Consider the following 52,792-nt stretch of genomic DNA (forward strand, 5'->3'; position numbering starts at 1 on the left):
GACGTGCTCGATGCGCGCGGCGTGCTCGACCGACTCGTCGGCCTTGGCGAGCGTCGTGATCGTGGCCATGGTCGTCACCTCCTGGGATCTCGTCGGACCTGTGTCAGCCGACGCCGAGACCGGCGTCGTCGACCGTGCTCTCGCCCTCGGCCTTGAGGACCTTGTTCAGGAGCGTGAGGTCGTAGATGCCCTTCAGGTCGGGCTTGGTGAGCAGTCCGGCCTTGACGGCGTGGGCGGCCTCGGTGTTGAGCGTGGAGGCCAGCGGGTCGTCGGTGAAGCTGATCGAGGACCAGGCCGGGTCGAGGACGTTCGCGGGCAGGGCCTTGCCGGAGTCGGCGGTCAGCTGCTTGTTGGCCGCGGTCTTCGCCGCGTCCGGGTTGGCGTTGATCCACTTGTTGCTCTCGACCGAGGCCTTGAGCACGGCCTCGACGGCCTTGGGGTGGGCCTTGAGGAACTTCTGCGACACGATGATGTTCGTGATCACGAACTTCTTGTCGGGCCACAGGGTGGACTCGTCCAGCAGGACCTTGCCGCCCTCGGCGACCAGCTTGGAGGCGGTCGGCTCGGGCACCCAGGCGCCGTCGATGGAGCCCGACTTGTAGGCGTCCGGGGTGATCTTGTTGTCGGTGCGTACGACGGTCACGTCGCCCTTGCCGCTCTGCGGGTCGATCTTGTAGCCCTGCTCGGCGGCCCAGTTGAGGAAGGCGACGTCCTGGGTGTTGCCCAGCTGGGGCGTGGCGATCTTCTTGCCCTTGACGTCCTTGAGCGACTTGATCTTCTTGGGGTTGACGACCAGCTTCACGCCGCCGGAGGCCGAACCGCCGATGATGCGCAGGCTCTTGCCGTTGGACTTGGTGTAGCCGTTGATCGCCGGCGAGGGGCCGATCCAGCCGATGTCGATGGAACCGGAGTTGAGCGCCTCGATCTCCGAGGGACCCGCGTTGAAGGTGGCGTATTCGGCCTTGGTCGCCCCGAGTTCCTTCTGGAACAGGCCCTGCTCACGGCCCACCAGCGCGGTCGCGTGGGTCAGGTTGCCGAAGTAGCCGATCCTGACCGAGTCGAGACCGTCGATCTTCTTCGCGCCGGCGGCGACCTTGGCGGTGTCGTCGCTCTTTGCCTTCGAGCCGTAACCGCAGGCGGTGAGCAGGAGGGGGAGCGTCGCGATGACGGCGAGGGTGCGCAGAGTGGTGAGCGGTCTTGCGGCAGACACGAAGGTGTCCTCTCAGGCGAAGGAAGGGAAAGAGCGTACGAAGCGACGGGGCGTCGAGCCCTGGTGCGCTGATCTGGGGGTGGCCGGTGTGGTGGACGGCCTCAGACAGGGCAACAGATGGCGCTGGACGTACGGCGGAGGTCGATGTGACGCCGCGAGGTCAGCAGAGGCAGCGCCAGCTGTGCGAGGTCGCGCGCTCTCATACCCACCCCCGGATCCCTAGTTTTCCTACCTGCTTGCTAGGGATCGTGGCAGAAGGAGGCGCTCGCCCCAAGAGGATGTTCATATATTGGACAAGTGAATCTCGTATACCGGGATCGGTGAGATTCGCCGAGCTAACAGGCCTGGTCAGGGCTGTCGAACCGGGGTGGCGGCGAGGCGTGGACGATCACGATCCGGTCGTCAGGATCGCGCCCGCGATCACGTCGAAGAGGTGATCGGCGCGTGGGGCGAGCGAGGGCTGGTCGCCGAGCCAGGCGAGTGCGGCCACCAGGGCGAACAGGTCGGCGCCGTCGATGTCGTCGCGCGCCCTGCCCGCTGCCTGTGCGCGGGTGAGCAGCCGCGCCCCGGCCGTGCGCAGGGTGACACATGCGGCGTGGAGTGCGGATTCGGGGTCGTCGATGGCGGCTGCCATCAGTTCGGTCACGCCCCGGTATTCGGTCGTCCAGGCGACGCATTCGTGCAGCCATGAGACGAGGGCGTCTTCGGGTGAGCTCGACGTCTCGAGTCCGTCCGCCTTCGCCGTGAGTTTCTCGAAGCTCGTGCGGAGCAGTGCGTCGAGCAACGCCTCGCGTGTGGGGAAGTGGCGCAACAGCGTCGCCAGCCCGACGTCGGCCCTGCGTGCGATGTCGCGCAGGGACACCTCGACGCCTTGCTCGGTGATGGCGCTGCCTGCCACGGCGAGCAGGTGGTCGCGGTTCTTCCTGGCGTCGGCCCGCATCTGTCCCTCTTGCTATCCGGATCAGTGGTCCATATATTCGGATCAGTGGTCCACTTATGTGGATCGCTGATCCGGAAAAGCCTATCTCGCGATGCGGGCAGGAGAGACTGGGATGTCGACACACACCATGAAGGCCGTCCGGCTCCACGAACACGGCGGACCCGAGGTGCTGCGCTACGAAGAGGTACCGGTTCCCGAGCCGGGACCGGGCGAGGTACTCGTTCGCGTCCACGCGGCCGGCGTCAATCCCCCCGACTGGTACCTGCGCGGCGGGCTGACCCGGATGCCGGGGGAGACGGAGTCGACGGTCAGCCTGCCGGTGATCCCGGGCACGGACGTGTCGGGCGTCGTCGAGGCCGTCGCCCCGGACGTCGACGGCTTCGCCCCCGGGGACGAGGTCTTCGGCCTGCTGCGCTTTCCCAGCTTCGACGGCAGCGCGTACGCCGAGTACGTTGCCGCGCCCGCGTCGGACCTCGCGCACAAACCGGCCGGCGTCGACCATGTGCACGCCGCCGCGGTACCCATGGCCGGACTGACGGCCTGGCAGTTCCTGATCGAGGTCGGCCACGACCACCCCTCGCCCTTCCAGAAGGGACGGCATTGCCCCATGACCCTCCACGCCGGCACCACGGTCCTCGTCAACGGCGCCGCCGGAGGCGTCGGGCATCTCGCGCTCCAGCTGGCGAAATGGAAGGGCGCACATGTCACCGCAGTGGCATCGGGCGCGCACGAGGCCTTCCTCCGTGAGCTCGGCGCCGACCGGTTCATCGACTACACCAAGCAGCGTCCCGAAGAGCTCGTGCACGACCTCGATCTCGTCCTCGACACGGTCGGCGGCCCCGACAGCAGCCGCTTCCTGCGCACGCTCACCCGCGGCGGCTCCCTGTTCCCCGTCTTCCCCGGAGACTTCGACGAGGAAGAGACCGCGAAGCTGGGCGTCACGGTCTCGACCGCGCAGGTCCGCTCCGACGGCGCGCAGCTCGCCGAACTCGGACGCCTGCTCGACAAGGGCATGGTCCGCGTCGCGATCGACAGCACGTTCCCCCTCGCGGACGCCCGGGCGGCACACGAGCGCGCCGCCCGAGGGCACATCCAGGGCAAGGTCGTACTCAGGGTGACGTGAGCACGCACCATGGCCGTCAGTCCAGCGACGGCCCCTGGTGGTGAGTGTGGAGTGGAAGGTCCACGCTCATCATGTTGTTCTCCATGGCGCGGCGGATGATCGAGTGGTTGCCGTCGATGAGCAAGGTTGGAGCTGTCGAAGCGGATTTCTGCGCGCAGTTGGCCGAAAGCCAACGTTCCTGTCGTGAACGAGACGTTCCCAAGGGCGAATTCGGTCGCCGACCGGCGGGTTCGTGTGGGTGCCCTCATCGGACATCTGGGGTGTGTCAGGCGCTCGGCATGCGGAGCGGTCTCTATCACGTCGATCCGTCGAAGCGACGTGATCGCGACGAAATCGAATCGTGGGCGGACTATGCAGCTTGTCCGATCTCCGGGTCCGGAGGAATGACTAGCATGAGCCGGTGTTCGGTCCTCGGGACCGAACCGTCGCGTGTCGGCCAAGCCACCTTTTCCCGTTTCCCGTTCCCTGGACCGAGGACCGCTGAATGTCAGTGCCTGCACCGCCCCGTCAGCATGGGTCAGTCAAGCCGCCCCGTGCCGTGCCGGTCGCACCTCTGGCCGTACTGCTGGTGGGCGCTGCCGCTGCTGGCGCCGCCGTTGCGATGGCGCCCGCCGGCGCCCGTACCTGGACGGTCGCAACGGCCCTGGTCGCCTGGCTCCTTGTGGCGGTCGCCGTACTCTCCAGTGCCCTGCTGCTCCGGCGCTCCGGCCGGTCCACGACGGCGCTGGCCGCCGAAGTCGCCCAGCTCAAGGCCCAGTTGTCGCAGCAGTCCGCGGAGGCCGCACACCTGGGGAACGTGACACTGCCCGCGGTCGCCAAGCGGCTGCGGGACGGAGCGGGCGCCGGTGAGGCGCTGACCGGTATGCCGGTGCCCTCCGAGCCGCAACTGCGGCTGATCGTCAACGCGTTCGCCTCCATGGTGGAGCAGGACGTGCGGCACGCCGCCGCCCTGGACGCCGAACGGCAACAGGTGCGGCGCGAACTGGACGCGGGCGCCGCCGAACTGGAACGGCTGACGACCGACACCCTGCCCGCCGCGGTCGCCATGCTGCGGGAGGGCAACTCGGCCGACACGGTGCTCGCCGAACTGGACTGGCCGCGGCTTCCGTTGCTGTACCGGCCCGCCGAGTCGTTCGTACGCGAACTGGCCCAGAGCGAACGACGGGCCGCCGCCGCGCAGGCGGCCTCGGCCAAGGCGCTCAGCCGGGTGCAGGCCAAGGCTGTCAGCATGCTCGCCGACCTGCGGGACATGCAGGAGCGGCACGGCGAGGAGGTCTTCGGTGACCTGTTGAAGCTGGACCACAGCACCTCCCAGCTGGGCCTGATGACCGACCGGCTGGCTCTGCTCATGGGCGGCCGCGCCAGCCGTGCCTGGAACAAGCCGATCGTGATGGAGAGCATCCTGCGCGGCGCGGTCGGCCGTATCGCCGCCTACCAGCGTGTACGGCTGCACTGCCCGACGACCGCCGCGATCTCCGGCTTCGCCGCCGAAGGCGTCATGCACCTGCTCGCCGAACTGATGGACAATGCCGCCAACTTCTCGCCGCCGATCGACGAAGTCCATGTGTACGTCGAGGAACGCAGCGCCGGCATCGTCGTCACCATCGAGGACAGCGGCCTGAAGATGGCCGACGCGGCCATGCGGCGCGCCGAGGAGGCGGTGTCGGGGCGGATGACCGATCTCGCCACCCTGCAGGGCACCCGGCTCGGCCTGGCCGTGGTCGGGCGGCTTGCCGTCAAGTACGGCATCAGCGTCAACTACCGCCCCTCCTCGCGCGGCGGCACCGGCGTCGTCGTACTCCTGCCCCTGCAACTCCTCGCCCAGCAACGCGAACCCGCGCCGCAGACCGTGCGCCCGGCCGCTGCTGCCGCCGCGGTGCCCGCGCCCGCGGCCGTCACGGAACGGTCCGGCACCTCGCCGCGGCCCGCTGCCGCGGCGCGGCCCACCGCGCAGGCGGCGCTCCCCGAACCCGAGACACACCAGCGCGCCGCGGGCTCCACGCCGAACGGCCTGCCCGTACGCGCCCCCGGCCGCACCATGGCCGAGGCCGAACAGGAGCGGGAGCAGCGCAGGGCGCGCGCCGACGCCCCCGCCCGGGACGAGGACCAGTCGGGCGCACGCCCCGCACCGCGCAACGCGGGCGCGAGCTTCGGCGCCTTCCACCGCGGCCGCCAGTCCGGCACCGGGACCGCCGGCTCCGGGAGCCGCCCCGAGGACGAGCCGCCGCCCACCGCGTAGGCCCACGTCCATCCCCGTACGGCGCCCAGGGCTCTGGCGCACATGTCCCCGCTCGACTTCGTGAGATTGGAGGAACGGGTCGGTGACCGGACAGCCGGGCACAACCGCCCCAACACCCACCATGCAGACCACCGACAACAGCCTCGTCTGGCTCCTGAAGAACCTTCTGGAGCGCACCCCCGGCACGCGCCACGCCCTCGTCCTGTCCCGGGACGGCCTCAAGCTGTGCTGGACCGAGCACCTGACGCTCGATCAGGCGGACCAGCTGGCGGCGATCTGCTCGGGCATCCAGGCCCTCGCCCAGGGGGCCTCCGTCGAGTTCGGCGACGGGTCCGGCGGCGTCCGCCACTCCATGACCGAGTTCCGCGGCGGCCTGCTGTTCATCGTGGAGGCCGGCGAGGGAGCGCATCTCGCGGTCATCGCCGAGGAGAACGCCGATCCCGGCGTCGTCGGCCACCAGATGACCGAGCTGGTGGAGCAGATCGGCGAGCACCTGCGGGCCGAGCCACGCCGGCGCGTCCAGGAGAGTGCCTCGTCGTGACGCGCAAGCCCGTGGACACCGGTGATCCCGACCGGCTCTACACGGTCACGGGCGGACGCAGCCGCGCGGACGACTCCTTCGACCTGGTCACCCTGGTGGTCAGTGAGTGCGAGCCGACCTCCGGCATGCAGTCGGAGCACGCTCGCATCCTCGATCTGTGCCGGCATCCCACGGCCGTCGTCGAGATCGCGGCGGAGCTCGGACTGCCCATCACCGTGGTGCGCATCCTGCTCGGCGACCTGCTCGCCACGGGCCGCATCACCGCCCGCCACCCGCGCGCGGCGCAGTCCGTCGCCTCGCTCCCCGATTCCGCCCTTCTCAAGGAGGTGCTCCATGGGCTCCGTAACCTCTGAGCTGCCTTCCCGGCGAACGCCCCTGGCCGACGCTGCCGAGACCGGCCTGAAGATCGTTGTCGTGGGCGGATTCGGAGTCGGCAAGACGACCCTGGTCCGCTCGGTCAGCGAGATCCGGCCGCTCAACACCGAGGAGGTGATGACCCAGGCCGGCGTCGGCGTCGACGAGACGCACGGCGTGGCGGCGAAGACCACCACCACGGTGGCCTTCGACTTCGGGCGCATCAGCCTCAACGAGCACATGGTCCTCTACCTCTTCGGCGCTCCGGGCCAGGAGCGTTTCTGGTTCCTGTGGGACCGGCTCTTCTCCGGCACGCTCGGGGCGGTCGTCCTGGTCGACACGCGACGGATGGACGACTCGTGGTACGCCATCGACCGGCTGGAACACCACAAGACGCCGTTCGTCGTGGCCGTCAACCGCTTCGACGACGACCCCTCCCGGTACTCCCTGGACGAGATCCGCCAGGCGCTCGCCCTGCCGGAGCACGTGCCGCTGATCGACTGCGACGCGCGCGTCAGGACATCGGGCAAGGACGTGCTGATCACCCTCGTGAACCATCTCTACGAACTGGCCATGACCCGGGAGACGACACCGTGACCGACGCCGGATCCTCCTCCCCGCCCGAGGCCCCCGCGGGCTGCCCCGCCCACGCGGGCGCGGTGCGCCTGGCAGGTCTGGAGTACCAGCAGACGCCGTCGCAGCTCTACCGCGAGATGCGCAGGAACCACGGCGCGGTGGCGCCCGTGCTGCTGGACGGGGACATACCCGCCTGGCTGGTCCTCGGCTATTCCGAGGTCAGCTACGTGACCAGCCACGACGAGCTGTTCGCCCGGGACTCGCGCCGCTGGAACCAGTGGGAGCACATCCCGGCCGACTGGCCGCTGCTGCCGTTCGTCGGATACCAGCCGTCGGTGCTGTTCACGGAGGGCGCGGAGCACCGGCGGCGGGCGGGGGTGATCACGGAGGCGCTGGAGGGCGTCGACCAGTTCGAGCTGGCCCGCGACTGCCAGCAGATCGCCGACCGACTCATCTCGGACTTCGCCGGCAGCGGCCAGGCGGAGCTGATGAGCGCGTACGCGCACGCCCTGGCGATGCGTGCCGCGGTGCGGATGTGCGGGATGCCGGCGACCGGCGATGACACCCAGCAGTTCGTGGAGGACCTGCGGATCTCACTCGACGCGGCGGAGGGCGACGATCCGGTGGCCGCGTACGGGCGGGTGGGCGCGCGGATCCAGCAGCTGGTGAAGGACAAGCGCGACAGGCCGGGACCGGACGTGACCTCGCGGATGCTGCTGCATCCGGCCGGGCTGACCGACGAGGAGATCGTCCAGGACCTGATCTCCGTCATCGCCGCCGCCCAGCAGCCGACGGCCAACTGGATCTGCAACACCCTCAGGCTGCTGCTGACCGACGAGCGCTTCGCCCTGAACGTCTCGGGCGGTCGGCTCAGCGTGGGCGAGGCCCTGAACGAGGTGCTGTGGCTGGACACGCCGACACAGAACTTCATCGGCCGCTGGGCGGTGCGCGACACCCAGCTCGGCGGCCGGCAGATCCGGGCCGGTGACTGTCTGGTGCTCGGGCTGGCCGCGGCCAACACCGACCCGCAGATCTGGCCCGACTCCTATGTCGGGGCGGAGAACGCCGCGCATCTGTCGTTCAGCAACGGCGAGCACCGCTGCCCCTACCCGGCCCCGCTGCTGGCCGACGTCATCGCCCGTACGGCGGTCGAGACGCTGCTGGAGCGGCTGCCCGACCTGGTGCTGTCGGTGGAGCCGGAGGAACTGACCTGGCGGCCGTCCATCTGGATGCGGGGGCTGACCTCGCTGCCGGTGCAGTTCACCCCGGTGGTGCAGTAGCGTCCGGGCGGGTGTGGCACGGGGTGGGCTGTGGGGCGCCCACCCGCCGGCCTCGCTCAGGGGTCAGTCGGCCACCGGCGTGAACCGCACCGGCAGGGACTGCGGGCCCCGGGTGAAGACGCCCTGCTCCACGGGGTCGTAGCCCTCGGCGAGCCGCAGGTCGGGCATGGCGTCGAGGAGCTGGCCGACGCCGATCTCGACCTCGGCCTTGGCGAGCAGGGCGCCCACGCAGAAGTGCCGGCCGAGCGCGAAGGCGAGGTGGTCGGCGGCGGCCGAGAAGGCGGTCGCCGAGGTCAGGTCCTCACGGAAGATGTCGAACCGGTCCGGGTCGCTGTAGCGGCTCTCGTCCCGGTTGGCGGCGCCGATCAGGCAGGTGACGGTCGCGCCGGACGGGACGGTGCCGCCGCTGAGTTCGACCTCGGTCGCCGACTGCCGCATGATCATGTGGACGGGCGGCGTGTAGCGCAGCGTCTCGGCGAACGCGCGGGCGATCAGGCTGCGGTCCTCGCGGACGGCCGCCAGCTGGTCGGGGTGGAGCAACAAGTTCGCGAAGATGCTGGCGATGGCCTTGTCGGTGGTCTCGCCGCCCGCGGCGAGCAGCAGGCTGCAGAAGGCCTTGATGTCCTCGTCGCTCATCTTCACACCGTCCACCTCGGCGGCGCACAACGCGGACAGCAGGTCGTCGCCGGGCTTCTCGCGGCGCTCCCGGATGATGGGGAACATGTACTCGGCGAACTCCACCCGGGTCCGCTCACCGGCCGCGGTCACCTCGGGGTCTCCGGAGAGGTTGCCGAGGAAGGCGATGACCGAGGTGTACCAGCGGTGGAAGCGCGGGTGGTCGGCCTTGTCGAGGCCCAGCATGTCCGCGATCACGTTGACGGGGAAGCGGGTCGCGTAGTCGGCCACCAGGTCCGCGGAGCCGGTGTGGCGGAAGGCGTCTATCAGAGCACGGGAGTTGTGCTCGATGACGGGCAGGAACTTCTCCTGCAGGTCGCTGCCGCGGAAGGCCGGGGCGACGAGCGCCCGCCGCACCGCGTGCTCGCGTCCGCTGAGCTGGAGGATGGTCTTGCCGTGTACGGGCTCGATCTGCCAGTTGTAGTTGTCGGTGGTGAACTCGCTCTTCTTGTCCTTGAAGACGCGTTCCACGTCCTCGTAGCGCGAGATGATGTAGCTCTGGGTGGGCTCGTGCCAGATCAGCGGAGCCGTTTCACGCATGACGCGGTAGGCGCTGTAGGGGTTCGCGGCGAACTCGGGCGAGAGGATGTCGGGGACCTGTTGCGCGGTGGACATGGAGCTCCCTGAGGGCTGTGACGAACCGGTCGCCTCAGGTTATTGATCATCTCTCGCACGCAACAGCCGTGTCCTGGCCGACTGTTGAGTACTGGACAATGGCTGGCCGAAAGTCGCCGCTCGCCTTGCCTACTTCCGGCTGTCGGCCAGTGGGTCGTGGCCCCAGTTCATCAGCTTGTCTTCCTCTACCGTCACGTCGGCTCGTCGCCTACTTCTTCTTGTTCTTCAGGGCGGAGGGCTTGTGTACGGCCGTACGGCCGGACTTGTCGCTGCGGACCTCGTACTGGGGCTCCTCCGGAGTGGCGTCGACGGTGCGCCCGGCCGCCTTGGTGCGCTTGGTGATCTTCTTCTCGACCGTGCCGCTGGTCTCGCTGCCGTGACTGCTCCAGGCGACCTTGTCGCCCTTGGCCGGCTCCTTCTTCCCCCGGCTGTTCCTGTCATTCGCCATGACGCTCTCCTTGCGGGCGGGCTCGTACACGTCCACCCACCACCTTGAGGGCGGCGACGAGGGTCCGCATCCTCGCTTCGGCCGTCCGCCGGCCGAGCCGCGCAGCTCTGCTCCGGTGACCGTGCCACCGGAGCGGGGAGGCTCAGGCCTGATGCTGTGCCGTGTAGACGGTCGCGGTCATCGGCGCGGTCACCCGGCCGGGCCCGAGGCGATCCGTCATCTTCTTCGTCACGGCCGTCCGGAGGTTCCGGGCGTCCGGACGGGCCTGCAGGGCGGCGCTGACCGGTGTGCCGTCGAGGAAGCCGGTGGCGACGGAGGCGGCCGACTCCGCGACCCCTTCCAGCGTGATCTCCTCGGCGCCGGCCAGGGTCAGCCCCGCGGCCGCGAGGTCGGAGGCGACGAGCGCCGGATCGGTGTAACCGTGAGGTACCTCCCTCAGGAACGGAGGTGCCTCGCCGGGCAGGCACTCTTCCAGGGCGGTCTGGAAGGCGGCGTCGAACCCGTGCGCGGCCAGTGGGCCCCAACTGCTGAACACGAACCGCCCCCGCGGTGCCAGGACCCTGCCCACCTCGGCGTAGGCGGCGGGCCTGTCGGGGAAGAACATCACCCCGAACTGGCACACGACCAGATCGAAACTGCCGTCCTCGAACGGGAGTTGCTGGGCGTCCGCCTGCTGCCAGTGCGCACGCGGCTCACGTGCGGCGCCGGCGGTGACCATCGCTTCATTCAGGTCGGTCGCCACCACCGACGCCCCGGGCACGGCGGTGAGCAGGGCCGAGGTCAGCGCGCCGGTTCCGGCGGCGAGCTCGAGGATCGTGCTGGGCCGCAGCGCGGCCGCCCGGGCGGCCAGGTCGGCGGCGAAGGGGCGGAAGAGGACCGGTACCAAGTGACGTTCGTAGGCCTCGGGCATGGACCGTGTCCATCGCCGGTTCGCATCGTCTGCGTTCACTCGACGCAGACTAGCCCTGGGGGAGGCATGACGACGGACGGTCGAAGCCGCCGTGCCTTCGTGTCACATCGCCTGGTTACTCTGGCCGGCCATGATCAACCGAAGGTGCCCTGATGAGCCAGTACTTCGACGTCGGCGACGAGACTCTGTGGAACCCGTCCAATGGAGCGTCCCGCCTGTTTCTGCGCCAAGTGTCCGTCTTCGAGGCGGAGCTGGGACTCGCATCGGGGATCGGACCGATGGAGAACGACGAGTGCCGGATAGACCCGGCCGCCTTCGAGATCTTTGTCAAGGCCCTTCTGGCTCAGCACCGAAGAACGAGCCACACCATCATGCTGGCCCTCTCCGAAGGCTTCACAGCCACCACACTGGCGCTCGCCGAGCGCGCCGGGATCAAGGTGGACTGGGCCCGGCTCGGAGCCCCGTCCGAGGGCACGCTCAATGATGTGCAGGTGTCGGTCCCCACAGGGATGTCCGCACCGCCGGAAGGCGAGACCTGGGCATCGCGACTGCGAGAGAAGGCCGGGGAACTGGGTCGTTACATGCCTCGGTGACCGGAGGGGCGCGGGCTACGGCGACCGAAGGCGCCGTTTGCGACGACGAACGAGTTTCCCCCGTTCGGCGCAGACTGGCCCTGTGCGGGCGGGGCATTCGATGCTCACCCCCGGGGCGTGACTCTCCTGGCGCGCCCCGGGGTGTGTATGCGCGGGTGCCGCGGCCATCCCCGAGTCGCCGCGGCACACCGCTCACTCCCGGCAGGCAGCTCCCGTATCAGGACGCTCGCGTTTCCTCGTCCATGCCGGTGACGCCGGCGCGAAAGCCTGGGCCAGAATGCTGTGTCGCACGCGGCGGGTGAGGCCCGTACATGGTGGGCCATCCGGGGGTGGCAGAGGGTCAGGCCCGTGTCTACGGGTACACGCGTGAGTGTGAAACGGGGAGTGGAGGCGACGGTGATGGACCCAGGGCCGGCAGTCGACCGTGACGGTACTGCCCTGCGACACGGTCTGCGCGGACTGCAGACGTCCCTCGCGTTGGACGGGGACGGCGCCTGCATCGCCCGGGCCCGTCATACGGCGGCGGACTTCCTTGCCCGCGTTCAGGCCGAGCGCGGTGTGGAGGTTTCCGCCAGGGTGTCGGACCTGACGCAGTTGGTGGTGAGCGAGCTGGTCACCAACGCCTGCAAGTACGCGCCGGGCCCGATACTGCTGCACCTGCGGGTGACCGGTGCGGTGGTGGAGGTGGTGGTGTGGGATTCGGAGCCGGCGCTGCCCATGGCGCGGGGCGCTGATCCCGACAGGGTGGGGCAGCACGGTCTGGAGATCGTGACGGCCCTCGCGCAAAGCGTCGACGCCGAGCGCGAACCGGCCGGCAAACGCATCACCGCCCGTATCACCTTGGACGGTGGCACCCCGGGCAGGTGACAGTTGCCGCATGACGACTGAGAACGAACGGGCCGTGCAGGCGGCGATCGACGCGGAGATGCGGATGCTGGATCCCGAGGTGCGTGCGTCGCCGGAGCGCGTCCTGGAACTGCTGGATCCGGAGTTCACCGAGATCGGGGCTTCCGGACGTCGGTGGGACGTGGAGTCGATCCTCACGGTGACGAGCGGTGGTTCGGTGTCCGCGGAGTCTCCGGTCGAGGTCAGTGACATGTCCGGAGTCGTTCTCGCTCCGGGCGTCGTCCACCTGACGTACTTCGCCGACAACCGGGGCCGCCGGGCATGGCGGAGCTCGCTGTGGCGTCTGACGGAGACGGGCTGGCGGATGTACTTCCATCAGGGCACGTTGACGGATTGAGCGGTAGCCCAGCTGTTCCGGTGCAGACAGAAGTCCCGTTGCCCTGACACATCGTGCATCGTGCGTGGACAACGGGATCGGATCCGGCCGGTCGACCGGTGTGGCGCCTCAGCGCTGCTGCCGGGCCTCATCGGTGATCTGCCGGCCTGACGCACGCGCCTGATCGGTCACCTGCGTGCCCTGGCCGCGTACCTCCTCCTGGGTGGTGCGTGCTGCGTCGGCGGCTGTGGACCTGACTTCTTCCGTGGCGGTCTGCGCCGCTTCCTTGGCGCCTTCCTTGAGGTGCTGCGCCGATTCCAGGGCGGCCTGCTTGACCGGCTCCAGCGCCTCTCCCTCGCGTTCCATGAGATGCGAGACCGCCTCTTCCTCCGTGGACGAGGCAGGCAGCAACGAGGAAGCGAGGACACCGACGCCGAAGGCGATCAGTCCCGCCGCCAGCGGGCTTCCCTTGGTCTGACGCACGACCTGGTCGGGCGCCCGCCGTACGGCATCGCCCGCCTGTTCCGCCGTCTCACGCACCGAGTCGGTCGCCTGTCCGGCGCTGTCCTGAAGCGAGTCCGCCGCCGACCGCGTGTTTCCCCTGACACCTTGGGCGGTGTCCGAGGCGGATCCCATGACCCGGTCCCGAAGGCCCGTGAAGGTGCCCTTGGCCTGTTCGGTGCGGCGGTGAACCATGCGACGGGGACTGGCCCGGTCCGCCAACTGGTCCACGTCCGTGGACAGTTGGTCGCGAGTCGCGTCGATGTCGGCCCTTATCCGCTCGGGTGACGTGCCCATTCGGCGTTCTCCTTCATCGTTTCGACGGTCTGCTGAGGCGTGGGGGAGACGGTGCGCATCTGGGTGCGGCCGCGTTGGTAGAGCACGGCTGCGACGATCGCCCACACGCCGGTGACGATCAGCGAGGCCCAGCCGCCGTCCATGACGTTGGACAGGCCCAGTACGGCCGCCAGCGACAGGAACAGCAGCACCATGTAGCCGGCGAAGCCCGCGCCGCCGTACATCCCGGCCGCCTTGCCCGCCTTGGTCGTTTCCTGCCGCACCTCCGCCTTGGCCAGGTCGATCTCCTGGCGGAACAGCGTCTGGACATCGGATGTCACCGCCGACAGCAGTTCGCCCACCGACCTGTCCTGCCCGCGCTCCGCGGGGCTCGGGGGGACCGAGGACATCTCACACCTCCGGATAGGGCCGGACCGGCGGCGGGGCCTGCGGCGGCCCGGAAGGCTCCGGCGCCTGCGAGACCGCCGGCGGTACCGGCGGCACCGGTGGGACCTGCGGCGCGGAGGCCGGCGGCACAGGCGGGGCCTGAGGCACGGAGGCGGACGGAAGGGGCGGGGCGGCCGTCTCGTTCTCCGGCGGAAGCTCCGACGTCGCCGGGAGGCTTTGCTGCCCGGACGACGCCTGTCCCGACTTGCCCGCCACCTTGGCCAGTCGCCCGACCGCGAGACCCGCGAGCAGAGCGCCTCCCAGGAACGCGCCGGGCCGCCTGCGGGCGAAGTGTCGAAGGTCGGTCAGTACGCCGTCGACACCCTGCTTCTCGAGATAGCCGGCCGCCCGGTGGCCCCTGTTGGAGATCTGGGCGGCAAGGCTGCGGGCGGGTGAGTCGCCCGGCGCGTGATCGGCGAGACCGCCTATGTCGTCCGACCACTGGCGCAGCACTCCCGCGGCGCGACGGGCCTGTTCCTCGGCCTCCGCGACCGTACGGTTGCGCAGGTCGTCGAGGGCGCGGCCGGCCTGGTGCCGGGCCTCGCCGACCACGGCCTTTCCCTGTTCCGCGACGGTTTCCTTGATCTGCCCCGCAGACTGCCTTGCCTGGTCGGCGGTGGCTGTGGCCTCTGCCTTGGCCGTTTCACCGGTTTCCCTGAGCCTCCCGGCACGGTCCTGTTCGGCATCACTCATTACGACGCTCCTCCTGCCGCGGAGTGTCTCCATGGACGTTCCGTGAGCCCGGCGGCCGTGATGCCGTCCGGGGTCCCTCGGCCATGCATCCGCGTCAGCCCCGAGTAACAATCCGTCGGGGGTCGACACATAAATCAGCTCATTGCTTTTATGTCGCGCGCCGTGGTGGTTTCTGTTGACAGGTGAGGACTTCGCGGCCTGAGGCCACCGAGGGTGGGAACGGAGGCCGCCGAGGGTGGGTCGGCGGACCGGGTCGGTGGACACGGCCACCGGGCTCGCCGGCACCGTGCGGCGAGCCCTTTCCGTCCGGATCAGCTCAGACTGAACTTCTGGGCGGTGGCGCCGTTGCAGTCCCAGATCTGCAGGCGGGTGCCGTTGGCGGTGGCGCCGTTGGGGGAGTCGAGGCAGCGGCCGGACTGGGGGTTGAGGAGGGAGCCGTCGGCCTGCTGGACCCACTTCTGCCCGCCGACGCCGTTGCAGTCCCACAGTTCCACCTTGGTGCCGTTCGCCGTGCCGTTGCCCACGATGTCCAGGCAACGGTCCAGGGTGGAGAGAGAGTTGTCCGATCCGTGGGTCCAGTGCTGGTCCACGGCGTAGGACTGGCAGTCCCACAGCTGGACGGCGGCTCCGTTGGTGCCGGTGTCATCCGCTGCGACGTCGACGCACTTGCCGCCGGGGCCCGTGACGGTGCCGCCGCCGTTGACCGAGAACTTCTGGGCGGTGGCGCCGTTGCAGTCCCAGATCTGCAGGCGAGTGCCGTTGGCGGTGGCGCCGCTGGGGGAGTCGAGGCAGCGGCCGGACTGGGGGTTGCGCAGGGAACCGTCCGCCTGCTGCACCCACTTCTGCCCGCCGACGCCGTTGCAGTCCCACAGTTCGAGTTTGGCGCCGGCCGCCGTGCCGTTGTTCTCGATGTCCAGGCAACGCCCGAGGGTGGAGAGGGAGCCGTCGGGGTTGTGGGTCCAGTGCTGGTCCTCGGCGTAGGTCTGGCAGTCCCACAGCTGCACGGCCGCTCCGTCGGTGCCCGAGTCGTCGGCGGCCACGTCCATGCACTTGCCGCCCGGTCCGGTGACGGTGCCCTGGGGGCCGTTGGGTACGTCGGTCTCGCCGCTGTAGCCGACGGAGGTGATGTTGGCCTGTACGGCGTTCTCGGCGGCGTCGGTGGGATAGCCGGAGACCATGACGCCCTCGAAGAACGTGCCCCGGTTCCAGTTGCTGTTGTCGCCGCCGATGCCCAGGATGATGCCGCCCTCCTGGTGCATGGGCTGGTAGCCGCCCCGGGTGGGCAGTGCCCCGTCCCACCAGGTCGTCAGCCCGCCGGACTGGGAGTTGCCGCCCTTGAGCGCGTATCTGGTCTGCCCGTTGTTCTTCAGGACGGCGGTCACGAAGGTCGACTTGTTGCCCAGGTTGGCGGTGTTGGAGCCGTTGTCGCCCTGGAACATGCCGTTCTCCAGGTCCGCCTCGATCCACGGGCCGGTCCCGGTGCAGGGGGCGAAGTAGCAGGTGGTGGCGATGGATACGGCGTCCATGTGCCCGTTGCCGGTGTCGGCCGGGGTGCTTTCGGCGTTGCCGTAGTCGAAGCAGCAGGCGGAGCCGACATGGGTGCCGCTTGCCACCATGTAGGCGCCTTCGGGTTGGCCGTTGACGGCGACGCCGGAGGCGGCACCGGTGTAGCGGTAGCCGACGCCGGGCGAGACCCACAGGCCGTAGACCTTGTGGCCGCCCGCGCTGACGGAGATCTCGGAGGCGTCGGCGCCGCGGTCGGCGCCCGTGCCGGCGGTACCGGCGGGGCCGGGGGTGAGGTCGTTGTGGCGGCCGCTCTGGTCGTAGATCTTCGTGATGCGGCAGCCGCCGCTGTTGGCGCAGAAGGCGTCCTGCGCCCCCGCGTTGGCGTAACCGCCCTGCGCGAGCAGGCCGATGTCGCTGGTGGCCCCGTCGGAGACGCGAGTCACCTGGTAGAGCGGCCCGTTGTACGAGGACAGCAGGGCGCGGGTGACACTGTGCGCGGCCACGCACGGGGTGCCGGCCGCGGCGTAGATGTCGCACGGAAGCGAACCGGCTGCCTGGGAGGCGGCGGGGAAACCGAGCAGGACGCCGAGGGCGAGGACGAACGCGCTCAACGCGGAGGCCACGCACCGCCATGGTGCGCGCGCTGGGCCTTGGGAGAACCGCGGGACTGGTCTTGGCGAGCTCATGACATTCCGATGGGTGGCGTGCGGACCGTGCATGGAAAGTCCCTTCGACGCTCGACGAGTGGGGGTGGACGCACCGGTGGCATGACGGCGCGACTCTTCGATCGGCTCGCCGGGAACCTACGCAGGCTGTTGGAGAACGTCAATATTTGTTGCCTTTTTTGGTACAGACCAGCATTGGCGGCGCTCAGAGGCGGGGTCACGTGACTCACGACCAGTCAGGCGGCTGTTCCGGCCGGCGCCGTAGCAGCCGGTGAAGGGTGAGTTCATGCCGCCGGAGATTGACCGCCGGCACGGGGCGGCCCGGATACTGAGTCATGGGATTCGTCTTCTTCATGACTCTGCCCGGGCTGGTCGTCGTCCTGACGCTGCTGGCGTTCGCCGACCAGTTGATGCTGCGCGCGGGCCGGGCCGGCGTGCTGCCGTGGCGGAACAGCGTACGGCAGGGGCAGATATCGGCGACCGGGTTCGAGCAGCTGCACGCGAGTCTCTCGCCCGGCAAGCAGAACGAGTTGAAGGAGCGGCGGTCGGCGCTGGTCATGCCGGACAACGAGGATGACGGAGCTCCGCCGAACAGGACCACGGTCGATCTGGACGGAGGAACCGCGGTCGTCCGGATGCCTCGCCTCGATCGATGAGACAGCACTCCGAGCGGTACGGGGGGACACGGCCGCAGGCCCTACGGGTGGTGGGACCACGGTGGCCCACTCGACCAGGGTGCGGGTCTGGTCGAGTGCGGCAGTGCGTGGGCCTACCGCGCGGCACCGTGATCACATGTAAGCCGTCGTGGCGGCTTGTCGGCAGGGGTCAGGCAGGCTGCTGTTCCGCCGGCTCGTCCTGCTGGGCGGCCTCGGTGGCCTCCGGGGTGGTGTAGAAGACGGACCTGCCCTGCTTGGTGCGCTGTGCCTGGTTCTTGGCCACGAGTCCTTCGAGCGTGAGACGCACGATCTTGGCCTTGAACTCGCGCTCGGGATGCTGCTGTTCCAGTGAGGTCGCGATCTCGGCAGCGGAGCGGGGCTCGTTCAGTCCGGCCAGGTGATCGCGCACGAGATCCACGAGCTTGGTCGAGGGCGACTTTGCGGCCGGCGACGCGGCGGCCGTCTTCTTGCCGACCCGCTTACGGGCCGGGGCGGAGGACTTGCCGGCACGCGCCTGCTTGCCCGCGGCCGGCACGGCTGCTGTCTTCCGCTTGCGCGGAGCGGGGACCGCAGCGACGGCCTCCGGCTCCGGATTCAGCTCCGGCTCGGCGGGCGCCGCCGGGACTCCGAGAGCCTGCTGGATGTTCACCAGCACAGTCTGGTCCTGCTGCAGGGCGGACAACTGCCCCTGCAGTGCCTCGATCTCTCCCTGCACGCGCTCCTGCTCCTTGAGGTTGCGCTCAAGGTCGCCGGCCACCTGTGTGCTGTACTGCGAGGTCAACTCGGTGGTGTTGGTAGTGGTTTCGGACATGGTGCTCACACCCTTTCCCGGGCGCCACGGCCGGTGGGTAGCAGGCTGCGGCATGTGCGGAATTTCATGCGTGTGCTGTTCATCCTGATAGCCAGGTTTGCGGCAGCGGTTACTGCTGCACACCCGTGTCTTAGCGATAGTACGGAAGACATGCGCATTGTTCTCTACCGGATGGCTGAAATCCAACAAAAGGGAGTCCTGGCCGCCGTCGATGTGTGTAGCTGTGTACGCGCCGGACAACGAAGAACTCGCCCTGTACGAGGCCGAGTTGGGCATGCGGGCAAGCCTTGGTCTTCGCTTGTGGGTCGGACGACAGTTCGCCCGCTACATCCGCGCGCTGTCGGCAAAGAGCCCGGTCACACGGGTGATGACGTCATACGCCTCGTTCACGATCCGTTCCACCAGGTCACCCGCCGGTGCGATGTCGCGCACCAGTCCCTGTGACAGGCCGACGGACCAGATGCCCGCTTCGAGGTCGCCGTCCTCGAAGACCCGGTGCCCGCGCGCACCGACCACCAGCTGCTTATGTCGGGGAACGTGCCACCGTCCACAAGGATCCGAACAACTGTCTCGCTGACCGAGTTGCGGGCCACGCGAGCGGTGTTGCGCAGCTCGCGGAAGATGAGGTCGGTGTCGAGCTCGGTGGCTTCGACGATCCGGCGCCTGACCGCCTCGGCGACCGGCGCTTCCGTCGAGCACAGGAACCGGGTGCCCATGTTGACCCCGTCGGCGCCCAGCATGAGCGCGGCAGCCAGGCCGTCGCCGTCGCAGAAGCCGCCGGAGACGACGACGGGGACCGTCAGTGCGTCGGCGGCGGCAGGGATCAGTACCAGTCCGGGGACGTCGTCCTCGCCGGGGGGTGGCCCGCGCATTCGAATACATCGATCGAGACAGCTGCCACTCCTGGCCGTTCGGCCTTGACGGCGGGACAGGACTGAGGGGACAGACCCGCCGAGTCTCCCGCTCACGCAGGCACTGAGGAGACCGCACCTCACAAACCCCTTTGAGAGACATGCGGCCCACGGCAGGATGATCGCGGATCACCGGCCGTGGGGAAGGAGTGTGCCATGAGGCGGAACCGGCTCGGAAAGAGCGGCGTGCAGGTCACGGAACTGGGCTTCGGGGGAGGTCCGCTCGGCGGCCTGTTCGCCCCGCTGGACGACGAGACCGCCGCGCGGGCTCTCGAGGCTGCCTGGGACAGCGGAATCCGCTACTTCGACACCTCTCCCCACTACGGGATCGGACACTCCGAACGCCGCATCGGCGGGTTACTTCGCGACAAGCCACGGGCGGAGGCGACCCTGTCGACGAAGGTCGGCAGGCTGCTGGTCCCACAGGATCCGGCGGGCCGTATGGACGAGGCCTTCGCGGTGCCCGCCACACACCGTCGAGTGTGGGACTTCTCGCGGGACGGTGTGCTGCGCAGCGTGGAGGACTCGCTCGAACGGATGGGCGTGGCCCGTATCGACCTGCTGCTTCTGCATGACGCGGAGGAGCACTTCGAAGACGCGCTCAGCGAGGGCTTGCCGGCCCTCGCCGAGCTGCGCGCCCACGGCGTGGTGGGCGCGATCGGCGCGGGCATGTACCACCCCGGCAAGCTGACCCGGCTGGTCCAGGAGTCGGACGTCGATGTGGTGATGCTGTCCGGCCGGTACACGCTGTTGGACCAGAGCGCCCTGGACGAGCTGCTGCCCGCATGCGTGGATCGAGGCGTCTCCGTCCTCGCAGCCTCGATCTTCAACTCCGGCCTGCTCGCCACGGCCCGCCCCTCGGAGGGAGCCACCTTCGACTACGCTCCCGCCGCGCCCCGGATGATCGAGCGCGCCCACCGCATCGCCGACGTCTGCGAGGCACACGGCGTGACCCTCCCGGCACTGGCGATGACCTTCCCCCTCCTGCACCCGGCCGTCTCGGGAATCGTGGTCGGCATGCGCACCGCGGAGGAAGTACGCCGCAACATCGCCGCGTTCGCCACGGAGATCCCGAACCCCATCTGGGACGACCTACGAGCCGAAGGACTGCTCGACGAGCGGGCCCCGGTGCGGGCCTGACGAACGGTGACAGTGGAAAGACGCGAAGCCGACAGGGAGGGCTCGGAGTGGGTTACGAATTGCAGGCGGTGATCGCGAAAGACGAGTTGCTGCGGGCCGCGTCGCGGGAGGTTCCTGGAGCCCTGGTGGTGTCTCTTCGCCAGGGCCTGGCACTGATGCCGATGACCGCCGAGGTCTTCGACGCCGTCACGGACGGCAGCGAAGGAGGTGCCCTGGGGTTCTGGCGACTGCCGGGCGGTTTCGACAAAGTGCTGGCCCAGTGGTCCGTCACGGCACCGGTCGCGTACGCGGAGGCCGAGTACTTCGGGGGAGTCGGCGAGCAACGAGCCGCTGTCTGGGCCGACGGGACCCTCGCACGGGGACCGCTGGATGAGCCTGCGAAGACGCGCTTCTCGCGAGCAGTCAGCCCCATCTCCCAAGCCCTGCATCAGCTGGGCGCACGAGCCGGTCTCGGCGAGGACGAGTTCGAGGCCGTGGGCCTGGACCGCCACCGCGGCAACGATGGGTGGGTCTCCGCAGGTGCCGTGTAGTCCGTAGGCCTGCCGATCAACGTAAGTCTTCGTCATCCGCGGCATGCGGGTCCGCCCCGGGCGCGTCCGTGAGGGCGGGGGAGCTTGTCCTCCGGTGACCGGATTTCCCCGCCCGCATCGCCGCCGCCCGTCCTGATCCAACCGGAAACGGGCACCCGACGGGCACGCATCAGTCCGTGAGCAGTCACCCATCGCCCTTTGTCCGACGCGCTCCACCCCGGCGAGCAGGGAATCCGTGCTCCGATAAGCGGTCACATTCGGTCACGAACTTCGTGACGACGAACCTGGTCAGTAGCCGCTGTCCCCTTGTAGAAATTTGGCCACCAGAGCCCGAACGGGACGGGCTCCGGAGTCAGCCCACTCGGGCACACCATGCGGAGCCGTGGAACGGAGGTGTCGCCGTGGACACCGAGGAACGAAGACGTGGAATTCTGGAGACGGCACGCCGTGACGGATCCGTCGACGTCGGGCAGCTCGCCGTCGAGCTGCAGGTCTCCAAGGAGACCGTGAGGCGAGACCTCAACGCTCTGGAGAGGCACGGACTGGTGCGGCGCACGCACGGCGGCGCGCATCCCGTGGAGAGCGCGGGCTTCGAGACCACGCTCGCCTTCCGAACCACCATGCACGTCCCCGAGAAGTCCCGGATCGCGGCCGCCGCGGTCGCACTCCTCGGCGACGCCGAAACCGTCTACATCGACGAGGGCTACACCCCGCAGCTCATCGCCGCCGCCCTTCCCCGCGACCGGCCACTGACCGTGGTCACCGCCTCGCTGTCCACCGCCGGCGCCCTGGCAGCCGCCGAGAACATCAACGTCCTGCTGCTCGGCGGCCGGGTGCGCGGCGGAACGCTGGCCACCGTCGACCACTGGGCCACCCGCATGCTGTCCGGCTTCGCCATCGACCTGGCGTACGTCGGCGCGAACGGCATCTCCCGCGAGTACGGACTCACCACTCCCGACCCCGCGGTCGGCGCCCTGAAGGCCGAGGTCATGCGGGTCGCCAAACGCCGGGTGTTCTCCGGCGTCCACACCAAGTTCGGTGCCGTCAGCTTCTGCCGTTTCGCGCAGGTCACCGACTTCGAGGCCATCGTCACCGACACGGGACTGCACAGTTCCGAGGCCCGCCGCTACGCACTGCTGGGCCCTCAGGTCGTCCAGGCCTGACCCGCAGTCCACCTCTCACACACCCCACCCGCAAGGCCCGGGCCTGGTTCGCCATGCCCTCGAACACCCCTGGAGTCAGTCATGCGTACACGGAGAATGATCCAACTTCTCGCCACGGCCTCGGCCGCCGGCTCACTGCTGGTCGCCTGCAGCGGCGCGGGTGGTTCGTCGAGCTCGGGCGGCGGCGGCAAGAGCATCAACGTGCTGATGGTCGGCAACCCGCAGATGGAGGACATCCAGAAGCTGACCAAGAGCACGTTCACCAAGGACACCGGTATCAAGGTGAACTTCACGGTCCTGCCGGAGAACGAGCTGCGTGACAAGGTCACCCAGGACATCGCCACCCAGGCCGGCCAGTACGACGTCGCCACCATCGGCGCCTACGAGGTACCGATCTGGACCAAGAACGGCTGGCTGCACGAACTGGGCTCCTACGCCGACAAGGACACGGCCTTCGACAAGGCCGACCTGCTCAAGCCGATCGTCACCTCCCTCTCCGGCGCCGACGGCAAGCTGTACGCCCTCCCGTTCTACGGCGAGTCGTCGTTCCTCATGTACAACAAGGACGTCATGAAGGCGAAGGGCGTCACGGTGCCCGAGCATCCGACCTGGCAGCAGATAGCCGACATCGCGGCCAAGGTCGACGGCGCCGAGCCCGGCATGCGGGGCATCTGCCTGCGCGGTCTGGCCGGTTGGGGCGAACTCGGCGCACCGCTGACCACCATGGTCAACACCTTCGGCGGCACCTGGTTCACCAAGGACTGGAAGGCCCAGGTCGACAGCCCCGCCTTCAAGAAGGCCACCAACTTCTACGTGGACCTGGTCAAGAAGCACGGTGAGGCCGGCGCGGCGCAGTCCGGCTTCACCGAGTGCCTCAACGCCATGAGCCAGAAGAAGGTCGCCATGTGGTACGACGCCACCAGCGCCGCCGGATCACTGGAAGACCCCGCCTCCAGCAAGATCGCCGGTCACGTCGGTTACGCCTACGCCCCGACCGCCCAGACCAAGAGCAGTGGCTGGCTGTGGAGTTGGGCCTGGGCCATGCCCAAGACCACCAAGAACGCGGACGCCGCGGCGAAGTTCATGCTGTGGGCGTCCAGCAAGAAGTACGAGAACCTGGTCGGCGAGAAGCTCGGCTGGGCCCGGGTTCCTTCCGGCAAGCGGGCCAGCACGTACGCCATTCCGCAGTACCAGAAGGCCGCCGGGTCGTTCGGTGACATCACGCTGAAGTCGATCGAGGGTGCCGACCCGGCCAACCCGGGCGTCCAGCCGCGCCCGACGGTCGGCGTCCAGTACGTGGCCATCCCGGAGTTCCAGGACCTGGGCACGAAGGTCACCCAGGAGATCTCCGCCGCCATCGCCGGCAAGACCAGCGTGGACAAGGCACTGAACGACGGCCAGAAGCTCGCCGCGGACGTCGCGAAGAACTACCAGAAGTGACCTTGACCGCCCGGCCGGCCCTCCCCCCGGCCGGGCACCGCTTCCCCCACCGCGGCCGTCCCGGCAGAGGAACCCTCCATGACCACGCTCACCGCCCCACCCAAGACAGCTTCGCCCCCCGTCCGCCCACGCACGTCCCAGGGTGCCGGCGCCTGGAAGCGCCGCTTCCCGCTGCTACCGGCGTTGATCTTCACGATCATCGTGACCCAACTGCCCTTCGTGGCCACGCTCGTGATCTCCACCCTCCAGTGGAACATCCTCAAGCCGGGCGAGCGGCACTTCGTGGGCCTGTCCAACTTCAAGTTCGTCTTCACCGATGAGCGACTGCGCACCGCGGTCCTCAACACCGTCGTCCTCACCGCGTCGGTGGTGCTCATCAGCGTGGTCCTGGGCCTCGGTCTGGCCATGCTGCTGGACCGGCGGTTCGTCGGCCGGGGCCTGGCACGGACGATGCTCATCGCGCCGTTCCTGGTCATGCCGGTCGCGGCGGCACTGCTGTGGAAGCACGCCATCTACAACCCCGACTACGGCCTGCTCAACGGCACCCTGAACGCCGTATGGCGACTGTTCGGAGCCGCCAACGGCCCCACGGTCGACTGGGTTTCGTCGTACCCCATGCCCGCCGTCGTGATCTCCCTGGTCTGGCAGTGGACACCGTTCATGATGCTGATCCTGCTGGCCGGTCTGCAGGCCCAGCCCGGTGACGTGCTCGAAGCGGCCCGCATGGACGGGGCGTCGGCGATGCAGACCTTCCGCCACATCACACTGCCGCACCTGCGTCAGTACATCGAACTGGGCGTCCTGCTCGGCACCATCTACGTCGTGCAGACCTTCGACGCGGTCTACACGATCACCCAGGGCGGCCCCGGCTCCCAGACCACCAACCTGCCCTACGAGATCTACCTGACCATGTTCCGCAAATACGAGTACGGCCAAGCCGCGGCCGCCGGCGTGGTCGTCGTCCTCGGCTCGATCGTGATCGCGACCTTCGCACTGCGCACCATCGCGTCCCTGTTCCGCGAGGAGGTGTCCCGATGACCGCTCACGCGGCAGTCGCCGCCCCCGGGGCGAGGCTGAAGAAACTCGTCCGCCGCGGCGACGACCACGGCGGTGCGCCGAAGCTGTCCCCGCTGTGGACCTTCGTGGCCTGGCTGGCCACGCTGGCGTTCTTCGCACCGGTGGCCTGGATGGTGCTCACCTCCTTCCACCAGGAGGCGGACGCGGCCACCAACCCGCCCAGCCTCCTGGCCCCCCTCACCTTCGACCAGTACAAGCTGCTGTTCAGCCGCGACATCACCCCGTTCCTTCTCAACTCGGCCATGGCCAGCGTCATTTCGACCCTGCTGGTGCTCGCCCTGGCGGTGCCGACGGCCTACGCGTTGTCCATCAAGCCGGTGAGGAAGTGGACGGACGTGATGTTCTTCTTCCTGTCCACCAAGTTCCTGCCGGCCATCGCGGCCCTGCTGCCGGTGTACCTGATCGTCAAGGACGCGGGGATGCTCGACAACGTCTGGACACTGATCGTCCTCTACACCGCCATGAACCTCCCCATCGCGGTGTGGATGATGCGCTCCTTCCTCGCCGAGGTCCCCAAGGAGATCCTGGAGGCCGCCGAGGTGGACGGCGCCAACCTGCTCACCGTGCTGTGGCGGGTCGTCGCGCCGGTCGCCATGCCCGGGCTCGCCGCCACCGCGCTGATCTGCTTCATCTTCAGCTGGAACGAGTTCATGTTCGCGGTCAACCTCACCGCGACCAACGCCTCCACCGCTCCGGTCTTCCTGGTCGGCTTCATCACCAGCGAAGGCCTCTTCCTCGCCCGGCTCTGCGCCGCCGCCACGCTGGTGTCCCTGCCCGTGCTCATCGCCGGTTTCGCCGCCCAGGACAAACTGGTCCGCGGCCTGTCCCTAGGAGCAGTCAAGTGAAAGCCGCCGTCATCGAAGCCCCCGGCCAGGTCACCGTCACCACGATGCCCGACCCCACCCCCGGGCCGCGCGAAGTCGTGGTCGACGTGGCGGCCTGCGGACTGTGCGGAACCGATCTGCACATCCTGCAGGGGGAGTTCGCGCCGACCCTCCCCGTGGTGCCGGGTCACGAGTTCGCCGGCGAGGTCGTCGGCCTCGGCAGCGAGGTCACCGAACTCGCCCTCGGCGACCGGGTCGCCGTGGACCCCTCGCTGTACTGCAACGAGTGCCGCTACTGCCGGGCCGGCCGCAACAACCTCTGCGACCGCTGGCAGGCGATCGGCGTGACCGTGGCGGGAGGCGCCGCCGAGTACGCGGTGGCACCCGTCGCCAACTGCGTACGGCTGCCCGACCACGTGGACGTCCAGGACGCTGCCCTGATCGAACCGCTGTCCTGCGCCGTGCGCGGCTACGACGTCCTCAACAGCAGACTCGGCGCGCACGTCCTGATCTACGGCAGTGGGACGATGGGCCTGATGATGCTGGAGCTCGCCAAGCGCACCGGCGCCGCCTCGGTGGATGTCGTCGACCTCAACCCGGAGCGACTGGCGACCGCCGAGAAGCTGGGCTGTTCCCAAGCGGCCCTCTCCGCCGACGAGTTGGGACGGCCGGCCGGCTGGGACGTGGTCGTCGACGCCACCGGCAACGCCGCCGCCATCCAGGACGGCCTGGAGCGCGTCGCCAAGGCCGGCACCTTCCTGCAGTTCGGCGTCTCGGACTACGCGACGACGGCCACCATCTCGCCGTACCGCATCTACAACCAGGAAATCACCATCACCGGTTCCATGGCCGTCCTGCACAGCTACGAGCGGGCGGCGGAACTCTTCGCGACGGGAGTACTCGATCCCCAGATCTTCATCAGCCACCGCCTGCCCCTGACCCAATACCCGCAGGCGCTGGATCAGTTCGCGGCGGGCCAGGGACGCAAGATCGTCGTACTGCCGTAGCCGACACTTCGACGGCGTGCGCCATTCTTCGCGCACGCCGTCGCAGAACCCGGTCGCCTCCGAGTGAGACCGACCCGGCCGTCAGTTCGGGATTCTGCGCAGGTACTGGGTGAGGGTTCGACCAGGGATCGACCCGGACGGCACGCGGCCGACGGGGACGCCTCCCATGGCCTCGTAGAAAGGCTCGGCGTTGGGGTCCGCATCGATGGTGAACCGGGTGAACCCCAGTGCCTGTGCAGTCTCCAGCACATGAGTGAACAGCAGCCGGCCGATGCCCTGCCCGATCGCGTCGGGATCGACGAACATCATGCCCAGGACACCCTGGGGCGGCTCGCCCTCGAAGGTCGTGAAGCCCACGATGCCGCCGTGTCGCTCCGCAACAGCCGTGCGACGGGCGGCGAGTTCCGGCCCTGTGAGCGTGAGTTCCTCGCGACACGACGCAAGGAACTCGGGGTCGTACCCCCAGTGGGCCTTCGAGCGAAGCGCCAGATCGGACAGTAAGGTCGCTTCCTCTTCCCGGGCGGCCCGGATGGAGACCGTCACGAGGTCACGCCTCCTGCTTCGTGTCGATCTCGCCGATCAGCGCCTCGATGCGCTTCCGGATCTCGTCGCGGATGGGGCGTACGGCCTCGACGCCCTTGCCCGCCGGGTCCTCCAAGGCCCAGTCGAGGTACGTCTTGCCGGGGAAGACCGGGCAGGCGTCACCGCAGCCCATGGTGATGACGTAGTCGGACGCCTGGACGGCCTCCGTGGTGAGGATCTTCGGCGTGGCCGCGGAGATGTCGACGCCGACCTCCCGCATGGCCTCGACCGCGGCCGGGTTGACCTGGTCGCCGGGGACGGAGCCGGCGGAGCGGACCTCGATCCGGTCGCCCGCGAGGTGGTCGAGGAATCCGGCGGCCATCTGTGAACGTCCGGCGTTGTGGACGCAGACGAACAGCACGGAGGCGAGCGGGCTGGAGGACATCGTTCTTCCTTCGTCAGTGGACCAGGAGCGCACGCGGGGCCGGATGATGTGGCGATCAGAGGTCGATGGATCAGTGCTGGCTGGTATCAGTTCAGAATGATGTGACAGTATCAGCCCATGATGACGCCGGTCGACACCGATCTGATGCGGGTTCTCGCGGACCCGCTCCGCCTGCGGATCGTCACCCTGCTGGCGCGGGAGACGCTCTGCAGCACCCACCTCATCGAGGAGACCGGTGCGAAGCAGACCAATCTCTCCAACCACCTGAGAGTGCTGCGCGAGGCCGGGGTCGTGGAGACCGAACCGTGCGGCCGGTACCTGTACTACAGGCTGCGCCCTGACGTCATCGCCTCGCTCGCCGGCCAGTTCGCCGAACTGGCCGAGTCCGCTCGCCGCGCCGCCGACAACAAGAGGGCCTGCCCGTGACCCGCACAGAGACCACGACTGCCGGGGATTCGTCGGTCGTCGCGAAACTGTCGACGCTCGACCGTTTCCTCGCCGTCTGGATCCTGGCCGCCATGGCCGCCGGCCTCGGTCTCGGCCGGGCGGTCCCCGGCCTGAACGACGCCCTCGCCGAGGTCGAGATCGGCGGCGTCTCCCTGCCGATCGCCCTCGGGCTCCTGGTCATGATGTACCCGGTCCTGGCCAAGGTCCGCTACGACAGGCTCGACGCCGTCACCGGCGACAGGCGGCTCATGATCTCGTCGCTGGTCATCAACTGGCTGATCGGCCCGGCCGTGATGTTCGCGCTGGCGTGGATCTTCCTGCCGGACCTTCCCGAGTACCGCACGGGCCTGATCGTCGTCGGGCTCGCCCGCTGCATCGCGATGGTCATCATCTGGAACGACCTCGCATGCGGTGACCGCGAGGCAGCCGCCGTCCTCGTCGCGCTCAACTCCGTCTTCCAGGTCCTCGCGTTCGGCCTGCTCGGCTGGTTCTACCTCGAACTGCTGCCCGGCTGGCTGGGATTGGGCGACGGCCGGCATCTGGACATCTCCATGGGGAAGATCGCCCTGAACGTCGTCATCTTCCTCGGTGTCCCGCTGCTGGCCGGGTTCCTCACCCGCCGCATCGGCGAAAGGAAGCTGGGCCGCGAAGGGTACGAGTCGCGTTTCCTGCCGAGGATCGGCCCCTGGGCGCTGTACGGCCTGCTGTTCACGATCGTCGTGCTCTTCGCCCTGCAAGGAAAGACGATCACTTCGCGCCCCCTGGACGTGGCCCGCATCGCCCTGCCACTGCTGGCCTACTTCGCGATCATGTGGTTCGGCGCCTTCGCCCTGGGCAAGGCCATCGGCCTGGCCTACGACCGCACCGCCACCCTCGCCTTCACCGCCGCAGGCAACAACTTCGAGCTGGCGATCGCGGTCGCCATCGCCACCTTCGGCGTCACTTCCGGCCAGGCGCTGTCCGGCGTCGTCGGCCCGCTGATCGAGGTTCCTGTCCTGGTCGCGCTCGTCTACGTCTCTCTCGCCTGGCGGCACAGGTTCGCGGCCGGGCAGAGGCTCACGCTCGCCCCGCAGGAGGGCTGACGGTCACCCGGCGCGCACGGCCTCCCGCTCATGCCGCGGACGGCGGAATGGCCAGCAGCCTGCCCATGGTGGCCAGGACGGACGGCTCGACCCGGTAGTAGACCCAGGTGCCGCGCCGTTCGGAACTGAGCAGACCGGCGTCCTTGAGCTTCTTCAGGTGGTGGGACACCGTCGGCTGTGAGACGCCGACGTCGGAGATGTCGCACACGCACGCCTCGCCGCCCTCGTGCGAGGCGACCGCGGAGAACAGCCTCAGCCGCACCGGATCACCGAGGGCCTTGAACATGCGGGCGGCCGTCTCCGCTTCGTCCGCGGTGAACGGGCGCTCGGTGAGGGGAGGGCAGCACGGCGCCGCCTCCTCGCCGGCGGCGGGTTCCAGCAGCGGCAGCGCCTTGGTGTTCGACATGCATCTATGTTGACACATGTCGAACCAGCGATGCTGATTAGATGAATGTCTATGTTGACGTTCGTCGAATCAGTTGGCATGCTGGCCGTGTACTCATCGACGAATGTCGAAGCAAAGGGGAATCCCGTGGCTGTGCCCATCAGCAGTGTGCCCATGACCGAGCAGCCGCCCGTCGTGGTCGTCGGCGCCGGCCCCATCGGCCTGGCCGCCGCCGCCCACCTCGTCGAGCGTGGCATCGAGCCGCTGGTCCTGGAGGCCGGACCCTCCGCCGGCACCGCCGTACGGGCCTGGGCGCATATCCGGCTGTTCTCGCCGTGGGCCGAGATCACCGATCCCGCCGCCGAGAAGCTGCTCGCCCCGGCCGGCTGGACCCGCCCCGACGGAGCCGCGTATCCGACCGGCGGCGACTGGGCCGAGAAGTACCTGCAGCCGCTCGCCGACGTCCTGGGGGACAGGGTCCGCTACGGCACCACGGTCACCGGCGTCGCCCGCGCGGGCCGTGACCGCACCGTCGACTCCGGCCGCGACGAGCAGCCTTTCGTCGTGCACGTTCGCACCGTGGACGGCCGCGAGGAGCGGATCACCGCCCGCGGCGTCCTCGACGCCTCCGGCACCTGGTCCACCCCCGGACCGATGGGCGCGGACGGACTGCCCGCCCTCGGCGAGAAGGCCGCCGCCGACCGGATCTCCTACCGCGTCCCCGACCTGAGCGACCCGTCCGTGCGCGCCCGGTACGTCGGCAAGCGGACCGCCGTCGTCGGCTCGGGCGCCTCGGCGTTCACCGCGCTCGCCCATCTCGCCGACCTGGCGGAGGAGGACCACGCCACGCACGCGGTGTGGATCCTCCGGCGCGGCATCGGCGCGGACACCTACGGCGGCGGCGAGGCCGACCAGCTCCCCGCGCGCGGCGCCCTCGGGCTGCGGGCCAAGGCCGCCGTCGACAAGGGACACGCCGGCGCGGCCACGGGCTTCCGCATCGAGGCCGTCGAGCGCGCCACCGACGACCGCCTGGTCCTGGTCGCCGAGGACGGCCGCCGCCTCGACCCGGTCGACGAGGTGATCGTCCTGACCGGCTTCCGCCCCGACCTGTCGTTCCTCTCCGAGATCCGCCTGGGCCTCGACGAGCGCCTCCAGGCCCCGACCGCGCTCGCCCCGCTGATCGACCCGAACGTCCACTCCTGCGGCACCGTCTACCCGCACGGTGTCAACGAGCTCTCCCATCCCGAGCAGGGCGTCTACCTGGTCGGCATGAAGTCCTACGGCCGTGCCCCCACGTTCCTCGCGATGACCGGGTACGAGCAGGTCCGCTCCGTCACCGCCGCCATCGCCGGCGACCGCGAGGCCGCCGAACGCGTCGAGTTGACCCTGCCGGAGACCGGCGTATGCGGTGGCGCGGGCCTGTTCGACGACCCCGACGCCGCCCAGGGCGGCGAAGGCGGCGGATGCTGCGGCGCCCCGGCCACGTTCCAGATCGGCCTCGGCTCCCCGGCCGCCTCCGGCGGCTGCTGACCCGCCACGCCCCCGCCGGCGGGACCGCGACCGGGACAGCAGACCGGCCACGGCCCCGCGCCGCCACAAAGGACCTGCGGGAACTCACGGAGGTAGGGGCCGTCGCCCGCCAATAACGCGGAGACGCGATTTGACGTTCTCGGCGTGCCACCGGCTGCATCCGGCCGGCGGCCGACCGGCGAAGCCAGACACGTAGTGGCAGGTCGTCGGCGGAATCGGGAGGCGGGGCATGGACCTACGAGGTGCACGGATGCTGGTGCCCGGTGCCGGCGGGGAGATCGGGGCGGCGCTCGCCGTCCGCCTGCACTCTCTCGGCGCCCGCATCGCACTGGCCGGTCGTGACCGCGAGGCCCTCACGCGTGTCTCGGCGGCCTGCGAGCAAGCTCCCACCTGCACCTTCGACGCCTGGGACGTCGACTCCTGTGCGAAGACCGTCGACTGGGCGGCGGCGGAGCTGGGCGGCCTGGACGGTGTCGTCGTGAGCGTCGGCGTTGCCGCCTTCGGGCCGGTCGGGGAGGTGGAGGACGCGGTCTCCGAGCATCTGATGGCGGCGAACGCCCTGGCCCCCATGGCGTTCCTGCGGGCCGCCGCGGACCGGGTGTCCGAAGGCGGTGTCCTCGCCGCCGTCACCGGGATCGTGGCCGAGGCGGCACCCGCCCGGATGGCGGACTACGCCGCCGCCAAGGCAGCGCTGGCCACCTGGCTGACAGCGGTCCGCCGCGAGCAACGGCGCAGGGGCGTGACCGTGCTGGAGATCAACCTGCCGCACATGGACACGGGCTTCGCCGCGCGCGCCGTCGTCGGCGAAGTGCCGCCGCTGCCGCGGGGACTGGCCGTCCAGGAGGGTGTGGACGCGATCGTGGAGGCGCTGTCCACGGGGGCGAGACTGGTCCGCCCCGGCTCCGGTGCGGCGCTCGAAGTGGTGCGGTAGGGCGGGCATGCCGAGAAGACGTCTCGCGTACAGCCCGCCGTCCCACCGCGCCATGCCCGCGGAGGCGTTGACACCGCTGGCGCCCCGTCCGGTGCGGCGCGTGCTGTTCCGGCAGCGCTGGCGTGACCTGGTGTTCCTGCACTGGCCCGCCGACCCGTTCGAGGTGGCGCGGTTGCTGCCGGCCGGTACCGTGCCCGACCTGTATCAGGGCCGGACGTACGTCGGCCTGGTCTTCTTCCGCATGGACGACCTCGCCTTCGGCCGGACCCCGGCCCTGCCGTACCTGGGCAGCTTCGGCGAGGTCAACGTCCGGCTGTACAGCCGCGACCATTCGGGCCGGCGCGGGGTGGTGTTCCGTTCCCTCGACTGCGACCGGCTGCTGCCCGTACTGACGGCGCGTGGCGCTTTCGGGCTGCCCTACCGGTGGTCCCGCATCAGCGGCCAATGGTTCGACAACCGACTGCTCTACAGCACGAATCGGCGCCGGGGTGCGCGCGCGGGGGCACGGGTGTGGCTGGACGTGGAGGACGAGCCGGTGGCGGCCGGCCCGCTGGAGGAGTTCCTCACCCAGCGGTGGGGGTTGCACGAGCGGTTCCTCGGGCGCACCTACTACCTGCCCAACACGCACCCCGCCTGGTCCTTCCGCAAGTGCACCCTGCTGGACCGGGAGGACGACCTGGTCGCTGCGGCGGGCCTGTCGAGGCCGCGGGGCCAGCCCGTGAGCGTTCTGTACGCTCCCGGGCTCCCGGTGCGGTTCGGTACGCCGGTGCCTCTGCCCGCGTCCGGCACGCCGTTGGGCTGAGCTGCCGCCGGGCGTGTGTCTGCTGCGGCGGCCGGGATCAGTACGCCTACGCCTGCCGACTCATGGCGGCCAGCAGCTCACCGGCCGCCCATCGTGGCCCTCGCCGCCGTACCGAAGCGGCCAGTTCGGGCATGCGCGGGCTCACGGTGTGCCACAGCGTCTTCAGCGCTGGTGGGATGTCGTTGGGCGACAGCGCGTTCGGGTCGAGCACCACACCGGCGCCCGCGCGCTCGGCGTCCCGGGCCACGGAGAACTGGTCGCTGGAGAACGGCAGCACCACAGCGGGCACGCCCGCCCGCAGGCACTCGGTGAAGGAGTTGCTGCCACCGTGGTGCACCATCGCGTCCACATGCTCGAGCAGCGCGCGCTGCGGCACCGAAGCCACGACCACGACCCGTTCGCCGGCGAGATCGGCCAGCGCGGCGGCCCGCTCTCCGGCCGCGACCACGACCGACACGTCCGGCATGCCCTCGAGCAGCCCCGTGACGACTGTGCGCAGAACGTCGTCACGGGCGGACAGGAACGTACCGAGCGCGACGAGCACGACCCGCTCTCCACTCGTACGCAGCATGTTCAGGCGCGCGTCCCACTTCTCGCCGAGGGGTTCCGCGGCGGCGGCCATGTGCCCGGCGAACAGGCGGGCCGGCCCCGGCGGAGGCGTCGGCAGCCACGGGAACGCCGGGTAGGCGTAGACGACTGCGTGCGGCGAACTGAGGGCGAAGGCCCTGCCCGGAGCTGGCCGGGAGGGAGCGTGTCGCCGGGCGAAGGCCGCGAACAGATCGGTGAAGGCCTCGTCGTTCTCCCGTGCCGCGGCCCGCAGTTCCCGCAGACGGTCCGTGTCGGGGCGCAGAGCGTCGGGCCAGGCGGAGGGGACGCCGAAGTAGGCGTCGGGGCCGGAGAGCACGTAGCTGGGATGTCCGGGGCAGAAGGTCGCGTAGGGCAGGCCCAGGCAGTGCAGGGCCAGGGTGACCGGGTAGCTGAGCTGGTCCACGACGTACCAGCCGGGCCGTAGCCGCCGGTCGGCCGAGCGCAGCGCGTCGAGCACGCCCTCCGGGTCGGCCAGCATGTCCGCGCGGCGGTGGCGGGCCTGGGCCAGCAGCGCCGACACGGCACCTTCCCGGGTGGCGTCGAGGAACTCCACGAGCCGGGCCGCCTCCTGCGCGTCCTGCTCGGTCGCCTCGGCCACGCCGGTGTTGGCGTTGCGCGTCACGGACAGCGGCTCGAAGCCCACCCCCGCCTCCCGGGCCAGGTGCTCGAACGCCGGAGCACAGGCGAAGTACACGTCCGCACCGTGCAGACGCAGGGCACCGGCCAGGACCGACAGCGGCCTGGCGTGGGACATGAACGGGGGACTGACGACAATGACACGCGGCATGCGATCCCCTCGGCCAGACATCTTCCGCCCGCTGTCCATCGAAGCGGCGCCTGCGCATCGTAGGCACGTTCCGGCAGGTCGGACGCTGTGGGGATCAGCACGGCAGGCAGGTGCATCCAGAAGGCCGACGCCCCGGGAACCACAGAGGTCAGCGCCGTCCCTGAGACAGGAGAACCCGTGGCCGGCACCGCTTTCGCATCCCCCTCGGCGGCTCATGACCCCGGACGGTCGGGAGGAGTCGGCCCCGGGGACCGTGACCCCTTGGTGGCCGCCCGAACCGCGTTCTTCAACGGCTCCGGCTGGACCGCACATCTCGCCGAGCCGAGACTCGACAGACACCTGCCGGGCACGGCGGGCGAACTGGCGAGGCTGTTGGAGGCCGAATACGGGCTGCGGCCCCGCGCCGTGCCGCCCGGCGACGGGCCCGGGGTCGACCGCCGGGACAAGGCCGTGGCGGGACTGCGCCGCGCGGCCCGCCTGGGGGTACCGCTGACCCCGGAGGCCCTGCTCGCCCATCGTGAGGGCGACCCGCGGCTCATGGCCGTCCTGAGGGAACTGTGGCCGGAAACCGTGCGCTGGCACGGCCCCCGGCACGCCGAGGAGGTGCTGCGCGAGTTGCTCGGCGAGTCCGGCGACGGACCTGCCGCGGGCCGCCTGCTGGACCTCGCGGTGGCCGCCGGCCTGCATCCCCTCACCCCGGCCGAGGGCGCGTCGCTCGCCCACACCAGCGGCCACCGGGTCGTACGCCACTCCGCGTGGCGGTACCTGCATCAGCTCCCCGGCGGCCCGGCTCACCTGCCCGACCCTTCCCGAGCCGAAGACGCCTACGAGCGGCTCCTGCTGGCCCCGCCGGTGCCCGCGCTCGGCCCGAAGGGGGATGACCCTGCGGGCCGGCTGGTCGCCCAGAGCATGCTGCTGGGTGGACTGGACACTCCGGGGCAGGGGCTGAGCGGTGGACTGGCGGTGCTGCTGGGCGGGCTCGGCGACCGGCTGGCCGTGACCGACGGGATAGCAGGCGTGATCACGGTGGTGACGGCCGGGCACGAGGACCTGGCGGCCGACGACTGCCTCGCCCACGAACGCGCGCCCGGCCATTGGGTGCTAAGGCTTCCCGTGGACGCCCCAGCGGCCCCGGCGCAGCCGGAGATGCACCATCACCGCCCCGCACTCACCTGGTGGGCGGCCCGCCTGCTCGGCGGAATGCCACGGCCCTTGGACGTCCTGCACGTCAGGTACGCCGACGACGGCAGCCTGGCGCTCGCCGACGCCGCCGAGCGCCTGGGCGCCGCGCTGGTCTTCACGGCCACGCCCGACCCGCATCGCGGGCTCGCCGAGCGCCATGCCGCGAGTGATCCGGCCGACCCGGCGGCGGCGGACGCCCTTCGGCAGGATCTGCACCGGGTGTTCGTGGCCGACCGGCTCGTCGAGCGCGCGGACACGGTCGTCGGTATCCCCGGACGCGGCGGTACACGGGAACTCGTGCGCCACTTCCCCGGCCTTGCCCGGCTCAACGGGGGAACCGGACCCAGCGCGCCGCCCGAGGGCATCGCTCCCTACCGGCCCTCGCGCGACGAGGACGCCCGGCGCCGCGAGGTGCTGGAGCGGCTCTACCGGGACGGGACCCGCCCCGACGCCCTGGATCCCCGGGACCGTGAACTGCCCGTGCTGCTGTGCGTGGGCCGGCTGCACCCGGTCAAGCAGCAGGACCTCCTGGTCCGGGCCTGGCTGGCGACGGACGCCTGGCGCACCACGACCCTGGTCCTCGTCGGCGGCAGCCCCGGCGCCGGCACGGCCGTCGAGGACGACATCCGCCGCCGCATCGACACACTGCTCGCGGCATACCCGCAGGCCGCCGCACGCCTGGCCCTGCTGCCCGCCTTGCCGAACACCGAAATACGCCGCCTGCAGCGTGCCCTGAGGCACCGCACGGCCGACGCCTGCTGCTGGTACGTGTGCCCGAGCGCGAAGGAGGAGTTCGGGATCGCGGTACTGGAGGCGATGGACGCGGGCCTTCCCGTCGCCGGCCCCGCCGCGGTGGCGTCGCGCACTACCTTCGCGACCAGGTCAACGGCATCCTGATGGACACCTCCGGCCAGGCGGGACTGATGCGGGGTCTACGGCGTATCGCGGCCACCTCCGCCGACGACCGACGCTGCTACGCGGCCGCGGGCAGGAGGCTGGTCGCCGAACGGTTCTCCGTGGCACGCATGGCGGACGAGCTGGCCGCCGAGTACGCCGCCGTGCGCACGCGCTGACCGGCGGGGCACGAAGGACATTGCTCGAACAATGTCCTTCGTGCCCGCGGGCGGGACTTCACCACATCAAGGTGCCCGGCCCGCCCTTGAACGGTCCCCGCACCTCCGAGGTGATCCAGCCGCCGTAGAAGTCGCCCTCCTGCGCCGTGACGACCTCGCCCGCGACCGTGCAGTGGTCCATGCGACTCGGATAGAAGGCGAGGAAGTCGGTGAGGGCCGCGTAGTCGGGCTCGGGACGGGGATAACTCCAGGCGGCCCGAGTGCGTACCTCGTCTCCCACGACGACGTCCCAGTACCGGGCCGAACCCTTCCACTCGCACCAGGTGCGGCCCGACACCGCTGGGAGGAGAAGCTCCGTGCGGACGTCCGCCGGAGGGATGTAGAAGACCGGGGGATGACTGGTCTCCAGCACCTGGAGTGCCCTGCGGGTGTCCGCCACCACCTGGCCCGCGCATTCGACGCGCACGTGGCGGTCGTCCTGGCGTACGGCGGGCGGCCGCGGGTAGTCCCAAACCGACTCGGGCGGTCGCGGGGCCGAGCGTGGCGTCGGTCCTTCCGGCAGCGGATCCAGGTACACCTCGTCCTCGTAGCACCAGGCCCACTCCCGGCCGGGGGCCAGAGAGCGTGCGACCGGGTGTCCGCCGGAGTCGAAGTGCGCCGTGGCGTGAGCGCCGGGAGAGCTGTCGCTGCAACCCACATGACCGCAGGTCAGGCAGAGCAGCAGGTCGGCCGGCGCACGTCCGCGCGCCGCGCAGGCCTGGCATGTCTCACTCAGCGGCGTCGGGTCGGCCGGCCAGGTGTGGGAACAGGGCTTCCCCTGGGGCCGCCCGCCGTCGGGCCGGGGCACCCACTTCGTCATCGGTGATCACCGGCCGGTGAAGTCGCTGTCGCGTACTGTCGGCACCACCGCGCCCTGGCCAACGCCCTGCTGCTCACGATCTCTCCTCCACCGCGCCGATCCTCACCTCTGACTTCGCCCCGACACCGCACCCGAGATGCAGGCCCCGCGTATGTGTTTCGCGGCAGGCGTCGCGCGTATGGCTCTCTGCCCTTCTGCCGGTGTTCCCGAGGCTGGACTTGCCATGGAGTGCGCTCCAAGTCATAGCGTCGAGCATGACGAACGAGTGCGCAGGAAAGGCTGGGAGACGACATGCAGAAGCGTAGTCTGCGGGAATTGCAGGTATCGGCCATCGGCCTGGGGTGCATGGGCATGTCCGCCTTCTACGGGTCCACCGACGAGGAGGAGGGCATCGCGACCATCCGGCACGCCCTCGACCTCGGAGTGGACTTCCTCGACACCGCGCAGATGTACGGGCCGCTCACCAACGAGTCCCTCGTCGGCAAGGCGATCCGGGGGCATCGTGACGAGTACGTGATCGCGACGAAGTTCAACTACCGGATGGACGACGCAGTGCCGGGCGACATCAGCACGGTCGGCCCGCAGGACGGCTCGGCGGAGCACGTCCGCAGCTCCGTCCACGGCTCCCTGAAGCGGCTGGGGACCGATCACATCGACCTGTACTACCAGCACCGGGTCGACCCGAACGTGCCCATCGAGGAGACGGTCGGCGCGCTGGGCGAGCTGGTCGCCGAGGGCAAGGTGCGCCACATCGGGCTGAGTGAGGCGAGCGCGCAGACCATCCGGCGCGCGCACGCCGTGCACCCGGTCACGGCTGTGCAGAGCGAGTACTCGCTGTGGTCGCGGGACGTGGAGGCCGAGGTGCTGCCCGCCTGCCGGGAGCTGGGCATCGGCTTCGTGCCGTACTCGCCGCTCGGCCGTGGCTTCCTCGCCGGACGGTTCTCCTCGCCGGACGAGCTGGACGCCAACGACTGGCGCCGCCAGAACCCTCGCTTCCAGGACGCCAACCTGGACGCGAACCTGCGGCTGGCGGCGAAGGTGAAGGAGATCGCCGCCGAGAAGGACGTGACGCCGGCTCAGCTGGCCATCGCGTGGGTGCTGGCACAGGGCGAGGACCTGGTGCCGATCCCGGGCACCAAGCGCCGCACCTACCTGGAGCAGAACGCCGCCGCTGTCGACATCGTCCTGACGAAGGACGAACTGGCTCGCATCGACGCGGAGCTGCCCGAGGCTTCGGGTGAGCGCTACGACGAGGCGGGCATGCGCTCCGTCAACCGGTAGGCGAAGGACGCCGCCCCCGGTGCACGCGCCCCACATCAGCCTCCCGAGCGCCTCACGGCACGTGGTGAGGCGCCCAGTTCCCGGTGGCAGGTCTTGTTGAACGCCTGCAGGTCGGGGATTCCGACGGTCGCGGCGATCGCCGGGATGGCGAGCGTCGAGGCGATCAGGAGGTGCCGGGCGCGTTCCATCCGGCGGCGCCGGATGTAGCCGATGACGGTGAGTCCGGTGTCCTTGCGGAACAGGCGGGTGAGCTGGGTGTGGGAGATCCCGGCGGCACGGGCGATGTCCGGGACGCTCAGCTGCTCCGCCAGATGCTGCTCGATGTGGGCCATGGCCGTCCGCAGCGCGGGATGCCGGGCTCCCTCCCCGTCACCGGAGGTGCGGGCCAGAGTGGTCAGGCGCCACAGTACGGTCCACAGTTCCGCCGCGGCGCGGGTGGGGGAGTGGGAGCCCGCCGCCACCGTCTGCCGCAGCATCGCGGTGAGCATCGCCGCGTCCGATCCCGCGTCCTGCATCGCCGGGACCTGGCGCCGCTCTCCGTCTCCGGGCAGTGCGAAGTGGGCGTACAGGTGCTGGGCGGGCGTCCGGTCGTAGTGGAAGTGGACCTCCGTGGCCGGCGGTACGAGGCTGATGTGTCCAGGGCGGATCGGATGCCGGAAGCCGTCGAACTCCAAGGTGCCGGAGTAGGTGTACAGGTGCAGCTGCCACAGGTGCGGCAGCCGGAACACATCGTGCGGCCCGGCGTGCCCATGGATGCCCACCCCGGCGTTCTCCACGTGCGGAGGCAGACCGAGGGTCAGCTCCACGGAGTGCGTCATGGCGGAAAATTACCAGTGATCGCCGATTACAGCCCACGACCGGACGGCAGTCTCTTTCTACGGTTGCCGTATGCCAACCACACGACAACTGCTGAGTTCTGCCCAGGTGGCGCGGTTCGTGGCACAGGGATTCCTGCGCCTGGACGGCGTCGTGCCCCGTGAGCTGAACGAGGAGGCGTTCGGCGTCTTCGCCGCGGGACTGCCGCCGGTTCCGTACGGCACCGCTGTGCCGAAGGCGTTCCCCGAGGGCTCCTTCGCCCGGCGGCTCCTCGAACTGCCTTCGGTCGCGGGCGCTTTGGAGAGCCTGGTGGGCCCGGACCCCACGGTCGACCACCACTTCGTGCACACGCGGGAACCGCATGAGGGCAGTGCGCAGCCCCTGCACGCCGACGCCCTCATCGACCTGCGGACCGACGCCTTCGACGTGCAGTTGATGTACTACCCGCAGGAGGTCACCGCAGACATGGGCGGCACGCTCATCGTCCCCGGCAGCCACCTGCGGCGCATCAACGAGTCGGACACCGGCCGTTACCAGAACCTGCGCGGCCAGGCCCGGCTGACCTGCCCGGCCGGCACGGTCCTGCTGCTGCACCACGGCATCTGGCACGGGGGCCGTCGCAACGACAGTGACAGCGTCCGTCACATGTACAAGATCCGTTTCAACCCGACGGTGCCGCAGGTACGGCTGTGGGACACCACGGACCTCCAAGGCCCGTCCGTCCGCGAGGAGTTGGGACGGACCTTCCCCTGGTACGAACCGGCCACCGGCCGTCTGGAGATCCACAACCGGATCAGGCTCTGGCGGGTGCTGTCCGGCGACCCCGACTTCGACATCGAGTACTGGGCCACCCGGATCTCGAACCGACCTGCGCAGAGGAGCCACGCGTGACCAGTTCGAACACGGTACGGCAGCAGGTGCTCGTCCTGTACCTGGGCACATCCGCACTCGACTCCCCGGTCATCGGATGGGCCCGATACGACGGCACCGGCACGACCCGGCCCACCACCGGAGACGACGACCAGCCCCCGTACGAGACAGGCGTCGCCGCACTCCAGGACGGCTGGCGCCTCTTCCAGGCCGCCCAGCTGATCCCTCCGTATCCGGGGGCGGAACACGAGACGTCGTTCCTCAAGCACGAGTTCTTCTTCGAGCGACTCGTGACGGTGTGAGCCGGATATGGCGGTAGGCGTCGGGCCCGGTGCTCCGACGCCCGCCGGGGCGTCGGAGCACCGTGGGTCTTCAGTCCGTGGGTTTGCCGAACCAGCGGTGGAGGTGGGCGTCGAGGTCTTGCTGGTCGTCCCCCATCCAGGCGATGTGGCCGTCCGGGCGCAGCAGAACGCAGGGGACATCCAGTGCCGCGGTCGGGTCGGCGAGGTGGTCGACCCGGTCGGACCAGCCGCCGACGGTCAGGCGCTCGGTGCGGTCCAGGAGCAGACCGCGGCCGCGGTGCAGCAGATCGTAGAGGCGCCCCCGTTTCACCTCGATGTCCCGCAGGCGTCGGCCGAGCAGGTCGGGGCCCGCACCGAAGTCGTAGCGGATGCCGATCGCGGTGATCTTCTCGATCAGGTAGCGGTTCACCTCGTCGAAGTCCATCAGATCGGTGAGCAGCCTGCGCACGGCCTGCGGGCCCGCTTCGGTGGAGAGCAGTTCCATCTGGGCGCGGGTGTTGTCGAGCACGTCTTCGGCGACCGGACGGCGTTCGCCTTCGTAGGTGTCCAGGAGTGCCTGCGGCGCCCAGCCGTGGATCTGCGCGGCCAGTTTCCAGCCGAGGTTGAACGTGTCCTGCACGCCCAGGTTGAGCCCTTGTCCACCGGTGGGCGGATGGATGTGTGCCGCGTCGCCGGCCAGCAGCACCCGCCCGACCCGATACCGTTCGGCCAGCCGTGTGGCATCCCCGAAGCGGGACAACCAGCGCGGGGAGTGCACGCCGAAGTCGGTTCCGGCGACGGCGCGCAGCTGTTGTCTGAAGTCCTCGAGCGTGGGCGGTTCCGCGCGATCGCCGACTCCCGCTGCGGGGACCACCACGCTGAAGACCCTCTCGCCGACCGGCCGCAGCCAGAACCGCTGATGGGTCTCGCGGATCTCCCTCACCTTGGCGGCGATCTCCTCCGGCGGCACACCCACTTCCAGCTCGCCCATCAGCGTCTCGGTCCGCGAGGGCTCACCGGGGAAGCCGACGCCGAGCAGTTTGCGCACCGTGCTGCGGCCACCGTCACAGCCGACGAGACAGCGCGAACGCAGCCGTTCGCCGTCTGCCAGCTCGACGGTCACCCCCTCGTCGTCCTGCTCCAGACCGACCACCGCACAACCGTGCCGGACCTGGGCACCGAGTTGGATGGCGTGTTCCTCCAGCAGGCGGACGACGGTCGGCTGCGGGATGCCCAGCAGATAGGCGTGCGCGGAATCCAAATCCTTGGGCGCCGGTTTGGCGATGGCGGCGAAGAAGCCGCCGGCCGGACGCCGGCGTCCGTGGGCGAGCATGCGATCCAGGAGCCCGCGCATCGCCATCAGCTCGACAGTGCGGATATGCAGCCCGACGATGCGGGCGAAGGACACGGGTTCGGTTTCCCGCTCCACAACGAGTACCCGCACGTCGTGCAGCCGTAGTTCGGCGGCCAGCATCGCGCCGGCCGGCCCGCACCCGGCAATGATCACTTCGTACATGAGGGGCGTGGGGACGGCGCGCTCTTGCGTCTCTTTCGACGACGGCTCGGCGGGGAACTGGACAGAGTCCATAGGTGTTGCCTTTCGGGAGTGCCTTGTGGTGGAGGCGCTCCCGGCGACACCTGCGTCAGTCGCCGGCCGTGACCACAAGGGGGAGCACCCACGTCGATACAGCGTTCATGGGTCTCACCTCCTCGGGCGGTTTCACGGTCGACTGCAAGCTACAAGCCCCCGCATCACCCGTCCAACGCTTTTCGCAGCGCGGCCGAGTTGTGGGGACCCGAAGAACGAACACCCCCGGGTCCCCACTCCGTGTCCGCGGTCAGCGCCTTGCGTGAAGGCGCCGTTCGCCGGTCACTTCAGGTTGAGCACCTCTCCGGCCGACACCTTCCGCGAGGTGGTCGTCGTACCGGGGAAGTACCAGCGCCAGCTGCCTGCCGAGGTGATGGTGACCTTGGTGGCCAGCTTTCCCGCGTCGCCCGTCGTCACGGTCTTGACCGTGCTGTAGTGGGCGGCACCCTTCGGCCTGAACTGGAGCTTGACCTGCTGGCCGGTGAACCCGTGGTACTTGAGGTCCTCCCAGTCGGCCCTGGACAGCTTGCCGGTGACGGTCACCGTGGCGCCCTTGGCGACCTCCTCGGGTGCGATCACCGTCGGGAGTTGCACGGCCCGTTTCACCTTGTACTCGGCGATGTGGTCGGAGATCCAGTAGTCCCCGTCCTTCGCCTTGACGGTGGCATTGACCTGCCAGACGCCGGCGACCTTGTTGCTGTCCATGTCGTCGCTGTCGGCGATCCAGGCCGGGTCGATGGTCATCGTGGCCCGGCACACCGAGGTGGTCGCACTCTTCTTCGTGCAGGACGAGTCATCGTCCCACGTGGCGAACGACCAGCCGTTCGCCATGTTGAAGGTGCTGACGTGGGTGAGCCCCTTCACCCCCGAGTCGTCCTTGACGGTGATGTCGATCGGGTAGTGGATCGTCTTCGACGTCCCCACGATGACGTTGCCGCCGCCGTTGACCACGGTCTTCACCACCCGGACGTCGCCCCGCCCCTCGGCATGGGCGCCGGTCGCGGTGGTGAGCATCAATGCCACCGCTCCGCCGGCCGCGGCCCAGGCTGTTCTGCGTCTCATAATCCTCCCCTTGTCGTGCGCGTGCCAAGAGAGGCTATGCGATCACCGAAGCGTCTCTGTCGATGAGGTCGGCACTGTGCCGGTCTGTCTGGCTTGGCGCAGTCGACTGTCCCGCGCCGGCGGCCACTTCGCCGGTTTCGCCGGCGCATCCCCCTTCACACCAGCTACACACGGCGTGCGAAGATTCCGTCGCCCGGTACGTACATCGCTGTGCCGGCAGAGGGGAAAGTCGAGTGAAATCAAGGAAACTGAGCCGCAGACGGCGTCACGTGACCATAGTGACGGCGGCCGCCGCATCGGTGGTCGCCGGTGCGGCGCTGCTGCCCAACTGGAGTGCGGGAGCCGCGGTCGGAGCCGACCAGCCGACCGTGGACCCGGCGACCAAGGCCACCTTCCAGCGGCTGGCCGACGCGGTCTTCACCGAGCGTACGGACGCTCTGCTGGACAGCGGCAAGAGGCGGCACACGCCGCTGTCGTCGCGCTTCTCCGGCGATGTGAGCATGTCCTCCACGCTGTCGGACGACGAGAAGTCCGCTCTGTCCCAGCTGCGCAACCGCAAGTCCCGTCTGCAGGAGCTCGGTGAGAGCTACAGCGCGGGCAACACCAAGGTCTCGCTGGACCGGACGGTCGTCCGAGGCCGGCATGCCACGGTCCAGGTCACCGAGACGACCACGCTGACGTACAAGAAGGTCGGCGGGGAGAAGGTCAGCGGCAACGAGCCGAAGACGACCGGCTTCCAGGCTCACCACAAGCTGACCTTCACGGCCGACTCCAACGGCAACTGGCAGCTGTCGAACATCCGGGAGACCGACGCGGGCTACCTCGCGGTCAACCAGCCGGCCAAGCCGTCGATCAAGGCGGCGCCGACCACTGCCGACGACAACATGCCCGAGGCGACGCGCTCCGCCACCACGTGGCCCGCGCCGGCGAAGCCGAAGAACTTCTCCGCCACCGGTTACGACTACAAGGCGATGGCCGCGTACGCGGAGAAGTACTGGAGCAACTACAACCCCGCCTACCCGAACTTCAACGGTCAGGGCGGCGGCGGCGACTGCACCAACTTCGTCAGCCAGTCGCTGAAGGCGGGCGGCTGGAAGCACGTTCCCGGCTACGTGAACGACTACACGAAGTGGTTCGGCAACGCCGACATCCAGTCGGATTCGTTCGTCGGCGTCAACGAGTTCTCCTGGTTCGCGCTGAACTCGAAGCGGGCCACCAGCCTCGCCAACGTCTATCAGCTGGACGTCGGCGACGTGCTGCAGATGGACTTCGACAGGGACGGCTCCAAGGACCACACGATGATCGTCACCTACCGCAGCCCTCAGGGCGTGCCGTACGTGACGTACCACTCCACCAACACCTTCCGCAGGTCGGTGGCCAGCATCGTCGCGTCGTATCCGAACTCGGCGTACTACGCCTACCGGACCTGACCGGTGCGTGACCGGGGACCGGGCGACCGGTCCCCGACCCAGCCTCCCGGCTTCAACCCCGGTCGGCGTGTTCTTGTTTCGTGTTCGCAGGTGCCCGCTATGTTTGCCCCGATCATCGGACAGGCGGAGCGGCAATGCAGCGAACAGCAGAACTGGCGGAGGCGGCCGAGCAGGCCGACTCGGACAGAGCGGCGACGGACGAGGCCGCACCCGGCTGGCCCCGGACCTGGCCGCTCATCCTTCTCGGGGCGGCCATCGTGCCCGGGACGGCCCTGTACCTCGTGGGCAAGGGGGTGCAGACGCCCGCGATGCAGGCGTGGCGGACCGTATGCCTCGCCGTCACCGTGCAGGCGCTGCCGTTTCTTCTGCTGGGCACGGCGTTGTCCGGCGCCATCAATGCGTTCGTCCCGGCCCGCGTGTTCAGCCGGTTGCTGCCGCGCCGGCCGCTGCTCGCCGTGCCGGTGGCCGGTATGGCGGGTGTCGTCCTGCCGGGCTGCGAGTGCGCGTCGGTGCCGGTGGCGAACAGTCTCATCGGCCGGGGTGTCACGCCTGCGGCCGCCTTCGCGTTCCTGCTGTCGGCACCGGCGATCAACCCGGTGGTGCTGACAGCCACTGCCGTCGCCTTCCCCGGGCAGCCGGCGATGGTCGCTGCCAGGCTGCTTGCCTCGATCGTCACGGCGTCGGTGATGGGCTGGCTGTGGTTGTGGCTGGGGCGCGCCGAATGGCTGAAGCCGGTCGTACGGCACACCGGGCACCAGGCCGGGGCGAGCCGGTGGCGGGAGTTCCGGGCCGGTTTCCAGCACGACTTCCTGCACGCGGGCGGTTTCCTGGTGGTGGGGGCCATGGCGGCGGCCACGTTCAACGTGGCGGTGCCCCGGTCGGTGCTGGAGACCTTCTCCGGTTCGGCCTGGTTGTCGGTCCTGTTCCTGGCCGGGCTGGCGATCGTACTGGCGGTGTGCTCGGAGGCGGACGCCTTCGTGGCGGCCTCACTGAGCGGGTTCTCGCCGGTCGCACGGCTGGCGTTCATGGTGGTCGGCCCGATGGTCGACCTGAAGCTGATCGCCCTGCAGACGGGCACCTTCGGCCGGGCCTTCGCGATCCGGTTCTCCGCCGCCACGGTCGTCGTCGCGGTCCTTTCCAGCGCGCTGATCGGGGGAGCACTGCTGTGAGACGTCCGCTTCAGATCGCTCTGCTCGCCCTCAGCGGGCTCGGCCTGCTGCACATCGCCCTCTTCACCGACCTGTACCTGCGCTACGTCAAGGAGGGGATGCGCCCGCTGCTCATCGCCTCCGGTGTCGTGCTGATCGTGCTCGGCGTGGCGGACGCGATGTCGTACGGCAGGAGGGACGAGCACGACGGGCACGTTTCCCATGGCGAGGGCGGCCACGGGCACGACCATTCCACAGCACCCCGTGTCGCGTGGCTGCTGTTCCTCCCGGCGCTGAGCCTGCTGCTCTACGCCCCGCCCGCCCTCGGGGCGTACACCGCTTCCCGTGAGCCGGCCAAGGCGGTCGCGCAGCAGGACAGGTTCGACCCGCTGCCCGCCACCTCGCCGCTTCCGATCACGCTCACCGACTTCACCCTTCGCGTTCAGCAGGACCGTACGCGGGCCATCAAGGGACGTACGGTCCAGCTGAGCGGTTTCGTCACGTCCGGCAAACAGCCCGGCAGCTGGGACCTGACCCGCATCATCATTTCCTGCTGTGCGGCCGACGCCCAGTCCGTGAAGCTACGGATCTACGGTTCGGCCCCGCCGGCCGACACCTGGGTGTCCGTCACGGGAACCTGGCACCCCGGCGGAACCCTCGGCACCAGCTCGGCGTCCGTCGCACTCGACGCCCGTTCCGTGCAGGAAGTCGCCAAGCCGGTGAACTCGTACACCGACGATCTTCCCTTGGTCCCCACGCGGTAGCCGGACGGAAGAGATTCCGGAGGAGGGGGGTAGTACGAGGCCGTTGGGGCGCTGGGTGTCACACGCCTGGGCTGGGCGGTGTCTTCATGCCGAACAGCCCTACAGGCACCCGTACAAGGAGAGACACCATGACTCTGCGCCTCCCCAAGGCCGAGCTCCCCGCGGAGCTCAAGGAGAGCATGACCGACCAGCTGGGCGCCGTGCCCGAGAACGTCGAGGTGCTGTGGCACAGCCCCCGGGTGGCGCGGGACAACCTGGAGTTCGGTGCGAGGGTGGGGGCCTGGGACGGGGCCGACCCGGCCCTGAAGTCGTTCGCGCACATGGCTGTCGCGTCGCAGGTCGGCTGCACCTGGTGCCTGGACGTCGGCTACTTCCAGGCACGGAACGCGAACCTGGACCTGGCCAAGGCGAGTCAGGTGCCCTGCTGGCGGCAGGCGGAGGTGTTCACGCCACTGGAGCGTGACGTCATGGACTATGCCGAGGCGATGACGAACACACCCCCGACCGTCACCGACGCACAGTACGCCGCCCTGCTGGAGAGCCTCGGGACGGAGGCGATGGTGGAGCTCACCGCGTTCATCGCCTACGTCAACCTGGCGACCAGGGCGAACGTGGCGAACGGGGTCACCTCGCAGGGCTTCTCCGACGCCTGCGAGATCCCGCTGGCCAAGCGCCCGGCGACGACCCCGGTGGGTTCCCCGGCATGACCGAGGATCCCTTCGTCGCCCACCGCAGCCTCCTCTTCACCGTCGCCTACGAGATGCTCGGCTCGGCGGCCGACGCGGAGGACGTGCTGCAGGACACCTGGCTGCGGTGGGCCGACGTCGACCGGTCAAAGATCCACGACCCGCGGTCGTACCTCGTCCGGGCCGTCACCCGCCAGGGGCTCAACCGCCTGCGCACACTCTCACGCCGTCGCGAGGACTACGTGGGCGAGTGGCTGCCCGAACCTCTGTCGACCCACCCCGATGTGGCCGACGACGTGGAGCTCGCGGAAAGCGTCTCCATCGCGATGCTGACCGTCCTGGAGACGCTCGGACCGGTGGAACGCGCGGTGTTCGTCCTCCGCGAGGTCTTCGACATGCCGTACGACGAGGTCGCCGAAGCCGTGGGCCGGACCCCTGCCGCCGTTCGGCAGATCGCCCGGCGGGCCCGGGCGCACGTCGCCGCTCGACGGCCACGCGTCAAAGTGAGCCCGGCAGAGCACAAGAGCGTCGTGGACCGTTTCGTGGCCGCGCTGCACACCGGGCGCATCCAGGACCTTCTGGAGATCATGGCACCGGACGTGGTCCTCATCGCCGACGGCGGCGGGATCACGGCCGCGGCCCCGGCCCCCCTCCACGGCGCCGAGCTGGTGGCGACGATGCTCGCGGGCACCGATCGCGCCGCCTCCGAGATCACGGCGGTATGGCTCAACGGATCCCCCGCGATCCGGATCGCATCCGGCAGCGGAGGGGCCGCGGTCAGCCTCGTGGTCGAGAACGGGCGTATCACCAGGATCTACGCCACATCCAACCCGCAGAAGCTGTCACGACTCGACAAGCCGACCGATCTCACCAGGTAGGCCGCGGCCCGGGTGTCCCGGGCCGCGCGGAGGTCGCCTTCTTCGCGCAGGCGCCCGTCACACGCTGCTTCGGGGCCCCGCGGCGCGGCGGAGCCGGTTGGCGATCGCCAGGCCCAGCCCTTCCTCCGCCGGCAGGGAGGCCACGATCAGGTCGCAGCCCTGTCGGTCCAGCTCGCGCAGGAAGCCGAAGAGGCCGTGCGCGTAGGCGGTCATCGAGTCGGGCACCGTCACCACGGCGTGGGCCTTCGGCGCGGCGTCGGCGAAGGCGGAGGGAAGGAAGACGCCCACCTGGTGCCCCAGCGCCTGCGCGCGCTCCGCTTCGGCGACGACGTCCTCGGGCTCGACGAGGACGACTCGCGCACTCGGCGCGTAGTGGGACGGATGCTGGCCCGGCACCCGAATGTCACTGGTGGCGGGGACCGCGAGCGGATACCCCAGCACGGCTTCGAGATCCTCGCGCGTGACTCCGCCGGGCCGCAGGATGCTGGGGACCTCTCCCGTGGCGTCGACGATGGTCGACTCGACGCCGACCTCGCACGGGCCGCCGTCCAGCACGTAGTCCACGGCATCGCCGAGCTCGGTACGGACATGTTCGGCGGTGGTGGGACTGACGGAGCCGAAGCGGTTGGCGGACGGGGCGGTGACACCGCCGCCGAAGGCCGACAGCAGCGCGAGGGCCACGGGGTGGGCGGGCACGCGCACGGCCACCGTCTCCAAGCCACCGGTGGCCTCCAGAGGCACGCGGGGACCGCGCCGCAGGACCAGGGTGAGCGGCCCGGGCCAGAAGTGCTCGGCCAGCAGGCGCGCCGTCGCGGGCACCTCCTCGGCCCAGTCGTCCAGCTGCTCCGCGCCGCCGATGTGGACGATCAGCGGGTGGGACGGCGGACGTCCCTTGACCTGGAAGATGCGCGCGACGGCGGCGGGGTCCTCGGCGTTGGCGCCCAGCCCGTAGACGGTTTCGGTCGGAAGGCCCACCAGGCCGCCGGCGCGCAGCACACCGGCTGCCTTGTCGATGTCAATGAAGCTTGCCGTCACTCGCGTCATTCTAGGTGCGCCGAGGACCGACGCCGTCCATGATCGTTCTCGCCCTTCCGGGCCCGGGTCTCGGCCGCACAGCCGGTTCGGCGCCGTCACCGGTCGCCACGCCCGGAAACGCTCATGACGACGGCCACGGCACCGCCGAGGAACAGAGGGGCGTGTCCGCTACGCGGGGCCGGCGCTGATCTCCGACGAGGGGCCGGTCTGCGTCGCCGGTTCACCGCGGGCGTCCGAGGCGGTCGGGTGCGGCACGGAGGGCGCTGACGGACGGTGCACGGTCAGGCTTTCCACGCGGTAGGACAGTTCGGTGGCCGTGGGGTCGGGGGGCGGGTGGTAGCGGCCCGCGCAGACGGAGAGGTTGACGATCAGGTAGGCGTGCCAGCGGGCTCCGACGCCCTTGCCGTCGGCGAAGACCTGCGTCCCGTCGAGCGACCACACCACATCGCGGCGGCCGAACGTGACCTGCAGGTCGATGGTCGCGCCAGGGCGCACCGCCGGGCGCCGCAGGTAAAGGTGACCCTGCCGCACGTGGTTGGACAGTTCCAGCAGGTCCGGGTTGTCGGGGTGGTATTCGAAGACGTCGACCTCGTTGCCCCCGTCCCGCCAGGTCCAGATCGCCGGCCACGCGCCGAGCCCGGTGGGCAGGCAGACCCTGGCCCGCAACTGGTCGCCGGTGCGGACCATGAAGCCTTCGTCGCTTCCTTCCGTGGTGAGCAGACCGGCGTTCCACCAGCCGTCGGTCCGGCGGGTGGCGCGGAAGCTGCCGGTGCGGGAGTAGGCGGGGTCCGCGGTGAGGTAGTCCAGTTTGTTGTCGCCCGGGTTGGTCGGGCCGCCGTCGGGATAGGCCCAGGAACGCCCCGCGACCCACTGGCGTTCGGAGGTGAAATCGGCTGTGAAGACGACATCGCTCACGTGCTGCTCCGTGGTGGCCGAAAGCGGCATAGGGATCGGCCGAGTGCTGCCCGTGCGGGACACCGGCCATGCGCCGGGCCACCGCTCCGCGCTTCACTTCGTTCTCCCGGGTGAGAGACGTGTGCCGTGCGGTCGAACGCTCGGATGAGACGCGAACGCAGGCTCTCTTCTTCGATCCCCGAGCGAGGTGTCGCGTCATTCCGCCCCGGGCCCTGGCGGCCCGGCCAGCAGAAGATGCTCCATCGCCTCGTAGCGGTCTCCTTCTCGCACCGTCGTCCGTCGGCGCGACAGCACGGTGCCCAGTACGCCGCACAGGAAGCCCACCGGTACCGAGACCAGGGCCGTGGTGGTGAAGGGGAGCCAGTTGAAGTCGGCGTCGGGAAAGGCCGATTGCGGGCTCCCGGAGACGAGGTTGGTGCCGGGGATGAGGACGAGGACGCTCACCGTGCCCCCGATGAGGGTGCACAGCAGTCCCGTGCGCGTGTAGCGGCGCCAGAACAGGCTGTAGACGAGCGCGGGGGCGATGGCCGAGGCGCCCAGGCAGAAGGAGAGGATGGCGAGCGGCTGGAGGCTGCGGTGCTGGGCCGCCACGGCGAGCAGAATCACCGGGAGGCCCACGGTGAGCGCGGCCAGCCGGGCCAGCGCCGTCTCACGCTGCGGTCCCAGCGGGCGGCGCGTGGCGGCGACGTCGTGGGCCAGGGAGTTGGCGCAGGCGAGCGTCATGCTCGACACGGAGGCCAGCAGCGTCAGGAAGATCGCCGTCGTGACCGTGGTGAACAGCAGGCTCTCCGCATGGGACAGCCGCATCCCGAACGCGGCCCGCGCGCCCAGCAGATAGGCGGTGTTGCCGCGTGCGTCGGCGGCCGTGATGCCGGTCCGCCCGATCAACGCCGTGGCTCCGACGGCGATGACGATCACGACGGCCATGAACAGGGCCACCGTGGAGACCGCCCAGCTCATCGCGCGCCGGACCTGGCGTGCGCTGCCCGCGCTGTACATGCGCATGGTGACGTGCGGCAGACAGGCACCCCCGAGCACGATGGCGCACTGGGTGCTGATCATGTCGAGGTCGCTGTGCGGGCCGTCGGCGAACTGAAGGCCGGAGCGCAGGTAGGCGTCACCGGCTCCGCTGTGGTGTGCCGCTGTCTGGAAGAGGCTCCGCGGGTTCCAGCCGAAGGTGTGCAGGATGAGCCCGGCGACGATCAGCCCGGACCCGAGCAGCATCACCGTCTTGAGGATCTGGATCAGCGCCGTGCCCCGCATGCCTCCGATGGCCGCGTACGTGATCATCAGCGCGCCGGCTCCGATGACGCATCCCGTCCGCATCGCGCTGTCGGTGAAGCCGAGCACGTACGCCAACAACTGCCCCACACCGGCGAGTTGTACGACCATCATCGGCACCAGCGAGGTCAGGGTGACCACGCAGGCCGTGATACGCACGGCGCGGCCCGACAGCCGTCGGCCCAGCGCGTCGCCCATGGTGAACCGGCCTGTGTGATGCAGGGGTTCGGCCAGCAACACCATCAGCAACAGCAGTGACAGCAAGGTGCTCAGAGCCAGTACGACACCGTCGTAACCGCACAGCGCGATGACACCGCCGATGGTGAGCACGGTGGCCGCGGAGATGTAGTCACCCGCGATGGCCAGGCCGTTGCGCAGCGGCGACAGGGAACGGTAGCCGGTGTAGAACTCGGCGAGGTCGTCGCGGTCGGGGCCGGTCAGCACGCACAGCAGAAGGGTGAGGGTGACGACCGTGCAGAACGCGACGAGTGACCAGGACTGCGCGGTGCCGGAGAAGTCGGTCACGGCCGCCCCTCCCCGTCATCGGCGCCGCATGCGTACCGGCGTACGCGCCGGGCAAGGGGGTCGACGTACCGGCGTGCGGTGAACTCGTAGAGGAGCACCGCCAGCCAGGTGACGGGGAGTTGGGCGACGGCGAGCAGAAGGCCGGTGGGCAGCCCGCCGGGTCCGGGGCGGGACATGAGGGAGGGGAGCCGGACGGTCAGGGCGAGGAAGACGGCGAAGTAGCCCAGAGCGGCGAACGTCGCCACACGGCGCAGTCGGCGGCTCGCCCGTCGCAGCAACCGCAGATCGCGGTGCGGCCCCGTCCACGAACGGAGACGGGCCGGAACCCGTACCTCGCTCGCGCGGTGCGAGTGCGGGCCCGGGGTGGGAAAGGCGTGCCGGGCGGGTCGGTGCCGCGCCGGGTATAACTCGGAGCTGTCGGAGGACATCCCAAGATCTCCTGGTGGTCAGGGCCCAAGAGGTGCGGACCGCGGGCGTGGGGGAGCGGTTCGGGATACCGCACGTTATGCGGCCCGCGGGGCGCGCGCAGCGGCTTCGGTGAACTGCCTGGTGACGCCTGGTTCCCCCGCTGACCTTGGGTGTTGCGTGTGTGGTCGGTGTGGCGGAGGTGCTCGACCGGGTGCGCCTCATGGGTTTGCGTACTGCTCCGACCGGAAGTGTGTCCCGGGCCGGCAGGATGATCGTCGGCAGGTGCCGCCCGAGGGCGGAAAGGGCAATTCGCCTGTTCGGCCTAGTGTGGCCGCGCGTGGACGGGGCAGTCGATGCTCACCTCCGGAAGGTGATCCTCCTCGCGCGTTCCGGAGTGTGTAGGCGCGGATGCCGCAGTCACCCCCGAGCCGGCTGCGGCATACCGCGCCTTTCTGGCGCGGGCATGTCCGCGACCGGCCTCCACGCGAAGCCCCGACCACGCGGCCGCACCCTCTCGTGACGCGCACCCCAGGTCGCCGCATGGGAATCGCGCCCCACTGTGTGGTAACAGCTGTTACCATGCTGCGTATGGCGAAGACACAGCTGGGTGCGCGAGTGGACGAGGATGTGGCGGAGCTCGCGCGTAAGCGCGCCGCCGACCTGGGGCTGAGCATCGGCGACTACCTGGCCAGGCTGGTGCAGGACGATGCCAGCGGTCTGCGTGCCCGTGCGGTGGACGCGGCCTCCCGCTTCTTGGCCGAACACCAAAGCGTCTTCGACGAGGCCGAAGAGGCCCAGCAGTCGCCCGGGGGAGCGCG

Annotated in this window: 57 protein-coding genes and 1 pseudogene (1 of these 58 cut by a window edge); 33 read left to right on the forward strand and 25 right to left on the reverse strand. The window is 69.8% G+C overall.

Annotated elements, in window-relative coordinates:
* Positions 1 to 103: 103 nt before the first annotated feature.
* The 3 genes from ACIGDI_RS26375 to ACIGDI_RS26385 form a co-directional block, all read right to left on the reverse strand.
* Complete coding sequence (locus tag ACIGDI_RS26375; protein WP_399901202.1) at positions 104 to 1,210, reverse strand: aliphatic sulfonate ABC transporter substrate-binding protein; 1,107 nt, start codon at positions 1,208 to 1,210, stop codon at positions 104 to 106.
* Between the two features lie 101 nt (positions 1,211 to 1,311).
* The gene (locus ACIGDI_RS26380; RefSeq protein ID WP_399901206.1) at positions 1,312 to 1,413 is read right to left on the reverse strand and encodes a putative leader peptide; all 102 of its coding nucleotides are present in this window, start codon (positions 1,411 to 1,413) and stop codon (positions 1,312 to 1,314) included.
* A gap of 185 nt (positions 1,414 to 1,598) precedes the next feature.
* The gene (locus tag ACIGDI_RS26385) at positions 1,599 to 2,150 is read right to left on the reverse strand and encodes a TetR/AcrR family transcriptional regulator (protein ID WP_399901209.1); all 552 of its coding nucleotides are present in this window, start codon (positions 2,148 to 2,150) and stop codon (positions 1,599 to 1,601) included.
* Positions 2,151 to 2,262: 112 nt separating this feature from the next.
* Here ACIGDI_RS26385 and ACIGDI_RS26390 point away from each other — a divergent pair, with 112 nt between their 5' ends.
* The 6 genes from ACIGDI_RS26390 (at position 2,263) to ACIGDI_RS26415 (ending at position 8,263) form a co-directional block, all read left to right on the forward strand.
* Positions 2,263 to 3,273, forward strand: a complete 1,011-nt coding sequence (locus ACIGDI_RS26390; protein ID WP_399901211.1) for an NADP-dependent oxidoreductase — start codon at positions 2,263 to 2,265, stop codon at positions 3,271 to 3,273.
* Between the two features lie 484 nt (positions 3,274 to 3,757).
* The gene (locus tag ACIGDI_RS26395) at positions 3,758 to 5,512 is read left to right on the forward strand and encodes an ATP-binding protein (RefSeq protein ID WP_399901213.1); all 1,755 of its coding nucleotides are present in this window, start codon (positions 3,758 to 3,760) and stop codon (positions 5,510 to 5,512) included.
* A 121-nt stretch (positions 5,513 to 5,633) separates the two neighbouring features.
* Positions 5,634 to 6,053: a roadblock/LC7 domain-containing protein gene (locus tag ACIGDI_RS26400; protein WP_399902219.1), complete on the forward strand. Its 420-nt coding sequence runs from the start codon at positions 5,634 to 5,636 to the stop codon at positions 6,051 to 6,053.
* Positions 6,050 to 6,406: a DUF742 domain-containing protein gene (locus tag ACIGDI_RS26405; RefSeq protein ID WP_399901215.1), complete on the forward strand. Its 357-nt coding sequence runs from the start codon at positions 6,050 to 6,052 to the stop codon at positions 6,404 to 6,406. Before ACIGDI_RS26400 ends, ACIGDI_RS26405 begins: the two co-directional genes overlap by 4 nt.
* A complete protein-coding gene (locus tag ACIGDI_RS26410; protein ID WP_142148424.1) occupies positions 6,387 to 7,004 on the forward strand; it encodes an ATP/GTP-binding protein in 618 nt (205 codons plus the stop codon). Before ACIGDI_RS26405 ends, ACIGDI_RS26410 begins: the two co-directional genes overlap by 20 nt.
* The gene (locus ACIGDI_RS26415; RefSeq protein ID WP_399901218.1) at positions 7,001 to 8,263 is read left to right on the forward strand and encodes a cytochrome P450; all 1,263 of its coding nucleotides are present in this window, start codon (positions 7,001 to 7,003) and stop codon (positions 8,261 to 8,263) included. The genes ACIGDI_RS26410 and ACIGDI_RS26415 overlap by 4 nt, the downstream gene beginning before the upstream one ends.
* 63 nt (positions 8,264 to 8,326) lie before the next feature.
* Here ACIGDI_RS26415 and ACIGDI_RS26420 read toward each other — a convergent pair whose 3' ends face one another.
* The 3 genes from ACIGDI_RS26420 to ACIGDI_RS26430 form a co-directional block, all read right to left on the reverse strand.
* Positions 8,327 to 9,553: a cytochrome P450 gene (locus ACIGDI_RS26420; RefSeq protein WP_399901221.1), complete on the reverse strand. Its 1,227-nt coding sequence runs from the start codon at positions 9,551 to 9,553 to the stop codon at positions 8,327 to 8,329.
* 208 nt (positions 9,554 to 9,761) lie between these two features.
* Complete coding sequence (locus ACIGDI_RS26425; RefSeq protein WP_399901224.1) at positions 9,762 to 10,001, reverse strand: DUF2945 domain-containing protein; 240 nt, start codon at positions 9,999 to 10,001, stop codon at positions 9,762 to 9,764.
* Between the two features lie 142 nt (positions 10,002 to 10,143).
* Positions 10,144 to 10,911 carry a class I SAM-dependent methyltransferase gene (locus tag ACIGDI_RS26430; RefSeq protein ID WP_399901227.1) on the reverse strand — a complete coding sequence of 256 codons (768 nt, stop codon included), beginning with the start codon at positions 10,909 to 10,911 and terminating at the stop codon, positions 10,144 to 10,146.
* 152 nt (positions 10,912 to 11,063) lie between these two features.
* Here ACIGDI_RS26430 and ACIGDI_RS26435 point away from each other — a divergent pair, with 152 nt between their 5' ends.
* The 3 genes from ACIGDI_RS26435 to ACIGDI_RS26445 all read left to right on the forward strand — a co-directional run bounded on the left by ACIGDI_RS26435 (position 11,064) and on the right by ACIGDI_RS26445 (position 12,747).
* A complete protein-coding gene (locus tag ACIGDI_RS26435) occupies positions 11,064 to 11,504 on the forward strand; it encodes a DUF6086 family protein (protein WP_399901230.1) in 441 nt (146 codons plus the stop codon).
* Positions 11,505 to 11,903: 399 nt separating this feature from the next.
* Positions 11,904 to 12,371 (forward strand): ATP-binding protein, encoded by a 468-nt coding sequence (locus tag ACIGDI_RS26440; RefSeq protein WP_399902222.1) that lies wholly within the window; start codon positions 11,904 to 11,906, stop codon positions 12,369 to 12,371.
* A gap of 10 nt (positions 12,372 to 12,381) precedes the next feature.
* A complete protein-coding gene (locus tag ACIGDI_RS26445) occupies positions 12,382 to 12,747 on the forward strand; it encodes a DUF4440 domain-containing protein (protein WP_399901233.1) in 366 nt (121 codons plus the stop codon).
* Between the two features lie 108 nt (positions 12,748 to 12,855).
* On the opposite strand, the gene ACIGDI_RS26450 is transcribed toward ACIGDI_RS26445, so the two are convergent.
* From ACIGDI_RS26450 to ACIGDI_RS26465, 4 genes are all read right to left on the reverse strand, one after another.
* Positions 12,856 to 13,524 carry a DUF3618 domain-containing protein gene (locus ACIGDI_RS26450; RefSeq protein WP_399901235.1) on the reverse strand — a complete coding sequence of 223 codons (669 nt, stop codon included), beginning with the start codon at positions 13,522 to 13,524 and terminating at the stop codon, positions 12,856 to 12,858.
* Complete coding sequence (locus ACIGDI_RS26455; RefSeq protein ID WP_399901238.1) at positions 13,500 to 13,913, reverse strand: phage holin family protein; 414 nt, start codon at positions 13,911 to 13,913, stop codon at positions 13,500 to 13,502. Before ACIGDI_RS26455 ends, ACIGDI_RS26450 begins: the two co-directional genes overlap by 25 nt.
* A gap of 1 nt (position 13,914) precedes the next feature.
* On the reverse strand, positions 13,915 to 14,643 hold the full coding sequence (locus tag ACIGDI_RS26460; protein WP_399901241.1) for a hypothetical protein: 729 nt from the start codon (positions 14,641 to 14,643) through the stop codon (positions 13,915 to 13,917).
* Between the two features lie 311 nt (positions 14,644 to 14,954).
* A complete protein-coding gene (locus ACIGDI_RS26465; RefSeq protein WP_399901244.1) occupies positions 14,955 to 16,835 on the reverse strand; it encodes an arabinofuranosidase catalytic domain-containing protein in 1,881 nt (626 codons plus the stop codon).
* Positions 16,836 to 17,149: 314 nt separating this feature from the next.
* On the opposite strand from ACIGDI_RS26465, the gene ACIGDI_RS26470 reads away from it, so the two are divergent.
* Positions 17,150 to 17,470 (forward strand): DUF6191 domain-containing protein, encoded by a 321-nt coding sequence (locus tag ACIGDI_RS26470; RefSeq protein WP_399901247.1) that lies wholly within the window; start codon positions 17,150 to 17,152, stop codon positions 17,468 to 17,470.
* Positions 17,471 to 17,639: 169 nt separating this feature from the next.
* Here ACIGDI_RS26470 and ACIGDI_RS26475 read toward each other — a convergent pair whose 3' ends face one another.
* A complete protein-coding gene (locus ACIGDI_RS26475) occupies positions 17,640 to 18,281 on the reverse strand; it encodes a hypothetical protein (protein WP_399901250.1) in 642 nt (213 codons plus the stop codon).
* Between the two features lie 386 nt (positions 18,282 to 18,667).
* Positions 18,668 to 19,153 carry an NAD(P)H-dependent flavin oxidoreductase gene (locus tag ACIGDI_RS26480; RefSeq protein WP_399901252.1) on the reverse strand — a complete coding sequence of 162 codons (486 nt, stop codon included), beginning with the start codon at positions 19,151 to 19,153 and terminating at the stop codon, positions 18,668 to 18,670.
* A gap of 195 nt (positions 19,154 to 19,348) precedes the next feature.
* Here ACIGDI_RS26480 and ACIGDI_RS26485 point away from each other — a divergent pair, with 195 nt between their 5' ends.
* The 7 genes from ACIGDI_RS26485 to ACIGDI_RS26515 all read left to right on the forward strand — a co-directional run bounded on the left by ACIGDI_RS26485 (position 19,349) and on the right by ACIGDI_RS26515 (position 26,373).
* On the forward strand, positions 19,349 to 20,332 hold the full coding sequence (locus tag ACIGDI_RS26485; protein ID WP_399901255.1) for an aldo/keto reductase: 984 nt from the start codon (positions 19,349 to 19,351) through the stop codon (positions 20,330 to 20,332).
* 47 nt (positions 20,333 to 20,379) lie between these two features.
* Positions 20,380 to 20,862, forward strand: coding sequence for a hypothetical protein (locus ACIGDI_RS26490; RefSeq protein WP_399901258.1), 483 nt, complete (start codon positions 20,380 to 20,382; stop codon positions 20,860 to 20,862).
* A gap of 401 nt (positions 20,863 to 21,263) precedes the next feature.
* Positions 21,264 to 22,025: a DeoR/GlpR family DNA-binding transcription regulator gene (locus ACIGDI_RS26495; protein ID WP_399901260.1), complete on the forward strand. Its 762-nt coding sequence runs from the start codon at positions 21,264 to 21,266 to the stop codon at positions 22,023 to 22,025.
* 81 nt (positions 22,026 to 22,106) lie between these two features.
* Complete coding sequence (locus ACIGDI_RS26500; RefSeq protein WP_399901263.1) at positions 22,107 to 23,465, forward strand: ABC transporter substrate-binding protein; 1,359 nt, start codon at positions 22,107 to 22,109, stop codon at positions 23,463 to 23,465.
* A 78-nt stretch (positions 23,466 to 23,543) separates the two neighbouring features.
* Positions 23,544 to 24,503: a carbohydrate ABC transporter permease gene (locus tag ACIGDI_RS26505; protein WP_399901265.1), complete on the forward strand. Its 960-nt coding sequence runs from the start codon at positions 23,544 to 23,546 to the stop codon at positions 24,501 to 24,503.
* Complete coding sequence (locus ACIGDI_RS26510) at positions 24,500 to 25,387, forward strand: carbohydrate ABC transporter permease (RefSeq protein ID WP_399901269.1); 888 nt, start codon at positions 24,500 to 24,502, stop codon at positions 25,385 to 25,387. The genes ACIGDI_RS26505 and ACIGDI_RS26510 overlap by 4 nt, the downstream gene beginning before the upstream one ends.
* Positions 25,384 to 26,373 carry a zinc-dependent alcohol dehydrogenase family protein gene (locus tag ACIGDI_RS26515; protein WP_399901272.1) on the forward strand — a complete coding sequence of 330 codons (990 nt, stop codon included), beginning with the start codon at positions 25,384 to 25,386 and terminating at the stop codon, positions 26,371 to 26,373. Before ACIGDI_RS26510 ends, ACIGDI_RS26515 begins: the two co-directional genes overlap by 4 nt.
* A gap of 81 nt (positions 26,374 to 26,454) precedes the next feature.
* On the opposite strand, the gene ACIGDI_RS26520 is transcribed toward ACIGDI_RS26515, so the two are convergent.
* A complete protein-coding gene (locus ACIGDI_RS26520; protein ID WP_399901275.1) occupies positions 26,455 to 26,916 on the reverse strand; it encodes a GNAT family N-acetyltransferase in 462 nt (153 codons plus the stop codon).
* 4 nt (positions 26,917 to 26,920) lie between these two features.
* On the reverse strand, positions 26,921 to 27,340 hold the full coding sequence (locus tag ACIGDI_RS26525; protein ID WP_399901278.1) for an arsenate reductase ArsC: 420 nt from the start codon (positions 27,338 to 27,340) through the stop codon (positions 26,921 to 26,923).
* A 117-nt stretch (positions 27,341 to 27,457) separates the two neighbouring features.
* Here ACIGDI_RS26525 and ACIGDI_RS26530 point away from each other — a divergent pair, with 117 nt between their 5' ends.
* Positions 27,458 to 27,766, forward strand: a complete 309-nt coding sequence (locus tag ACIGDI_RS26530; RefSeq protein ID WP_399901281.1) for an ArsR/SmtB family transcription factor — start codon at positions 27,458 to 27,460, stop codon at positions 27,764 to 27,766.
* Positions 27,763 to 28,869: an ACR3 family arsenite efflux transporter gene (gene arsB, locus ACIGDI_RS26535; protein WP_399901284.1), complete on the forward strand. Its 1,107-nt coding sequence runs from the start codon at positions 27,763 to 27,765 to the stop codon at positions 28,867 to 28,869. Before ACIGDI_RS26530 ends, arsB begins: the two co-directional genes overlap by 4 nt.
* Positions 28,870 to 28,897: 28 nt before the next feature.
* Here the strand turns inward: arsB and ACIGDI_RS26540 are convergent, their stop codons facing one another.
* Positions 28,898 to 29,275, reverse strand: coding sequence for an ArsR/SmtB family transcription factor (locus tag ACIGDI_RS26540; protein WP_399901287.1), 378 nt, complete (start codon positions 29,273 to 29,275; stop codon positions 28,898 to 28,900).
* Between the two features lie 153 nt (positions 29,276 to 29,428).
* Between ACIGDI_RS26540 and ACIGDI_RS26545 the strand changes: the two genes are divergently transcribed.
* The 3 genes from ACIGDI_RS26545 to ACIGDI_RS26555 all read left to right on the forward strand — a co-directional run bounded on the left by ACIGDI_RS26545 (position 29,429) and on the right by ACIGDI_RS26555 (position 32,517).
* Positions 29,429 to 30,784 (forward strand): FAD-dependent oxidoreductase, encoded by a 1,356-nt coding sequence (locus tag ACIGDI_RS26545; RefSeq protein WP_399902225.1) that lies wholly within the window; start codon positions 29,429 to 29,431, stop codon positions 30,782 to 30,784.
* 250 nt (positions 30,785 to 31,034) lie between these two features.
* The gene (locus tag ACIGDI_RS26550; RefSeq protein WP_399901290.1) at positions 31,035 to 31,715 is read left to right on the forward strand and encodes an SDR family NAD(P)-dependent oxidoreductase; all 681 of its coding nucleotides are present in this window, start codon (positions 31,035 to 31,037) and stop codon (positions 31,713 to 31,715) included.
* A gap of 7 nt (positions 31,716 to 31,722) precedes the next feature.
* Entirely contained in the window at positions 31,723 to 32,517 is a 795-nt protein-coding gene (locus tag ACIGDI_RS26555) for a YqjF family protein (RefSeq protein ID WP_399901293.1), read from the forward strand.
* A 46-nt stretch (positions 32,518 to 32,563) separates the two neighbouring features.
* Here the strand turns inward: ACIGDI_RS26555 and ACIGDI_RS26560 are convergent, their stop codons facing one another.
* Positions 32,564 to 33,892, reverse strand: coding sequence for a glycosyltransferase (locus ACIGDI_RS26560; protein ID WP_399901296.1), 1,329 nt, complete (start codon positions 33,890 to 33,892; stop codon positions 32,564 to 32,566).
* Positions 33,893 to 34,156: 264 nt separating this feature from the next.
* Between ACIGDI_RS26560 and ACIGDI_RS26565 the strand changes: the two genes are divergently transcribed.
* Together ACIGDI_RS26565 and ACIGDI_RS26570 are read left to right on the forward strand one after the other, a co-directional pair.
* Entirely contained in the window at positions 34,157 to 35,971 is a 1,815-nt protein-coding gene (locus ACIGDI_RS26565; RefSeq protein WP_399902228.1) for a glycosyltransferase, read from the forward strand.
* Positions 35,971 to 36,147 carry a hypothetical protein gene (locus ACIGDI_RS26570; RefSeq protein ID WP_399901299.1) on the forward strand — a complete coding sequence of 59 codons (177 nt, stop codon included), beginning with the start codon at positions 35,971 to 35,973 and terminating at the stop codon, positions 36,145 to 36,147. Before ACIGDI_RS26565 ends, ACIGDI_RS26570 begins: the two co-directional genes overlap by 1 nt.
* Positions 36,148 to 36,205: 58 nt before the next feature.
* On the opposite strand, the gene ACIGDI_RS26575 is transcribed toward ACIGDI_RS26570, so the two are convergent.
* Positions 36,206 to 36,724, reverse strand: coding sequence for a DUF427 domain-containing protein (locus tag ACIGDI_RS26575; RefSeq protein WP_399902231.1), 519 nt, complete (start codon positions 36,722 to 36,724; stop codon positions 36,206 to 36,208).
* Positions 36,722 to 37,006 (reverse strand): annotated as a pseudogene (locus ACIGDI_RS26580) (UBP-type zinc finger domain-containing protein); the annotation flags it as partial. The pseudogene ACIGDI_RS26580 and the gene ACIGDI_RS26575, both read right to left, overlap by 3 nt.
* A 291-nt stretch (positions 37,007 to 37,297) precedes the next feature.
* Here ACIGDI_RS26580 and ACIGDI_RS26585 point away from each other — a divergent pair.
* Entirely contained in the window at positions 37,298 to 38,287 is a 990-nt protein-coding gene (locus ACIGDI_RS26585; RefSeq protein ID WP_399901302.1) for an aldo/keto reductase, read from the forward strand.
* A gap of 35 nt (positions 38,288 to 38,322) precedes the next feature.
* Here ACIGDI_RS26585 and ACIGDI_RS26590 read toward each other — a convergent pair whose 3' ends face one another.
* A complete protein-coding gene (locus ACIGDI_RS26590) occupies positions 38,323 to 39,105 on the reverse strand; it encodes a helix-turn-helix domain-containing protein (RefSeq protein ID WP_399901304.1) in 783 nt (260 codons plus the stop codon).
* Positions 39,106 to 39,175: 70 nt separating this feature from the next.
* On the opposite strand from ACIGDI_RS26590, the gene ACIGDI_RS26595 reads away from it, so the two are divergent.
* Entirely contained in the window at positions 39,176 to 39,994 is an 819-nt protein-coding gene (locus ACIGDI_RS26595; RefSeq protein WP_399901307.1) for a phytanoyl-CoA dioxygenase family protein, read from the forward strand.
* A complete protein-coding gene (locus ACIGDI_RS26600; protein ID WP_399901310.1) occupies positions 39,991 to 40,275 on the forward strand; it encodes a hypothetical protein in 285 nt (94 codons plus the stop codon). Before ACIGDI_RS26595 ends, ACIGDI_RS26600 begins: the two co-directional genes overlap by 4 nt.
* Before the next feature lie 70 nt (positions 40,276 to 40,345).
* Here ACIGDI_RS26600 and rox read toward each other — a convergent pair whose 3' ends face one another.
* Positions 40,346 to 41,842, reverse strand: a complete 1,497-nt coding sequence (gene rox, locus ACIGDI_RS26605) for a rifampin monooxygenase (protein WP_399901312.1) — start codon at positions 41,840 to 41,842, stop codon at positions 40,346 to 40,348.
* Positions 41,843 to 42,124: 282 nt separating this feature from the next.
* Positions 42,125 to 42,904: a hypothetical protein gene (locus ACIGDI_RS26610; protein WP_399901315.1), complete on the reverse strand. Its 780-nt coding sequence runs from the start codon at positions 42,902 to 42,904 to the stop codon at positions 42,125 to 42,127.
* A gap of 269 nt (positions 42,905 to 43,173) precedes the next feature.
* Here ACIGDI_RS26610 and ACIGDI_RS26615 point away from each other — a divergent pair, with 269 nt between their 5' ends.
* The 5 genes from ACIGDI_RS26615 (at position 43,174) to ACIGDI_RS26635 (ending at position 47,810) form a co-directional block, all read left to right on the forward strand.
* A complete protein-coding gene (locus tag ACIGDI_RS26615) occupies positions 43,174 to 44,334 on the forward strand; it encodes an amidase domain-containing protein (protein ID WP_399901318.1) in 1,161 nt (386 codons plus the stop codon).
* A 134-nt stretch (positions 44,335 to 44,468) separates the two neighbouring features.
* A complete protein-coding gene (locus tag ACIGDI_RS26620; RefSeq protein ID WP_399901321.1) occupies positions 44,469 to 45,503 on the forward strand; it encodes a permease in 1,035 nt (344 codons plus the stop codon).
* Entirely contained in the window at positions 45,500 to 46,246 is a 747-nt protein-coding gene (locus ACIGDI_RS26625; RefSeq protein WP_399901324.1) for a TIGR03943 family putative permease subunit, read from the forward strand. Before ACIGDI_RS26620 ends, ACIGDI_RS26625 begins: the two co-directional genes overlap by 4 nt.
* A gap of 128 nt (positions 46,247 to 46,374) precedes the next feature.
* Positions 46,375 to 46,953, forward strand: a complete 579-nt coding sequence (locus tag ACIGDI_RS26630; RefSeq protein WP_399901327.1) for a carboxymuconolactone decarboxylase family protein — start codon at positions 46,375 to 46,377, stop codon at positions 46,951 to 46,953.
* Positions 46,950 to 47,810, forward strand: coding sequence for an RNA polymerase sigma-70 factor (locus ACIGDI_RS26635; RefSeq protein ID WP_399901330.1), 861 nt, complete (start codon positions 46,950 to 46,952; stop codon positions 47,808 to 47,810). Before ACIGDI_RS26630 ends, ACIGDI_RS26635 begins: the two co-directional genes overlap by 4 nt.
* Positions 47,811 to 47,867: 57 nt before the next feature.
* On the opposite strand, the gene ACIGDI_RS26640 is transcribed toward ACIGDI_RS26635, so the two are convergent.
* The 4 genes from ACIGDI_RS26640 to ACIGDI_RS26655 all read right to left on the reverse strand — a co-directional run bounded on the left by ACIGDI_RS26640 (position 47,868) and on the right by ACIGDI_RS26655 (position 51,994).
* On the reverse strand, positions 47,868 to 48,854 hold the full coding sequence (locus ACIGDI_RS26640; protein ID WP_399901333.1) for an L-threonylcarbamoyladenylate synthase: 987 nt from the start codon (positions 48,852 to 48,854) through the stop codon (positions 47,868 to 47,870).
* A 159-nt stretch (positions 48,855 to 49,013) separates the two neighbouring features.
* A complete protein-coding gene (locus ACIGDI_RS26645; RefSeq protein WP_399901336.1) occupies positions 49,014 to 49,760 on the reverse strand; it encodes a beta-glucanase in 747 nt (248 codons plus the stop codon).
* Between the two features lie 195 nt (positions 49,761 to 49,955).
* A complete protein-coding gene (locus tag ACIGDI_RS26650) occupies positions 49,956 to 51,566 on the reverse strand; it encodes a cation acetate symporter (RefSeq protein ID WP_399901339.1) in 1,611 nt (536 codons plus the stop codon).
* Entirely contained in the window at positions 51,563 to 51,994 is a 432-nt protein-coding gene (locus tag ACIGDI_RS26655; protein ID WP_399901342.1) for a DUF485 domain-containing protein, read from the reverse strand. Before ACIGDI_RS26655 ends, ACIGDI_RS26650 begins: the two co-directional genes overlap by 4 nt.
* Positions 51,995 to 52,562: 568 nt before the next feature.
* Here ACIGDI_RS26655 and ACIGDI_RS26660 point away from each other — a divergent pair.
* Positions 52,563 to 52,792 carry the 5' portion of a hypothetical protein gene (locus tag ACIGDI_RS26660; protein WP_200699468.1) on the forward strand. Its footprint extends 10 nt past the window's final position, so the window shows 230 of its 240 coding nt (coding positions 1–230); it begins with the start codon at positions 52,563 to 52,565; its stop codon lies off the right edge, out of view.

Origin of the sequence: Streptomyces sp. NPDC085900 (genome assembly GCF_044540925.1) — a bacterium.
In the GTDB taxonomy this organism is placed as follows: domain Bacteria; phylum Actinomycetota; class Actinomycetes; order Streptomycetales; family Streptomycetaceae; genus Streptomyces; species Streptomyces gilvifuscus.

Excerpts from the sequence above, each read along its gene's own strand:
- ACIGDI_RS26570 (WP_399901299.1), top strand. The coding sequence starts at position 35,971 with ATGGACACCTCCGGCCAGGCGGGACTGATGCGGGGTCTACGGCGTATC.
- ACIGDI_RS26380 (WP_399901206.1), bottom strand. The coding sequence starts at position 1,413 with ATGAGAGCGCGCGACCTCGCACAGCTGGCGCTGCCTCTGCTGACCTCG.
- ACIGDI_RS26445 (WP_399901233.1), top strand. The coding sequence starts at position 12,382 with ATGACGACTGAGAACGAACGGGCCGTGCAGGCGGCGATCGACGCGGAG.
- ACIGDI_RS26530 (WP_399901281.1), top strand. The coding sequence starts at position 27,458 with ATGATGACGCCGGTCGACACCGATCTGATGCGGGTTCTCGCGGACCCG.
- ACIGDI_RS26560 (WP_399901296.1), bottom strand. The coding sequence starts at position 33,892 with ATGCCGCGTGTCATTGTCGTCAGTCCCCCGTTCATGTCCCACGCCAGG.
- ACIGDI_RS26460 (WP_399901241.1), bottom strand. The coding sequence starts at position 14,643 with ATGAGTGATGCCGAACAGGACCGTGCCGGGAGGCTCAGGGAAACCGGT.
- ACIGDI_RS26500 (WP_399901263.1), top strand. The coding sequence starts at position 22,107 with ATGCGTACACGGAGAATGATCCAACTTCTCGCCACGGCCTCGGCCGCC.
- ACIGDI_RS26655 (WP_399901342.1), bottom strand. The coding sequence starts at position 51,994 with ATGTCCTCCGACAGCTCCGAGTTATACCCGGCGCGGCACCGACCCGCC.
- ACIGDI_RS26485 (WP_399901255.1), top strand. The coding sequence starts at position 19,349 with ATGAGGCGGAACCGGCTCGGAAAGAGCGGCGTGCAGGTCACGGAACTG.
- ACIGDI_RS26410 (WP_142148424.1), top strand. The coding sequence starts at position 6,387 with ATGGGCTCCGTAACCTCTGAGCTGCCTTCCCGGCGAACGCCCCTGGCC.
- ACIGDI_RS26550 (WP_399901290.1), top strand. The coding sequence starts at position 31,035 with ATGCTGGTGCCCGGTGCCGGCGGGGAGATCGGGGCGGCGCTCGCCGTC.
- ACIGDI_RS26540 (WP_399901287.1), bottom strand. The coding sequence starts at position 29,275 with ATGTCGAACACCAAGGCGCTGCCGCTGCTGGAACCCGCCGCCGGCGAG.
- ACIGDI_RS26430 (WP_399901227.1), bottom strand. The coding sequence starts at position 10,911 with ATGCCCGAGGCCTACGAACGTCACTTGGTACCGGTCCTCTTCCGCCCC.
- rox (WP_399901312.1), bottom strand. The coding sequence starts at position 41,842 with ATGGACTCTGTCCAGTTCCCCGCCGAGCCGTCGTCGAAAGAGACGCAA.
- ACIGDI_RS26635 (WP_399901330.1), top strand. The coding sequence starts at position 46,950 with ATGACCGAGGATCCCTTCGTCGCCCACCGCAGCCTCCTCTTCACCGTC.
- ACIGDI_RS26545 (WP_399902225.1), top strand. The coding sequence starts at position 29,429 with ATGACCGAGCAGCCGCCCGTCGTGGTCGTCGGCGCCGGCCCCATCGGC.
- ACIGDI_RS26480 (WP_399901252.1), bottom strand. The coding sequence starts at position 19,153 with ATGCGCGGGCCACCCCCCGGCGAGGACGACGTCCCCGGACTGGTACTG.
- ACIGDI_RS26640 (WP_399901333.1), bottom strand. The coding sequence starts at position 48,854 with ATGACGCGAGTGACGGCAAGCTTCATTGACATCGACAAGGCAGCCGGT.
- ACIGDI_RS26595 (WP_399901307.1), top strand. The coding sequence starts at position 39,176 with ATGCCAACCACACGACAACTGCTGAGTTCTGCCCAGGTGGCGCGGTTC.
- ACIGDI_RS26435 (WP_399901230.1), top strand. The coding sequence starts at position 11,064 with ATGAGCCAGTACTTCGACGTCGGCGACGAGACTCTGTGGAACCCGTCC.
- ACIGDI_RS26505 (WP_399901265.1), top strand. The coding sequence starts at position 23,544 with ATGACCACGCTCACCGCCCCACCCAAGACAGCTTCGCCCCCCGTCCGC.
- ACIGDI_RS26385 (WP_399901209.1), bottom strand. The coding sequence starts at position 2,150 with ATGCGGGCCGACGCCAGGAAGAACCGCGACCACCTGCTCGCCGTGGCA.
- ACIGDI_RS26510 (WP_399901269.1), top strand. The coding sequence starts at position 24,500 with ATGACCGCTCACGCGGCAGTCGCCGCCCCCGGGGCGAGGCTGAAGAAA.
- ACIGDI_RS26400 (WP_399902219.1), top strand. The coding sequence starts at position 5,634 with ATGCAGACCACCGACAACAGCCTCGTCTGGCTCCTGAAGAACCTTCTG.
- ACIGDI_RS26470 (WP_399901247.1), top strand. The coding sequence starts at position 17,150 with ATGGGATTCGTCTTCTTCATGACTCTGCCCGGGCTGGTCGTCGTCCTG.
- ACIGDI_RS26390 (WP_399901211.1), top strand. The coding sequence starts at position 2,263 with ATGTCGACACACACCATGAAGGCCGTCCGGCTCCACGAACACGGCGGA.
- ACIGDI_RS26620 (WP_399901321.1), top strand. The coding sequence starts at position 44,469 with ATGCAGCGAACAGCAGAACTGGCGGAGGCGGCCGAGCAGGCCGACTCG.
- ACIGDI_RS26420 (WP_399901221.1), bottom strand. The coding sequence starts at position 9,553 with ATGTCCACCGCGCAACAGGTCCCCGACATCCTCTCGCCCGAGTTCGCC.
- ACIGDI_RS26630 (WP_399901327.1), top strand. The coding sequence starts at position 46,375 with ATGACTCTGCGCCTCCCCAAGGCCGAGCTCCCCGCGGAGCTCAAGGAG.
- ACIGDI_RS26525 (WP_399901278.1), bottom strand. The coding sequence starts at position 27,340 with ATGTCCTCCAGCCCGCTCGCCTCCGTGCTGTTCGTCTGCGTCCACAAC.
- ACIGDI_RS26585 (WP_399901302.1), top strand. The coding sequence starts at position 37,298 with ATGCAGAAGCGTAGTCTGCGGGAATTGCAGGTATCGGCCATCGGCCTG.
- ACIGDI_RS26610 (WP_399901315.1), bottom strand. The coding sequence starts at position 42,904 with ATGAGACGCAGAACAGCCTGGGCCGCGGCCGGCGGAGCGGTGGCATTG.
- ACIGDI_RS26450 (WP_399901235.1), bottom strand. The coding sequence starts at position 13,524 with ATGGGCACGTCACCCGAGCGGATAAGGGCCGACATCGACGCGACTCGC.
- ACIGDI_RS26475 (WP_399901250.1), bottom strand. The coding sequence starts at position 18,281 with ATGTCCGAAACCACTACCAACACCACCGAGTTGACCTCGCAGTACAGC.
- ACIGDI_RS26465 (WP_399901244.1), bottom strand. The coding sequence starts at position 16,835 with ATGAGCTCGCCAAGACCAGTCCCGCGGTTCTCCCAAGGCCCAGCGCGC.
- ACIGDI_RS26555 (WP_399901293.1), top strand. The coding sequence starts at position 31,723 with ATGCCGAGAAGACGTCTCGCGTACAGCCCGCCGTCCCACCGCGCCATG.
- ACIGDI_RS26455 (WP_399901238.1), bottom strand. The coding sequence starts at position 13,913 with ATGTCCTCGGTCCCCCCGAGCCCCGCGGAGCGCGGGCAGGACAGGTCG.
- ACIGDI_RS26590 (WP_399901304.1), bottom strand. The coding sequence starts at position 39,105 with ATGACGCACTCCGTGGAGCTGACCCTCGGTCTGCCTCCGCACGTGGAG.
- ACIGDI_RS26440 (WP_399902222.1), top strand. The coding sequence starts at position 11,904 with ATGGACCCAGGGCCGGCAGTCGACCGTGACGGTACTGCCCTGCGACAC.
- ACIGDI_RS26425 (WP_399901224.1), bottom strand. The coding sequence starts at position 10,001 with ATGGCGAATGACAGGAACAGCCGGGGGAAGAAGGAGCCGGCCAAGGGC.
- ACIGDI_RS26395 (WP_399901213.1), top strand. The coding sequence starts at position 3,758 with ATGTCAGTGCCTGCACCGCCCCGTCAGCATGGGTCAGTCAAGCCGCCC.